The following is a 57,671-nucleotide window of genomic DNA, read 5'->3' as shown; positions in this document are numbered from 1 at the left end:
ATATCGGCAGAACCTTGTTTTTAACAAAGAATCGAAAAAAGCACAGCTTTCTGTTGTAAACAGGTGAAATTCGCTTTTCGTGAATGAAGCTTTAGGATTAAAATAACTTCCGAAAACAATAGACGATAACCTTCTTTTTTTGAGTTGAAGAATTAGACTGTGACCAATTCCCCACAAAACAAACCTAAACATGTCATGATGATGGCCGCTGGTACAGGTGGACATGTTTTTCCTGCACTTGCTGTTGCCAAACAACTGCAACAAGAGGGCTGCCAGGTCTCTTGGCTGGCAACTCCGACAGGAATGGAAAATCGGTTACTCAAAGATCAAAATATTCCGATTTATCAGATTGATATTCAAGGTGTACGCGGTAATGGCCTGTTACGTAAAATCAGTGCACCGTTTAAAATTTTAAAAGCGACTTTAAGCGCTATGCGCTATATGAAACAGCTCAAGATCGATGCTGTGGCTGGTTTCGGTGGTTATGTGGCAGGGCCGGGTGGTTTGGCTGCACGTTTACTCGGTATTCCTGTCGTGATTCATGAGCAAAATGCCATTGCAGGGTTTACCAATACCCAATTGGCGCGTATTGCCAAGACCGTATGTCAGGCATTTCCAAATACCTTTGCAAACAGTGATAAAGTCGTGACCACTGGCAATCCAGTACGTGCGGAAATCACTGCGATTTTAAATCCTTCTTGGCGCTATCAAACCCGTGAACAAGAACAACTGCCACTGAATATTCTGATTGTGGGGGGGTCACTGGGTGCACAGGCACTGAATGAGCGTTTGCCTGAGGCCTTGAAAAAGGCCACTGTGCCGCTGAAGGTGTTCCATCAATGTGGCCAAAACAAGCAAGATGCCACACGTGCCCTGTATCAAGATGCCCCTGCCAGTTTGAATATTCAGGTTGAACCTTTTATTCAGGATATGGCCAAGGCCTATAGTGAAGCTGATTTGATTATTTGCCGTGCCGGTGCTTTAACGGTAACGGAAGTGGCAACCGCAGGTTTGGCTGCGATCTTTGTTCCTTTACCGATTGCGGTAGATGACCACCAAACCGCAAATGCAAAATTCTTGGCCAATGCCGGTGCTGCCAAGATTTGCCAGCAAGCAGATATGACACCTGCTGTTTTGGATGAGTTGTTAGCAACCTTATTAAATCGCCAACTCCTGTCTGAAATGGCAGTTAAAGCACGTCAACAAGCACAACCGAATGCAACACAGCATGTGGTTGATCTGATTAAAAAATTGTAATTCGAGTTTATCTATGTCTCCTACAAATCCAAGCCAAGCCAAAAAGCTGATTAAAGTGCCAGAAATGCGCCGTATTAAAAATATCCACTTTGTTGGTATTGGCGGTGCGGGGATGTGCGGTATTGCCGAAGTATTGAGTAACCAAGGTTATAAAATTTCAGGCTCAGACATTAAAGCATCGAAAACCACGGCTCAACTCGAAGCCAATGGGATTAAAGTATTTATTGGTCACTCGGCTGACAATATTAAAAATGCCAATGTGTTGGTGGTGTCGACAGCAATTGATCCAGAAAATCCAGAGATTAAAGCAGCGATTGAACAGCGGACTCCGATTGTACGCCGTGCGGAAATGCTGGGTGAATTGATGCGTTACCGCCATGGGATTGCGGTTGCAGGCACACACGGCAAAACCACCACCACCAGTTTGTTGACCACCATGCTGGCAGAAGAAAACCTTGATCCGACCTATGTGATTGGTGGTTTGCTGAATAGTACGGGTGTAAATGCTGCACTCGGTGAAAGCCGTTTTATCGTCGCAGAAGCCGATGAGTCAGATGCCTCTTTCTTGTATTTGCAACCAATGGCTGCGATTGTAACCAATATCGATGCAGATCATATGGACACTTATGAAGGCAGCTTCGATAAGTTAAAAGATACCTTTATTCAATTCTTACATAACCTGCCATTCTATGGTTTGGCTGTGGTTTGTGGTGATGACGCCAATATTCGCGAGATTTTACCGCGTGTTGGTCGTCCAGTTTTGACCTATGGTTTTGATGAAGACAACGATATTCGTGCGGTTGATGTTGAACAAGAAGGCATGCAGTCGCACTTTACCGTATTGCGTAAAGACCGTGAGCCATTGCGTGTCACCATCAATCAACCGGGCTTGCATAATGTCTTGAATGCATTGGCTGCGATTGGTGTGGCAACTGATGAAGGTGTTTCTGATGGTGCGATTTGCCGTGCCTTAGAAGGTTTTAGTGGTGTGGGTCGTCGCTTCCAAGTTCAGGGTGAATTTGAAGTGGGCGAAGGCTTGGTGAAGTTGGTGGATGACTACGGTCACCATCCAAAAGAAGTTGAAGCTACTATTAAAGCGGCACGTGCCAGCCATCCAGATCGCCGTTTGGTGATGTTGTTCCAACCGCACCGTTTTAGCCGTACTCGTGACTGTTTTGATGACTTTGTCGATGTGTTATCGCAAGTGGATCAATTATTATTGCTTGAGGTTTATCCAGCGGGCGAAAAGCCGATAGTAGGCGCTGACAGTCGTGCATTAGCACGCAGTATTCGTCTACGTGGTGAGGTTGAGCCGATTCTGCTCGATCCAGTCGAAGGCAATTTACCGAACGTTTTACAAAAAGTGTTACAAGCAAATGACCTGTTATTAACACAAGGCGCGGGTAACGTCGGTGCAATTTCGGTAGAATTGGCTCAGCATCGCTTGTATGCCAAATAATTTTGTTTTGTGAATATTAAAAGTTTTAAGGATATAAACGTGTCAAATGCTGCAAAATTCGGCAAAGTTGCTGTGTTGTTTGGTGGGAAGTCGGCTGAGCGTGCTGTGTCGTTGGACAGTGGTCAAGCCGTTTTAGAGGCGTTATTGCGTTCGGGCGTACAGGCAGAAGCATTTGACCCACAAGATCGTAGTGTGACTGAACTGGTGGGCTATGATCGTGCTTTTATCGTATTGCATGGTCGTGGTGGTGAAGATGGCCAGATTCAAGGCGTATTGGAATGGTTAAACCTGCCATATACCGGTACGGGTGTACAAGGTTCTGCGATTGGCATGGACAAAGTCAAAACCAAGCAAATCTGGCAGGGCAGTGATCTGCCAACGGGACCTTACCGTATCATTACCAAAGACACGGATCTTGAACCTGTGATTGCAGAATTGGGCTTGCCAGTGATTATCAAGCCGGTGCATGAAGGTTCAAGCGTTGGCATGAGTAAAGTTGAAAAAGCTGAAGATTTTGCTGCTGCGATTGAAAAAGCCACTCAGCACGATGCGGTGGTGATGGCAGAAAAATGGATCACAGGTCGTGAATTCACCATTTCATTCCTGAATGGTCAGCCTTTACCCGTGATTCGTTTGCAACCACCCGCAGATGTTGCGTTCTATGACTATGAAGCCAAATATCAACGCAATGATGTGGAATATGGCATTCCTTGCGGTCTGAGCGAAGCAGAAGAAAAAAGCTTACAGGCACTTTGCTTACGCGCTTTCCAAGCGGTCGGTGCAGAAGGCTGGGGTCGTATTGATGCGATGCAGGATGAGCAAGGTAACTTCTGGTTATTAGAGGTAAATACAGTTCCAGGTATGACCAGTCACTCGTTGGTGCCAAAAGCGGCGCAAGCAGTGGGCTATAACTTTGATCAGCTCTGTGTTGCGATTTTAGAGCAAACCTTAGCAAAGTCGGCTTAACTATATTATGGCTCAACTACCTGCCTCGATGCGCCGTAAAACACGGCCAGCCATTAGCTCGATTCACGAGAAGCCGCCTTCGCCTCGACAAAAGATGGTGAATGCGGGGGGTTGGGTGCTACTGGTCATTGCTTTTGCAGTACTGGCACTGGGGCTGTTTGGCTTATATAAAGTTATGACTGATGCTCGCGCAGCTCAGTTGCAAGTGGTTGGGACCAATTCTGATGTCGAGAATCAGCAACTGGTTCAGTATCTAAATCCAATTATTAAAGATAACTACTTCACTTCAGATTTAGAACAAATTCGCGATCAAGCCTTAAAAGTGTCATGGGTTGATCGTGTGGTGGTGTCACGAGCATGGCCAAATGCAATTCGGGTGAGGGTGATGCCGCGCCATGCGATTGCACGTTGGGGAACAGGGCGTTTGCTCAGTGACAATGGTGATGTATTTAGTGAGGCGGTGCCAACAGCACATCCAAATTTGCCACTTTTACATGGGCCAGCCAGCCAATCCAAAATGATGATGCGTCGCTATAATGAAATTAATCAATTGTTTCATCCAGCGAATTTGAGATTAAAAGAATTGTATTTAACCGAGCGTATGACCTGGTTTATGCAGTTTGATTCAGGTCTGCGGATTATTGTGGATCAGGATCAAACCATGAACAAGCTGCAGCGCTTAAGCCATTTGGCACAAACGGATTTAAAACCTGTATGGTCAAAAATCACGGCAATTGATCTGCGTTATCGGAATGGTCTTGCCATTCAGTGGAAAAACGCGGCTCCGCCAAAGATTGTCAACGGTCAGTTAGTTGTAACGATTGATGACACAAGCCTTGCAGGGGCAATTCAGGCAAAGCCATAATACGTGGCTTAAAATAAAGGGCAGTGGTCCTAAACAACACTAAAGATATGGTATTGAAGTAATGAGTGAAACTGTTCCCTCAGTTGTTGCGATTGATATTGGGACTCATAAAGTCACAGTTTTGATTGGTAAGGTCCATGCACCGGATAAGATCCAAGTCATTGGCATGGCAACTGCTCGCAACCGAGGTATGGTTAAGGGCAAGATTGTTAGCTTAGACAAAGTGATTGCGGCCATTAAAAATGCGGTATCCGAAGCGGAGGATATGGCTGAATGCCGTATTCATAGCGCTTGGGTGTCGATTCCAAGTACTGAATTACAAAGTTTTTATGCTTCAGGCCGTACGCCAGTTGCCAACCACGATCATATTATTAGCACCAATGAAGTGGTCAGAGCTTTAGAATTGGCTAAAGCCAGCCATGTCTCGCCAGATTATTATTTGGCCAGTGCTGTACCGTTGGGATTTGAGTTAGGCGATTCGGCTGAATGGGTGCAAAACCCAGTCAATATGTCGGCGCATAGCATGACGGGGCATTATCAGCTAATGATGATGCCAATCAGCACCATGCAAAACCTTGATCGCGCCATGAAGGGGGCCAATATCGGGGTAGAGAAAATGGTGGTGTCTTGCTTGGCAACGGCAGAAGCCAGCCTGCTGAAAGACGAAAAAGAGTATGGGGTTTGCTTGGTCGATATTGGTGCAGGTATCACCAATATTGCCGTGTATCTGGATGGCCGTTTGGCTTTGGCTCGTACGCTTCCGCGTGGTGGTGAGAATGTTACTCGTGATATTGCCGCTGTTTTACAGACCACCACTGAAGAAGCTGAACGCATCAAGATTTTACATGGCTGCGTGGATATGAGTGTGGTCAAACCCGATCACATGATTCAGGTACAAGGGATTGATGGTACACAAACCATCAGTCGTATTGAGCTTGCAGAAATTATCATTGCGCGCTATGAAGAAATATTTGGTCTAATTCGTGAAGAGTTGGAACATAGCGGTGCAATTCATGGGCTTTATCATGGTGTGGTACTGACCGGTGATGCCTGTCAGATTGAAGGCATGGTGAATTTGGCACGTCGTATGTTGGGTGTGTCTGCACATTTGGGTAATCCACCGTTACAAGTCTATGCAGATGATCAACATTTACCAGCATTGCGTCGTTCGATGTATGCAACTGCAGCGGGTTTGTTGATGTTTAGTCAGAGTGATTTGCAAGATACGGTAGAAGAACCAGAAGAGGCAAGCGATCGTAGTTTTGTTGATCGTGTTGCCAATGGTTGGAATGCATTAAATAGCAAGTTAAAGGCCATCTTTTAAGTTGTAGTTATTTTTGGGAAAATTTGTTAGGAAGTTGTTCGAAATCTGCCACTGTACTTGACAAGCTAGCGATTATTGAACAGCATCCTAAACATCAGTTGTTTAAAAATCAGGGCAGTAACGGGCTGAAGTAACTGCCATTAATATTAGGAAATCTAAAGGTCATGGCCTCATTTGAATTTATAGAAGATGAACTAGACAATGGCAACGGTCAAGCCCGTTTCACAGTATTTGGTGTTGGTGGTGGCGGTGGTAATGCCGTGCAACACATGGCGCAATCAGATATTCAAGGTGTAAAGTTTGTTTGTGCAAATACAGATAAACAAGCACTGGATAGTATGAATGCCCCATTCAAAATTCAATTGGGTGAACAAAGTACGCGTGGTTTAGGTGCGGGTGCAAATCCAGAGGTGGGTCAAATCGCAGCGGAAGAAAGCCGTGAAGTGATTCGTCAGCACCTTGAAGGGACTGACATGGTCTTCGTAACCGCAGGTATGGGCGGCGGTACAGGTACCGGTGCAGCACCTGTGGTTGCTGAAGTTGCCAAAGAAATGGGCATCTTGACGGTGGGTGTAGTGACTACACCATTCAACTTTGAAGGTCGTCGTCGCCAGAAGTCTGCTGAAAAAGGCATTGATGCTTTAGAAGCACACGTTGATTCATTAATTATCATACCAAACCAGCGTTTACTCAGCGTTTATGGTGATATTTCAATGAAAGATGCCTATAAAAAGGCAGATGATGTATTGCTGAATGCTGTTCGCAGTATCTTTGACTTGGTGGTCAATCGTGGTCATATTAACCTTGACTTTGCTGACTTGAAAACCGCCATGAGTACCCGTGGTTATGCCATGATGGGTGCTGGTTTGGGCCGTGGTGAAGATCGTGCTCGCCAAGCTGCTGAGCAGGCAATCCGTAGCCCATTGCTTGATAATGTGAATATTATCAATGCAAAAGGCGTATTGATTAATATCACGGGTGGTGATGATATTACCCTGCGTGAAACAGAAATTATTACTGATGTCGTCAACCAGATCGTTGATTTGGATGAAGGCGAAATCTTCTACGGTACGGTATTTGATCCAGACGCGCGTGATGAGTTGCGTGTCACTGTGATTGCAACAGGTTTAACCCGTAATGCTAGTGAAGTTGATCAGAAAAGACGTGCTACGGTTTCCCATACACCTTCTGCTCAAGCAGCGCATCAGTCGGTTGATGAAGATGATGTTCCAGCGATCAGTAAACGTGCAAATGCAGATGCACCGGCAACTGCTGCGGCAAGTTCTACACCACGTTCATCGCCAATGAGCATTCAAGACTATCTGAAAAATCAACAGCGTAAATAATAAAATCATATATTTAGCGAAAGGGGGTAAGTAATTACCCCCTTTTTTATTTTTTTAAAATGGCAAAATATGCTAAGTTATATCGGTTTTTGCAAATGAAGTTGGTATGGCATGTTGAAACAACGTACTCTCAAGCGTGTGGTGAAAGCGAGCGGGATTGGTCTGCATAGTGGTCAAAAGGTGCTGATTAATTTTGTTCCACACCATATTGATGGAGGTATTGTCTTTCGCCGTATCGACTTAAATCCCCCTGTAGAGATTCCTGCGAATGCTTTACTCATTCAAGAAGCCTTTATGTGCTCGAATCTGGTTCGTGAAGATATCAAAGTCGGTACCATTGAACATGTGATGAGTGCCATTGCAGGCTTGGGGATTGATAATCTGATTGTAGAGGTCTCCGCTTCTGAAGTTCCGATTATGGATGGCAGTGCAGGCCCTTTTATTTATTTGCTGATGCAGGGTGAATTGGCGGAGCAAGATGCGCCAAAGAAGTTCATTCGTATTTTAAAGCCAGTTGAGGCTTTAATTGACGATAAAAAAGCCATTTTTTCTCCGCATTCGGGTTTTCAACTGAATTTCACCATTGACTTTGACCATCCTGCCTTTGCCAAAGAATATCAGTCCGCTACGATTGATTTCTCGACTGAAACTTTTGTCTATGAAGTGAGTGAGGCGAGAACTTTTGGTTTTATGAAAGATTTGGATTATCTAAAAGCCAATAATCTGGCGCTGGGTGCAAGCTTGGAAAACGCCATTGGTGTCGATGATACCGGGGTGGTGAATGAGGAAGGTTTGCGCTTTGCCGATGAGTTTGTTCGTCACAAAATTCTAGATGCAGTCGGTGACTTATATTTGCTTGGGCATCAAATTATTGCCAAGTTTGATGGCTATAAGTCGGGTCATGCATTAAACAATCAGTTACTGCGCAATGTTCAAAACGATCCAAGCAGCTATGAAATTGTAACATTTAATAACGAGAGTGATTGTCCAATTCCTTATGTAAGTGTGACATAAGTCATTGTCTTTTATTGTCTATGTTATATTATAACAATTGAATATGAGATTTTTGTCACATAAAAAGAGTGTGTATTCCAACACTTAATATATGCAGTTTACTTTTTATTGCTTGCCAAACGTAGCAAAGCTTGGCTAAGCTTAGGGTCGCTCACATATTCAGCGGCACTGCGCAATAGCTCTTGGGTCTCTGATGTAAGTGCTTTTGTTGGGGGAGAGGGTTCACGAGAGGCAGTTGTCTTGTTTCTTAAACGAACTTGGATTTTTCGTAATTCCTTGAGTCCTTCGAGCTGAGCTAACTGCGCAACATAGTGGCTTTGTAAATAGCTGAGTTGACTAATCATTGCTTGATTTTCACCAGTGATGATCAAAACACCATGTTGATAACAAACAACCTGCCATTGCTCTGGTTGGGGCAGTAAGGGTTGAATAATTTTCGTAAGTTGTTTCCATTGTGTGACTTGCGTCGTCAGAAACGTTAAGTTTCCAGTTTTTATGTGTTGTCCTTTCTGTTGGAAAACGTTGTTAGGTTCAGACATGGAACTTCCTCGGAGGTGATGTGTCCATCTTAAGCGTTTGGTTCAGCTGTTATCAAGGAAGAGATGATAAAGGAACGTTTGAAGGACGGTTTCAAGAGGTTTTTTATGCATCATACGCGTCGTATTTTACTCGCATTTTCATTGGCTGCTTCAGCTGCTTCGGTTGCTTTCGCGGATTATCAGAACATTGGTCAGGCTACAGGCGATGACCGTTTAGAGCAACTCTCTAAAACCTTAGCTCAAGGTTCTTATACTCATTCTGCTGATATGGATCTGCCAGCCGTATCGAATGTGTCAATTAAATTACGTGAAAAAACCATTGAATTGAATAACGCCTCGATCGAAAAGAAATATGGTCGTTCAGCGATTTCATCTCAGGATAATGCAGCTTCATTCTCTGCCAATACGGGTTACTCTTGGTTGGTCAGTCATCCATTGCAAGAAGGACGTGTGAGTTCTTCTTGGGGAAATCGCACCTTACTCGGTTCAACGCGTCATCATTCAGGTGTTGATCTCGCTGCGCCATCAGGCACGCCAATTTATGCCACTGGCCCTGGTGTGGTGACTAAATCAGGTTGGGGTACAGGTTATGGTCAATATGTTGAAATTGATCATGGCAATGGTTACATCACTCGTTATGCGCATGCATCTCGTTTGATTGTGAACGCGGGTGATCGCGTCAGCGCAGGTGAGCATATTGCCAATGTCGGTTGTACGGGTCGTTGTACCGGGCCGCATTTACATTTTGAAGTAGTGAAAGATGGTCAACGTAAAAATCCATCTACTTACTTAGCAATGTTGCCTTAATGTAATTTGTTAACAGTTGTATATCAATGTGAAGAAAGAATCGCCTTTATTGGCGATTTTTTATGTGTTTTGTTTCATTTCGGTCAATGACTATTTTGTCAGAAAATAATAAGGCGTTTTGCATTCAGCTAGGGCAATACCCCTTGCAAAGCAAAACATGATAAAAATAGGGTCGACAAATAACTTAAGGGAAAAGGTGAATTGTATGGCGTTTTATGGCGACTCTGACGCGCAAGAAACCCAAGAATGGCAAGAAGCATTTGATTCTGTATTACAACACATGGGCACGGAACGCGCTGCTTTCTTACTAGAAAAACTTTACCAACGGGCAATTGCGAAACATGTGCCAATCCAGCGCTTAAATACACCTTACCTCAATACCATTTCAGTTGCAGAACAACCGGCGATGCCTGGCGATCAGGATATGGAACGCCGTATCCGTGCCTTGATTCGCTGGAACGCTTTGGCGATGGTATTACGTGCGAACAAGACTGGGGATGATCTCGGTGGTCACCTTGCAAGTTTCGCATCGTCTGCGACCTTGTACGATGTGGGCTTTAACCATTTCTTCCGCGCTGCCTCAGATAATTTCGGCGGCGACATGATTTATTACCAAGGTCACTGTGCACCGGGTATCTATGCACGTTCTTTCCTTGAAGGGCGTTTAAATGAAGAACAGTTAAGTAATTTCCGCCGTGAAGTGGGCGGTAATGGTTTACCAAGCTATCCACATCCCTATTTAATGCCAGACTATTGGCAATTCCCAACCGTATCCATGGGTCTGGGTCCAATCATGTCGATCTATCAGGCACACATTCAAAAATATTTGATGAATCGTGGCTTGATCAAAGAAGAAGATCGTAAAGTCTGGGCTTATCTGGGCGATGGTGAGATGGATGAGCCAGAAAGTACAGGTGCAATTTCATTGGCTGGCCGTGAAAAGCTGGATAACCTGATTTGGGTGGTGAACTGTAACTTACAGCGCCTCGATGGTCCTGTACGTGGTAACGGTAAAATTATTCAAGAATTAGAATCGTTATTCCGTGGTGCGGGCTGGCGTGTGATTAAAGTGGTGTGGGGTCGTCATTGGGATCCACTGCTTGCGCAAGACAGTTCTGGTGCTTTAAAAGCAGTCATGGAAGAAACTGTAGATGGTGAGTATCAGCGCTATCAAGTAAAAGGTGGTGCATATACTCGTGAGAAATTCTTTGGCAAGTACCCTGAAGCTGCGGAACTGGTCAAAGATTTAAGCGATGAAGACATTGATAATCTTAACCGTGGTGGTCATGACCCGTACAAAGTTTTTGCTGCCTATGCAGAAGCAATGAAAGCCAAAGGTCAACCCACCGTTATTCTTGCAAAAACGGTTAAAGGTTATGGTTTGTCTGAAGAAATTGAAGCGGTGAACAAAACTCACCAAATCAAAAAAATGCAGATCGACTCTTTGAAATATGTACGTGACCGTTTTAACCTGCCATTTACAGATGATAAGTTAGAAGAGCTCCCGTTCTACCGCCCAAGTGAAAACTCTCCAGAAATGAAGTATATGAAGGCGCGTCGTGAAGCATTAGGGGGTTACCTACCTGCACGCCGTCGTGAGAGTGAAACTTTAGCGATTCCTGAATTATCAGTCTTTGATGCTGTTTTAAATGGTTCTGGTGGTAAAGAACAATCGACCACGATGCTGATGGTTCGTTTAATTGCTGCTTTACTGAAAGAAAAAGCCATTAAAGACCGTGTCGTACCGATCGTTCCAGATGAAGCACGTACCTTTGGTTTAGAAGGGATGTTCCGTCAACTCGGTATTTATGCCGCTCATGGTCAAAAATATACCCCAGAAGACCAAGAGCAGTTAATGCATTACCGTGAAGCAAGTGACGGCCACATGCTGCAAGAAGGAATTAACGAAGCGGGTGCAATGAGTGCATGGGCTGCGTTGGCAACCAGTTATTCAACCAATAACTTGCCGATGATTCCAATGTACATGTACTACTCAATGTTCGGTTTCCAACGTATTGGTGATATCGCATGGGCTGCGGGTGATGCACAGGCACAAGGTTTCTTGCTCGGTGCAACGGCTGGCCGTACCACATTGAACGGTGAAGGTTTACAGCACCAAGATGGTCATTCACATATCTTGGCGAACACCATTCCAAACTGTGTATCTTATGATCCATGTTTTGGTTATGAATTGGCAGTGATCGTACACGACGGTTTACAACGAATGTATGTGAACCAAGAGCGAGTGTTCTATTACTTAACCGTAATGAATGAAAACTACGAGCATCCTGCAATGCCAGAAGGCGCTGAGGAAGGCATTAAACGTGGTATGTACTTGTTCGAAAAAGACGAAAAAGCCTCTGTGCAATTATTGGGTTCAGGTGTCATTCTTCGTGAAGTGATTAAAGCTGCGAAAATCTTGCGTGATGAATACCAAATCCATTCAAACGTTTGGAGTGTCACCAGCTTCAATGAGTTGTCACGTGATGGTATGGCATGTGAAGAATACAACCGCTTACACCCACTGACTGAAGACGTAAAAGAATCTTGGGTATCTAAACAGTTGCGTGGTACAGCAGGTATTGTCGTTTCTGCGACTGACCATATGCGTGCATATAGTGAACAGATCCGTGCATATCTCCCAGATGGTCGTCCATTTGTTGCATTAGGTACAGATGGTTACGGTCGTTCAGATACACGTGCCAACTTACGTAGTTTCTTTGGTGTTGATGCTGCGCATATTGTGGTTGCGACGTTGAAAAAACTAGCGGACGAAGGTGAAGTTGATGCACGTTTAGTGAAAGATGCAATTTCTAACTTTGAGTTAGATACTGACCGTCCAGTGGCTTGGGCGCCACAAGCGCATCCAGAAGTTCAGGCCGTTGCTGAATACAATGAAACGCAAACAGGTGAGGGGAAATAATCATGCAAATCCAAGCACCTGATATTGGCGTAGATAAAGCACTGGTTGCAGAAATCTTGGTCAAAGTCGGCGACCGTGTTGCGGTTGATGATAGCCTTTTGGTCTTAGAATCAGATAAGGCAACGGTAGAAGTACCAAGCACTGCGGCCGGTATCGTGAAAAGTATTCTGGTTCAACAGGGCGATGAAGTCACTGAAGGCGTTGCATTGATTGAATTAGAGTCTGAGTCTGCTGCTGAATCACCTGCCAACGAAGCACCGAAAGCGGAAGCGCCAAAAGCTGAAGCAAAACCTGTGGCAGCCGAAACAAAAGCGCAACCAGCTGCTGCTCCAGCAGCGACTTCAAGCCAGATTGTGGATGTAAAAGTTCCAGATATTGGTGTAGAAAAAGCGTTAGTTGCTGAAGTGTTGGTCAAAGTCGGTGATCAGATTGAACCTGAACAAAGTATTGTTGTGGTTGAATCAGATAAAGCGACGGTAGAAGTCCCAAGCTCGGTTGCGGGGATTGTGGAAGCGATCCAAATAAAAGAAGGTGACAGCATTAAGGAAGGCGTGGTCTTGATACAGGTCAAGACTGTGAGTTCGGCTGCTGCACCAGAACCACAAGCAGCACCTGCTCAAACAGAAGCGCCAGTCGCAACAACAGAAGCACCAGCTGCAACGAATATCTCAACAGGTAATGTTGAAATTGAAGTACCTGACCTGGGTGTAGAAAAAGCACTTGTTTCAGAAATTCTGGTGAATGTTGGTGATCGCGTTGAAGCCCAACAAAGCTTATGCGTGGTTGAGTCAGATAAGGCTTCGGTTGAAGTGCCAAGCTCAGTAGCAGGAATTGTGAAAGCAATTCATGTCTCTGCCAATCAAGAAGTTCGTCAAGGCATGGCTTTGGCAACAATTGAGGTGAGTGGTGGTCAGGCTGCTGCACCAGCAGCAGTGCCAAAAGCTCAACCAGCCGCGACGCCTGCTGCACCAGCAAAACCACAGGTAGTACCGACAGCAGCACCGAGTGCCCCAGCGCAAGCTGAGAAGCTGACCAAAGAGCAAGAAGCAGACAATGCCAAAGTCTATGCTGGCCCAGCGGTACGTAAACTGGCACGCGAGTTAGGTGTAGTTCTTGGACAGGTCAAAGCCTCTGGTGAGCATGGTCGCGTGATGAAGGACGATGTTTTTGCCTATGTGAAAACGCGTTTGACTGCACCACAGCCTGCATCGACCTCTCAAGCTGCGCCAGTGGCTTCGGGCTTACCGAAGTTGCCAGACTTTAATGCATTTGGTGGCGGTGAAGTGAAAGCGATGACGCGTTTACAGCAAGTGTCTGTACCGCAATTGTTGTTGAACAATTTCATTCCACAAGTGACACAGTTTGATTTAGCAGATATTACCGAACTCGAAGCATGGCGTGGCGAACTGAAAGATGGCTTTAAAAAGCAGGGTCTTAGCTTAACGATTTTGGCCTTTATCGCTAAAGCAGTCGCTCACTTGTTGAAAGAAGAACCTTATTTCGCTGGCCATTTGGCTGATGATCAGAAGTCAGTATTGTTGCGTAACGAAATTCATATGGGGATTGCGGTTGCAACGCCAGATGGTTTAACGGTTCCAGTACTGCGTAATCCTGACCAGAAATCAATTAAGCAAATTGCAGCTGAATTGGCGGAACTCAGCCAGAAAGCGCGTGATCGTAAATTGTCACCGAAAGATTTACAGGGTGCCAACTTTACCATTACCAGCTTAGGCAGTATTGGTGGTACCGCATTTACGCCATTGGTGAATTGGCCGCAAGTCGCGATTTTAGGTATTTCACCTGCAACCATGCAACCGGTTTGGAATGGCAAAGACTTTGATCCACGCCTGATGTTGCCATTATCCTTGTCTTATGACCATCGTGTGATTAATGGTGCGGATGCTGCGCGTTTTACCAATAAGCTAACCAAGTTATTAAAAGATATTCGTAGCTTATTGCTCTAATCGTATTTGAATCTAGAAAACCTCGCATACGCGGGGTTTTCTATTTTTAGGCTGAAAATATACGACTTTATTTATGTTATGTTGGATGGAAAATAGATTTTCATTGATTGCAGGAGCACGGATGTTGGTGATTTATCGGGTGATGTTGCCGCTATTGCTCATTGTTTTTGTCTTGATGGGTGCATGGGTGAGCTTTCTGCATTTCCCTTGGGAGTGGGTCATGTATGTTGTTATGGGCTTAGAAGTCTTTGTGGCGACCATCGTGATGATGATGGAATATCAGGCGCAACATATTGGAGGTGCCAGTGGCTGGGGCAGTTTTGGTTTTTTAGGTTTAAGTGCCTATTTGGCTTTCTTTTTGGGGCTCGCCCGCGTGTTGCTCTGGAGTTACCAAAAATTTTGCTCATAAAGATTCAAAACGATTTTATTGTTTGATAGAATGAACTCACTTCATTGGGGAGTAGCCGCTCTTTACGCAAAGTAAAGAGGTGATGATCAACATAATTGTTCAACTGAACATGGTCATCATAGCAAAGAACCAAGAACAGCTTTTCAGCTGTGCTTTTGTTGGCAAGACCTTTGATTTACCACTCTGCATCAATCTATTTGATTTTGGCTAGCAGGAGGGGTAGGTCATCGGTATATTTTGCTAGCCAGAGCATTCAATCATGTATGAATTTCTCATCTCGACTTCAATTGTTGCCCTCGCTGAAATGGGCGATAAAACGCAACTACTTGCTCTCTTGCTTGCAGCACGTTTCCGTAAACCGATTCCGATTTTAATTGCTATCTTACTGGCCACCACGATCAACCATGGTATTTCTGCTGTTTTAGGGCAATGGATTACTACAGTACTCAGTCCTGAAGTTTTGTTATGGATTTTGGCGCTTGGTTTCATTGGGATGGCGATCTGGATGCTGATTCCAGATGAGTTGGGTGATGAAACGGAAAACATCAATAAATGGCAGAAATTTGGGGTGTTTGGTGCCACCTTTATTCTATTTTTCCTGGCTGAAATTGGTGATAAAACCCAGATTGCGACCGTCGCTTTAGCAGCACGTTTCGACAGTGTGTTTTGGGTGATGTTGGGCACTACGTTCGGTATGATGCTTGCCAATGCCCCTGCTGTGTTTATTGGTGATAAATTAGCTGATAAATTACCGATTTCATTGATTCATAAAATTGGGGCTGCAATTTTCTTGATCGTTGGTGTTTCAGCTTTGGTACAACACTATTTCCTTTAAGCAGATTGAATCTCAAATCCATCAAGACCCATCCAGAAGAGATGGGTTTTTTCTTATCAATTTAGGATAAAAGTCAAATATCTGATTGAAACATCAACTAAATCCCATTATTTTATTATGGAATTAAAAATATTTCATATTTAAAGAATTTTTCTGGGGTAGTTATGAGTTTTGAACGGACAACATCGCAAATATTATTTGATAATGGTATACATAAATGCATTAGTTTTACCAGTTTGGTGAAAGGGGAAGGTATTCAGGCCAATCAATTTTTAATTATTGATCATGAGCGTGCCGCTGTTCTGGATCCAGGTGGTGATCTCACCTATGTGCCTTTAACCATGGAACTCAATCGTTACACCAAACTAAAAAATCTGGATTATGTGATGGCCTCTCATCAAGATCCTGACATCATTACCTCAATGCCGCGCTGGTTGGTGTATACCGATGCCAAAGTGGTGGCATCCAAGTTGTGGGCGCGCTTTTTACCCCATTTGAATTCAGCTTTTATGAGTGACCGCATGAAGGGCAATTGGGAAGAGCGCTTGATTGAATTGTCAGATACAGGACAGATTATTGCTTTAGGTGAATCCAGTATTGTGGCTGTCCCTGCGCATTTCCTACATTCGGTAGGAAACTTTCAGTTTTATGATCCGACCGCAAAAATTCTGTTTTCGGGGGATATGGGGGCTTCGATCGTCGAAGATGCCAGTGTGCCGATTACTGATTTTGAAGCACATATTAAAAAGATGAAAGGCTTCCACCAGCGCTATATGTGTTCCAATAAGGTGATTCGTTTATGGGTCAATATGGTGCGACAAATGGATGTGGAGATGATTGTACCGCAGCATGGTACGGCTTTTGTCGGGAAGGACATGATCAATCAATTTTTAGATTGGATCGAAACATTGGAATGTGGTGTGGACTTGATGAATGAATATGTTTTTAGTTTGCCTACTGCGATGAGTTAAGTGGTGATGAGTGAAATGTAACGTTTTATTGGGGCATGAGGCAGCCAAGTCGCTGCTCCACTCGATGCTTTCGATATTTGGGCACTAGGCTATTGAAAATAAAAAATAATGATGCGCAAAAGGCAGGTTGTTTTTTAGGATTTGAAGCGAAAAGTGAGGGTGTAGAACCTAGATCAGCATGCAGTTAAAATTATTTTCATCATAGAAAATGAAAATCACATCGAAATTTGTTTATAATAGCTCACGGAAATTACCAGTGAGATTGTTATGCTGACCATCGTTCAAGAAGCGTTAACCTTCGATGATGTCTTATTACTTCCTGCCTACTCAACTGTTCTCCCAAAAGATGTCTCCCTAAAGACACGTTTAACTCGCGGAATTCAACTTAATATCCCTCTCGTTTCTGCTGCAATGGATACCGTGACTGAGTCACGCATGGCAATTGCGATGGCCCAAAATGGTGGTATTGGTATTTTGCACAAAAACATGGATATCGCAGCACAAGCCGCTGAAGTCCGTCGTGTGAAAAAATTCGAAGCGGGTATGGTGAAAGATCCAATTACGGTTACCCCTGAAACCACAGTTCGTGAGCTAATTGCGATTACCCAAGCGAATAATATTAGCGGTGTACCAGTTGTAAAAGATGGCAAAGTGGTTGGAATCGTGACAGGTCGTGATACACGCTTTGAAACGAATCTTGAGCAGCCTGTAAGTAATATCATGACAGGTCAGGATCGCCTCGTGACTGTACGTGAAGGCGAGTCGAAAGAAAATATCCAAGCATTATTGCAAAAACACCGTATTGAAAAAGTATTGGTGGTTGGTGAAAACCATGAGCTGAAAGGCTTAATTACGGTCACTGACTTCCGTAAAGCTGAAAGTTACCCAAACAGCTGCAAAGATGATTTGGGCCGTTTACGTGTTGGTGCTGCAGTGGGTACTGGTGCTGAAACACCAAGCCGCGTAGAAGCTTTGGTGGAAGCAGGTGTTGATGCGATTGTGGTCGATACTGCACATGGTCACTCTGCTGGTGTGATCGAACGTGTCCGCTGGGTGAAACAAAACTTCCCGCAAGTACAAGTGATTGGTGGAAACATTGCGACAGGTGATGCAGCTTTGGCATTGCTTGATGCAGGTGCAGATGCGGTTAAAGTGGGGATTGGCCCAGGTTCGATCTGTACCACGCGTATTGTGGCAGGTATCGGTATGCCGCAGATCTCTGCGATTGATAGCGTCGCCAATGCACTGAAAGATCAAATCCCATTGATTGCAGATGGCGGTATTCGTTTTTCTGGTGATATGGCGAAAGCGATTGGTGCAGGTGCGAGCACGATTATGGTCGGTTCACTGCTTGCAGGAACTGAAGAAGCGCCAGGTGAAGTTGAGTTCTTCCAAGGTCGTTACTATAAAGCTTATCGTGGTATGGGTTCATTGGGTGCAATGGCAGGCGTATCTGGTTCTGCTGACCGTTACTTCCAAGATGCTAAAGCGGGTGCGGAAAAGTTAGTCCCAGAAGGCATCGAAGGCCGAGTGCCATACAAAGGACCAATGGGCAATATCGTCCATCAAATGATGGGTGGCTTACGTTCATCAATGGGTTATACCGGTTCATCTGTGATTGAAGATCTTCGTCAAAATGCAAAATTTGTGAAAATTACCTCAGCAGGAATGTCGGAATCACATGTTCATGACGTTACGATTACCAAAGAAGCACCAAACTACCGTGTTGGTTAACTTTTAGTAATTTTGTTGACAGATAAACCGTCAGTTCGCTGACGGTTTTTTCGTTTTGGTGTAAAGTGAACAAGATGAGGAAAGATTATGGTTAGACACCATATAAAAGATAAGAAAGTGAGTAAAAGATGAGTTATTTTGGTACTGATGGAATTCGCGGTAAATTTGGACAAATGCCAATTACGCCAGAATTCGCATTAAAACTAGGTTTTGCTGCAGGAACAGTATTAAAAAGAAATAGCCCTAAAAATAAACCGATTGTGGTGCTAGGGAAAGACACGCGTTTATCTGGCTATATTTTGGAAGCAGCTTTACAGGCAGGCCTAAATGCAGCAGGCGTCTATGTACATTTGTTAGGCCCTTTGCCAACCCCAGCGATTGCACATTTAACCCGTGCGTTACATGCACATGCAGGGATTGTCATTTCAGCATCACATAACCCTTATTTTGATAATGGGATTAAATTTTTCTCTAGTGAAGGCAAAAAACTACCAGATACTTTACAAGACGAAATTAATCAAGAGCTTGAGAAAGAGATTGTGATTGATGATACGGCTCACCTAGGGAAGAGTGTTCGTGTTAAAGATGCCAATGGCCGTTATATTGAGTTTTGTAAATCGACCTTCCCCTACCATTTCGACTTATCTAATTTAAAAATCGTGGTGGATTGTGCCAATGGTGCAGCCTATAGCGTAGGACCATCGGTATTCCGTGAGTTAGGTGCCAAAGTTATTCCATTATTTAATGAACCAGATGGTTTAAATATTAATGAAAATTGTGGTTCAACCCATCCAGAACAGTTACGAAAGGTTGTGCTTGAGCATGATGCAGACCTCGGTATTGCCTTTGATGGTGATGCGGATCGTGTGGTGATGGTGGCTAAAAATGGTCAGTTGATTGATGGTGACCATATCCTGTATATCCTTGCAACGCAGGCACAAAATAAGCCAGAAGGTGTTGTGGGGACGGTGATGAGCAATATGGCATTGGAACTGGCTTTGCAAAAAGCAGGGGTAGGCTTCGTCCGTGCCAATGTGGGTGACCGTTATGTGTTACAAGCACTGGAAGAAAATGCTTGGGTAACGGGTGCTGAGCCTTCAGGGCATATCTTAACCCTAGATAAGAGCACTACTGGTGATGCAATTATTGCGGCTTTACAAGTGCTCACTGTGATGGTTGAACAGGGTAAAGCTTTACATGAATTGGTTGATGGTTTTGTACTCTTCCCTCAGATATTGGTCAATGTCCGCCTACAGCACATGATTGATCCCTATTCAATTCCAGCCTTGGTCGCTGAGTTCGAAAAGGCTGAACAGCAATTGAAAGGGCGTGGTCGATTATTGATTCGTAAATCGGGCACAGAGCCTATGATTCGTGTCATGGTGGAAGGTGATCAGCAACAAGAAGTTGAGGCTTTAGCGCATCATCTGGCCGATGCGGTACGTGCCCACGCTCAAGCTGCTTAATGGAGTGCATTTATGAATGATGTCATTAAAGACCTGAGTGAGTTGCGTTTGAGCTACGAGCAAGGTGAGTTACATGAAGGCCAAGTGAGTGGCCAACCTCATTTGCAGTTCCTCAATTGGTTTAATCATGCACTGGCTGCTCATTTACATGAACCCTATGCGATGTCCTTGGCAACGGCAAATCGACAAGGTCGTCCGCATGTGCGTACGGTCTTGCTACGTGGCGCGACAGAAGCAGGTTATGACTTCTATACCAATTATGACAGCCAGAAAGGTTTAGATTTAGCTGAAAATCCCTATGCTGAACTGCTGTTTTACTGGCCTAGTCTAGAGCGTCAGGTGCGTATCGGTGGTAAAGTCATCAAGATTTCTGCACAAGAGTCGACGGATTATTACCATAAGCGTCCGCGTGACAGTCAGATTGCGGCGCATATCAGTACCCCACAAAGTGGTGTGATTGAAAGCCGGGAGTTATTACAGCAACGCTTTCAAGCGTTGCAAACTCAAGCCCAAGCTGAGCTGGATAAACCTGAATTCTGGGGCGGTTATCGCCTCGAAGCGGATTATTATGAGTTCTGGCAGGGCCGACCAAATCGCCTACATGACCGTTTAAGTTATGAAAAACAGAACGGTGTTTGGACTATACAACGTTTGATGCCATAAATGACCCAGATTCAAATTCAACAAAGACCCTTACTGACACGCCCTGAACAGTTTCAGGGCGTGCCTGCATTTATCGCTGAAATTTTAGCAAGACGCGGCGTTCAGTCAGAACAAGAACTAGAGCTGAAACTGAAGTATCTCCTTTCGCCTGATTTAAAAGGCTTGGAGCAGGCGGTTGCCTTGATCGATCAAGCCATTGATCAGCAAAAGCAGATCGTGATTGTCGGGGATTATGATGCCGATGGTGCAACCAGTACCGCGTTGATGGTTCTCGTGTTGCAAGACATGGGTGCCAGAGTAGAGTATCTGGTGCCTGACCGTTTTAAATATGGTTATGGACTTACGCCAGCAATTGCAGAATTGGCTCAGCACAGTTATCAACCTGATCTTTTGATTACAGTCGATAATGGAATTTCCAGTCATGCGGGTGTGGAAACGGCACAGGCATTGGGAATGCAGGTGATTATCACCGACCACCACTTAACCACCAAGCCGACACCGAGTGCCGAAGCAGTGGTTAATCCGAATCAGCTGGGTTGTGACTTTTCCAGCAAAGCACTGGCTGGGGTAGGTGTTGCTTTTTATGTGTTAGCACGACTAGCCAGCACTCGTAGTCAGCAGGGTAAAAGCAGCAGCAAAGTCACCCAGTATCTTGATCTGGTGGCTTTGGGTACCTATGCCGATGTGGCGACACTGGATTACAACAATCGTATCTTGATTGATGCTGGACTAAAACGCATTCAGCAACATCAGTGTCGTGCAGGCATTTTAGCCTTATTGGATATTGCGGGTCGTGATGCCGCTAGTTTACGTGCGCAGGATTTAGGTTTTGTACTGGGGCCTCGTATTAATGCGGCGGGTCGGATGGAAAGTATGCGCATCGGGATTGAGTGTCTACTCGCTGCCGATATGCAAACAGCCTATCCGATTGCACAACAATTGAATCAGCTCAATATGGAACGCCGTCAAGTTGAATCGGAAATGAAGCAGCAAGCGTTGAAAGCACTGCAACATGTACAACTTGAGACAGCGCATTTACCTGCTGCCTTGGTAATGTTTGATCAACAATGGCACCAAGGGGTGATTGGGATTGTGGCGGGACGATTAAAAGAGCAGTTCCACCGGCCAAGTCTGGTGTTTGCTCCTGATGAAGATGGCATCCATATTAAAGGTTCAGCACGTTCGATTGATGGAATTCATATTCGTGACACCATTGAGCAGGTTGCGGAGCAATATCCACATCTGGTTAGTCATTTTGGTGGTCATGCGGCAGCGGCAGGTTTGACGCTGAAAAAAGAGCACTTTGATGAATTCAAAGCGGTGTTTATTCAGTCTATTGCGGCCATGGATGAGGAGTTGTTTCAAGCGACCTTATGGACCGATGGTGAATTAGGCGATTCAGCTTTGCATCTTGGAACTTTGGACTGGATTGAACAGCTTGGGCCTTGGGGACAAAAATTCCCCCTTCCTCAATTTGAGGGGCGCTTTAAAGTGATTGATTATCGCTGGCTCAAAGATCAGCATCTCAAACTAAAACTTGCGGTAGGCTCACATTCGATTGATGCGATTGCATTTAATGCCATGGATCGGTTTGAATTTAACCCGATGCTGGGGTATGTAGACTTGGTTTATACCTTGGAACGTAATGTCTTTAATGGTAACACCAGTCTGCAATTACAAGTTGCGTATTTAAAACAATAAAAAATCCGCTCCTACGAGCGGATTTTTTGCCATTTTTGATGAAGCCAGTATCAGAAACGAACCGTTCCATTGAGCGCAAAAGCATCCACGCCATCTGTGGTGGTATAACCCACACCTAGAGCAAATTGTGGTGTGAAGAATTTCTGAGCATGAATATTAAACACACTGTCTGAGTCTTTTGCGGTAGAGTCAGCAAATGAGACACCAACATTGAGCGTTGGATCAAGATAAAGATCTGCACCTAAACGGTAGGTTGTTTCATCACCAATATAGCTGAGCGCTTCAAAGTTGGTATAGTAGCCACCAATTTGTGCGACATATTTAGCACGTAAAGAAACAGCAGTATCGTCATTTTCCCCAGACACGATTGCTGCGTTTGAAAGTGTGCTGGTAAAACCGTATTGAGCAACCTGTACAGGGTTTAAGCTATCTGATAAATCTGCAACGCCAACAGCAAGGAGTAATCCAGAGATTGGCAAGAAACCTGCTTCTAAGTTATAGCCATCACTCTTTTTGGAGTCTGAGCCGATTCCATTGATTGTCACTTTAACATTGGTACGATGTAGGGCGCCAGAAAGATAGAACTGTGTATTTGGAACGTAGAACTCACCTTGTAGTCCTAGCATATTAAATTGTAAATCACCGAAATCTTGGTCATCCTTGAGCTTGCTATAAGCATAGCCACCGCCAATATTCGAAGCTTTATCTAAGAACGCTGCTTCTGCCCAAGGCACATTTCGGGTTTGTACCGGATTAAAATAATATTTAGCGCTGATCACGGCACTATTGCCTTTGCCATCATCCATATTGATATGTTCATATGCACCACTGGCTTCAGTTTGATAAGCATGGGCATTGATTGCAAAGCAAGCACTCATAAGTACTGCAAGAAGATTTAAATTTTTCATTTGTTATTTTCCCCGTTTAAAAATAATACATATTTTGTTACAGGCGCTAGTGTAGTCAAAAATATATAACCGTCAATTCTTTAACGCATAAAATATTAAAAGACAGCACAGGGAATAAGGGGGGAATGGATGAAAGGCTGGTTGAAAAAAAACGCCCTGAATGACTCAGGGCGTTTTTTATGTTTGCAATTTCGATTTCAAAAATTAGAAACGATATGCAGCACGAAGACCGAAAGAAGTGTAATCGTTGTCAATATATGACTTGTCGTTACCGAAACCTACACGGCCTTCTAAGCTCACTTGTTGATTGAAGAATTTCTTCGCAGAAATACCCCATTCATTCGAATTGATGATTGTGTCATCATATTTAAGTTTTTGGTAATCAACACCAACACTTAAAGTTTTGTCGATGAAGTAATCACCTTTTAATTTCACTTCTTTGTTGTCACCAAAAGCACTATAAGCTTCTAGGTTGACGTCATTCTGACCCACTTTGGTTACATACTTGGCGCGAAGTGTTGGGCTAGTTTCACGGTCACCGTCTTTAACGTCAACAGTTTTTGCACCCGCAGCAATTAATAAACCCGGTGCTGGTAAGTAACCCACTTCACCCGCATAGTGGTTAACTTTTACTTTGCCATCAAGGTAGTTGCTATTTGGTTTGATTTCTTCACGACCAATATTACCGCTTAAGTAGAAATCAGAGTTTGGAACGAAGTATTCAATCCCTGCGCCATACTGGTTGTTTTTAATGGCATCATCTTTTTCATAAGCGTACTGTGCACTTACATTGCTAGCACGGTCAAGGAACGCTGCTTCTGCAAGTGGTGCATTACGTGTTTGTACTGGATTGAAATAATACTTACCATCTACGCTGAAACGATCACTGTCACCAAAACGATCTTGGTCTTTATAGGTATAAGAACCACCGACCTCAGCTTGATAAGCATGAGCAGTGCCAGTTACTGCGATTGCAGATAAAAGTGCTGATGCAATTGCTAATTTTTTCATGGTTGTTTCCTCATTAAGATTTAAACCAAGTGTTAAACACAGATACATGTTTTGTTACAACTTGAGTCTAGAGTAATTTTCATGATCGTCAATCTTGATAAGGTAATCAAACTGTACAAATGTAATTGACTTGTAATTTTGACATTTTATATTATTGATATTTATTAATAAAAATGGATTGTTTTGATTTATTAAAACTTAGGAGATATTGTGTATTTTAGTGAATTTAGTCTACTTTTTATACATTGAGCCAGCCTAAATCGGGGTTAGAAAACATTTCAAACAAAAATAAATTTATTTATAAAGCTGATTTTAAGAAAGCAAATTATTCAAAAACACATGGCTGTGTCGGCTAAAACAGTTATGTTAAAATAGCGGATTAAGTGAAAAAATTGTGAGAAAACACGCGTGGAAATTAATCCGTATTTAATTCAATTGAAAGATTTAGCTGATCGTAGCCAAACACTACGGGGGTATCTTTGACTACGATCTAAAGGTTGAGCGTTTAGAAGAAGTTTTAAGAGAATTAGAAGACCCTGCGATTTGGAATGATCAAAACCGTGCTCAAACCATCGCCAAAGAAAAGGGCAGTTTAGAAAATACCATTGCTGTGTTTGATCGTCTTGCTGAACAGTTAGATGATGCTAAGGCTATGCTTGACCTTGCGGTTGAAGCAGATGATGAAAGTTTATTGTTGGATGTTCAGGCTGAGTTAGACAGTGCTGAAGAAGCTCTGGGCAATCTTGAATTCCGCCGTATGTTTAGCAATCCAATGGACCCAAATCCATGCTTCCTTGAGATCCAATCTGGTTCGGGTGGTACTGAGGCTCAAGACTGGGCGTCGATGTTATTACGTATGTATTTGCGCTGGATCGAACGTCATGGCTTTAAAGCTGAGCTGATGGAAGTCTCTGACGGTGATGTGGCAGGAATTAAATCAGCCACCATCCGTGTTGATGGTGAGTTTGCCTATGGTTGGTTGCGCACCGAAAGTGGCGTACATCGTTTAGTACGGAAGTCACCATTTGACAGCAACAACAACCGTCATACCTCATTCTCAGCAGTGTTTATTTCACCTGAGATTGATGACAATATCGAGATTGATATCAATCCATCCGATGTTCGTACCGATACTTACCGTGCTTCAGGTGCGGGTGGTCAGCACATTAACAAAACCGATTCTGCCGTTCGTTTAACGCACGCACCGACAGGGATCGTAGTGGCTTGTCAGAACCAGCGTTCACAGCATGCTAACCGTGACCACGCGTGGAAGCAATTACGTGCCAAACTCTACGAGCTCGAAATGAGCAAGCGTAATGAAGCTGCTCAAGCCTTGGAAGATTCGAAGTCAGATATCGGCTGGGGCAGTCAGATTCGTTCGTATGTGTTAGATGACTCACGTATTAAAGACTTGCGTACCGGAGTTGAAAATTCCAATACCAAAGCTGTGTTGGATGGTGACTTGGATAAGTTCATTGAAGCAAGTTTGAAGCAAGGTTTATAAGTTTTAATCCAATTAAAACGGCAATCTCGTTCAGCATCGGCTGGTTAATCGAAAAAATATGATATTAATATCGAAAAAAATGGATATTAATATTTAAAAAGTTCGATATACTGGATTCAGGTGCTGAACAAAGCGTTGCCGCTTGAGAAACGTGGTGAGTCTATGGATATTGATGTTATAAGCAAAGCCTTAGCCAATCCATTACGTCGACAGATCTTGCAATGGTTGAAAGAGCCTGAGCAATTTCTACCCGTTGAGCAATGTGGTGGTAGTTTTGAACGGGGTGTATGTGCAGGGCACATCGAACGTTTAGGAAAAGTTGCGCAATCGACCATGTCGAATCATTTGTCTGTACTACAACAGGCAGGATTGATCAAGGTCGAGAAATATGGACAGTGGTCCTATTTCACGCGTAATGAAGCTTTGATTCAGCAATATATCGAACATTTAAAACAAGCACTTTAAATCGAAGAAGTGTAAGTTGAGGCGATCATGGCTGAACTAAATTCTACTTTGCAAGTAGGTGATTTCACGATTAAAAACCGTCTGGTTTTAGCTCCATTAACCAGAGCGCGTAGCGGTGCACAGCGTATTCCAAATGATTTAATGGTGGAATATTACCAACAACGTGCCAATGCTGGCCTGATCATTACCGAAGCAACCGTGATTAGCCCAAAGGCAGCGGGCTATGCCAATACGCCGGGTTTATGGTCGCAAGAACAAGCACAGGCATGGCATAAAATTGTTGAAGCTGTGCACGCACAAGACGCAAAAATCGTGGTTCAGCTCTGGCATGTCGGTCGTATTTCACATCCAGACTTATTGGACGGTGATACACCTGTAGCGCCAAGTGCCATTCAACCTGCGGGTGAAGTGAGCTTGCTTCGCCCAAAACGTGCTTTTGTGACACCGCGTGCGTTGTCTCATGAAGAAATTCAAGAAATCGTAGCGCAATATAGAAATGCAGCTGAACAGGCCAAAGCCGCTGGGTTTGATGGTGTTGAATTGCATGCAGCCAATGGCTATCTGATTGATCAATTTCTACAAAGCAGCACCAACCAGCGTGATGATGAATATGGTGGTTCAATTGAAAACCGTGCGCGTTTATTGCTTCAAGTGGTGGATACCTTTATCGAGGTATGGGGTGCTGGTCGAGTCGGTGTACATCTTGCACCGCGTGGTGATTCACACGATATGGGTGATGAGAATCCGTTGGCAACGTTTGGCTATGTGGTCGAGCAATTAGATCAGCGTAAAGTGGGTTTTATTTTTACCCGTGAATATGAAGCTGCAGATAGCTTATTACCTAAATTACGTCCTAAATTTAAAGGGGTGTGGATTGCCAATGAAGGTTTAACGGCGGATTCTGCGAAACGTATTTTGGCGACAGGCCAAGCCGATGCAGTTTCATTCGGTAAACAATACATTGCGAATCCAGATTTATTTGAACGTTTACAACATGATTTAGCTCTAAATCCACTTCAACCACAAACTTTATATGGTGCGGGTGCTGAGGGTTATACCGATTATCCTGCTTATGAGCAGTTAGAAGCTTAATTTGCTTTAAAACTGTAAAATGGCTCATGCGATTTACCAAAATCGCATGAGTTTTTGTTTTAAATTCCGCATAATGAGCAGCAATCACATAGTCAATTATGGTCTCGGATGGCGCAGAACACAGCAGCACAGCAAACACCGTTTTGGTATAACGTTTTATTGGCTTGTCTCAAGCCCTTATACCGTTGGAAAATCAAACAACGGGCAGAAACTGATGCGCTGTTTCAACAAGAATGTATCGAGCGTTTTGGGCCGTTTCAGCCTGCTAAAAATTTAGGGGCAATTTGGTTTCATGCGGTATCAGTCGGTGAAACCAACGCGGCACAGCCTCTTATTGAACATTATTTAAAATTAGGCCATCCGGTTTTGGTGACCAATACCACCAAGACTGGGCAAGCTCGGGCAAAATCCCTGTTTTTAAAAGCGCCTTATCTGGATTTATTTCAGGCGGTGTATTTGCCTGTCGATCAAAAAGTATTACTAAAACAATTTTTTAATCTGTATCAACCCAAACTATTGGCATTGGTTGAAACAGAGATCTGGCCAAATTTAATTGCCACAGCACAACAGCAACAGATTCCCTGTATTTTACTCAATGCACGCCTGTCAGAGAAATCGGCCAAAGGTTATGGCAAGGTTCGCCGTTTAACCCAACCGATGCTGCAACAACTTACTTGGTTGCTGGCACAAGATCTGGCAACGCAACAGCGTTATGTCGATTTAGGCCTCAATCCAGCCAAAAGTCAGGTAGTTGGCAATATTAAATTTGATATCACTGCACCAGAACATTTTGTCGCGCAAGCCCAGCAACTCAAGCAGGATTGGCAACTGGCCGATCGTCAAATCATCACCTTGGCGAGCACCCATGCCCCTGAAGAAGAAAGTTTACTCAAACAATTACAGCCGCATTTAAATTCAAATCCGAATTTACTCTGTATTGTGGTGCCACGACATCCAGAACGCTTTGATGAAGTATTATTTAAGGCGTGCCAAAGTTTAAATTTAAAAACCCAACGCCGGAGTTTGCAACAATCCATCCAAGCGGATACTCAAGTTTTTCTTGCCGATAGTATGGGAGAAATGTGGCTCTGGTATGCCCTCAGCCAAGCCTGTTTTGTTGGTGGTTCATTGAATGAGCCGGGCGGTGGGCATAATATTTTAGAACCGATGGTGTTGAATGTACCTACAGTGATTGGTCCTCGTTATTTTAATTTTCAAACTATTGTGGATGAGTTTGTGGCGCAACAGGGTATTTTGATTGGAGCGGATGCGGAGCAGGTGGCACAGCAATTATTGGCTTGCCTAGAAGATACTGTTCAGGCCCAGCAATTGGTTCAACAGGCAGAGCAGGTTTTGCAGGCGAATAAAGGTTCTTTACAACAGCATATTCAGTGTCTTGATCATTACTTACAACGCACAGCTGCATCATGAATATTGTGTTACTTGAAGCCGAACAATGCAGCTCGATGGACGCATGGCAGATTAACTACTCCAGACAATTACAGCATTTACGTCAGCACTTACAGCTCAATGTTGGTGATACCCTGAAAGTTGGCATTCGAGCGGGGCAGCGCTACCTTACCGAGGTTGTCTGTATCACGGAACAAGCTATTACGGTTCGTCCAATTCAAACAGAAGCAGTTCCTGCAAAGCTACCCGTACATTTGATTCTTGCTTTACCCCGCCCCAAAGTATTGCGCCGTATCATCATGGATGCAGTGACTTTAGGGGTAGAACGAATCAGCCTGATTCATAGTTATCGAGTGGATAAGAGTTATTGGCAAACGCCGTTTTTACAGCAGTTGAATGATTATGTGACTCTGGGGCTAGAACAGGCTGGTGATACCATTGCACCAGACATTCAGATGTATAAACGCTTTAAACCTTTTGTTGAAGATGTTTTACCAACGTTGATTCGCGAAGACCAGCCTGCCTATGTGGCGCATCCCTATGCCGAGCAGAAAATGCCATATGCGATTCCACATGCGTGTAGTTTGATTATTGGCCCAGAAGGCGGATTTATTCCTTATGAAGTTGATTTGTTGCAAAAAAATGGTTGCCAAGCCATGTGCTTAGGCAACCGGATTTTGCGAACAGAAACTGCGGTATCGAATATTATTGGACGTTTATTTGTCTGAGTTGTCACTCGATTCAATTTGATCGCCACGATAGACTTTCACTTCCTGTACCGGATAAGGAATCGAAATTCCTTTTTCATCAAAAGCTGTAACGACAAATTCCTGAATTTCACTGATTGATGCCGAAGTCGTTGTTTCAGTGGTATTCACCCACCAGCGCACAGTCAAATTAATCGAAAAATCTGCCAGTGCAGTGACATTGACCGAGAAGCCTGGTTGACTGAGTACATTCAGGTTGCGATCCAGAATATCCAGAATAATTTTCTTGGCTTTTTGCATATCATCTTCATAGCCAATACCGACTACAAATTCACAGCGGCGACGCTGATAGGCATTATTCACAGTGACCGCGCTGGTATAGACGGTGGCATTTGGAATCACGATACGTCGGCCATCAGGTGAACGTAAGAAAGTGGCACGAATTTGAATATCTTCAACATTGCCTTCTAAACCATTCACCACAATATCATCGCCGATACGGAAGGGTTCACTGATCAGAATCAAAATCCCGGATAGTAAGTTCTGGAAAATATCCTTAAAAGCGAAACCAATTGCGACAGAACCAATTCCCAAAGCACCAATCAACTGACTAGGGGTGAAACCCGGAATGGCAATCACCAATGCGATCAGGAAACCAAAGAAGATGATAAACGTACTACCGACGCGATTAAGGACCAACACCAAATTCTGACGGGTATAGCTACGATTTTCTAAGGTCTTGCGAATAAAAAATTTGAATAATTTAGTGAGTAACCAAAAAATAATGAAAACCGTAATCGCGATACCGATATAGGGTACGCGTTCCCAGAAACTATCGATGATTTTATCAATCGTGGTATAGGCATCATGATACTTTTCAGTATGTGCGAGCACCGTTTCAGTCGTCTTGGCACTAGCTTGCTGGATCAGTTCACCAGTATCTTTTGCCACTTCAGTTAAGGTTGTTTGTTGGTTTGCCACAGCAAGATCTCTATTTCGCAAAGGAAGGAGTAAATGAGGGGAGCCATCATAAAGAATTTATGGCTGATACGCATGCAAAATTAAGTTTTGACTTCCACTCATCATCAGACAGAATAGCGCGGGTTAGAAATATCCGGTCGTATTTTGAAGGATTTGTGTTGGAGCATCCCACAGATCTGGGCTGGCAAAATAATAAGCAAAGGTGAAGATACCGAACATCATCAGCAAGCTGACCAGAATCATGATCCATGCCAGTAATTTTTCCCAAGCACGGGATGGACGTACATCGCCATAGTCGTTGCGATGAGGTGTTCCTGGTGCAAGTAAGACATATAAAGTAAACAAGAACTGGAGGACTGGAACCAATAACAGCAAGCTCAACCAACCTGTTTTATTTAGATCATGCAAACGGCGAATTAAGAATACAATTTGAAAATAAAGTGTGATGAGCCAAAGGGCAATAAAGGCAAAGAAGGTGATGCCGGAGAAGGCCGAAAATACAGCCTCATCGATGTTGCTGGTCGTAAAGATGCCCGCGAAGGCAAAGATACCGAGAAAAGCAGCCATACAAATTAGGCTGAGTAAACCATACCAACCAATATAACTGAGGCGGTTGAAACGCCCGTTTGGTGAAAGTGGCTGATCTGTAGAGATTAGGGTTGGGGCTGGTGATTCGGGATTAAACATGAGCGATTCCTGTTTTTCTGATTATTAAATCTTTTAAGATCTAGGCAATGATCAAAATAATCACTTATTTTAAAAACAAAAAGCATAGACAAGCAGTTCAAATTTAAATTATTTTGAGTAAATTTTTGAAAATAAGTCCGTCGGAACAGTATAAAACTTCTACGACCAAAGCCGCATTGTTTGCCTTTGTAAATGGTGCCCATACTGCAAGAGAGAACAAAACATATCCAAAAGAATAGGTGAGAACATCTAGGATATGAGATAAAAGACCAAGGAAGTAAGCTATGAAAGACATCTACCCAGTGCCTGATAAATTCAAAGAAACGGCAAGAATCTCGGAAGCAGACTATTTCAAACGTTATCAGGAATCCATTGAACAGCCTGAAGTTTTTTGGGCGGAACAAGCAAAAAAAATTGACTGGATCAAGCCTTTTACGCAGGTGAAGAATACCAGTTTTCAGCAAGATAACTTTAAAATCGAATGGTTTGCCGATGGTGAGTTGAATGTCTCTGCAAATTGTTTAGATCGTCATTTAAAAGATAATCCATTAAAACCTGCCATTATTTGGGAAGGTGACCATCCATCGCGCCATAAAATTATTTCTTTTGTTGAATTGCATGATGAAGTCTGTCGTTTTGCCAATGTGCTCAAAAAACAAGGCATTGGCAAGGGCGATCGTGTGGTGCTGTATATGCCAATGGTGCCTGAAGCAGCCATTGCCATGTTGGCCTGTGCACGGATTGGTGCAGTGCATTGTGTGGTTTTTGGTGGCTTCTCGCCAGATTCATTGGCGAGCCGTATTGAAGATAGTCAGGCGAAATTGGTCATTACCGCCGATGCGGGGATGCGTGGCGGTAAGTTGCTGCCACTCAAAGAAAATGTGGATGCGGCTTTAGCGATTGCTGGAACGGACAGTGTCCAAAATGTGATTGTGGTACATCGTACTGGTAATCCGATTCAGTTCAATGCGAACCGTGATATTTGGTATCACCTTGCGATTATGGAGGTGGATGAACACTGCCCACCCGAGCCGATGAAAGCCGAGGATCCGCTATTTATTCTATATACCTCAGGCTCGACCGGAAAACCGAAAGGGGTACTGCACACCACTGGCGGTTATCTGGTGTATGTGAATACGACCTTTAGAGAAGTCTTTGACCTAAAAGAAGATGATGTGTATTGGTGTACCGCAGATGTGGGCTGGATTACAGGGCATAGTTATTTGCTTTATGGTCCATTGAGCAATGCCACCACCACGGTGATGTTTGAAGGGATTCCACAGTATCCGACATGGGCACGTATCGGTCATGTGATTGATAAGCACAACATTACGATTCTGTACACGGCACCGACTGCGATTCGTGCCATGATGCGTGAGGGTGATGCCTATGTCCGTGAAAGTAATCGTAGTAGCCTACGTTTACTGGGTTCAGTTGGTGAGCCAATCAACCCAGAGGCATGGAACTGGTATCACGAAGTGGTCGGTGAAGGGCGTTGTCCAATTGTCGATACATGGTGGCAAACTGAAACAGGCGGGATTTTAATTTCACCACTGCCAGGTGCAACCGCACTCAAACCTGGTTCGGCAACCCGTCCATTTTTTGGTGTGCAACCCGCACTGGTGGATGGTGAGGGCAATGAGCTGCAAGGTGCAACCGAAGGCAATCTGGTGATTAAAGACTCTTGGCCTGGACAGATGCGAACCATTTGGGGCGACCCAGAACGCTTTATTGAAGCCTATTTCTCTACTTTTAAAGGCTGCTATTTCACTGGTGATGGCGCCCGTCGGGATGAGGATGGTTATTTCTGGATTACGGGACGTGTCGATGATGTCCTCAACGTTTCAGGGCATCGTTTGGGTACTGCCGAGATCGAGAGCGCTTTGGTGGCACATGAGGCGGTGGCTGAGGCTGCAGTGGTCGGGATGCCGCATGAAATTAAGGGTCAGGGGATTTGCACCTTTGTGACTTTACAGGCCGATGTGGCGGAATCTGAAGAGCTACGTAAGGAGTTGGTGAATTGGGTGCGTAAAGTGCTTGGTCCTGTGGCAACCCCAGATGCATTGCATTGGGCGCCGGCTTTACCTAAAACCCGCTCAGGCAAAATCATGCGCCGTATCTTGAGAAAGATTGCGGCCAATGAGCTGGATAGTTTGGGGGATACTTCAACGCTGGCTGAGCCTGCGGTCGTAGAGGCTTTAATTGCCACGGTCTATCCAAACCGATAAATCAATTCAAATGAAGAAGAGCGCTTGATGAAGCGCTCTTTCTATTTTATGTGGATCATTTATGTGTGGCTAAAAAATCTTCGGTATTTTGTACTGTCGCAAAGAAGCCTAATGCCGATAGAAAAGCAGTTTGCACATCAGCGGCTTTGACAGTTTTGCCATCATACTCAAGGTCACGGGTTGCGGTGGCATCGGCGATCACAATCGGCTGATAACCCAGTTCTTTGGCGGCACGTGTCCCCGAATCAATACAGACATGGGTCATCATGCCGGTAATCACTAGTTGTTCTACCTGATGTTGTTCCAGTACTTTTTGAAGATCGGTGTCTAAGAAACTATTTGGAAAATGCTTTTCGATAATAATTGAACTGTCAGTAGCTTTAAGCTGAGGATGCAATTCAACACCGATGGTATTTTCCTGAAAGAAACTGGCTGAGGCAGGATTAATATGCTGGATATAAATAATCGGTAAATTGTTTTGGATAAAATGATCTTCTAACTGGTTGGTATATTGCAAGGCAAGCTCTGGATTGACCAGTTCCATTTTGCCATTTTTAAAATAATCGTTTTGCACATCAATAATCAGTAAGGCCTGTTTCATTATGTTTACTTCCAAGATTAAGATAAAACAAGCATAGGGTGAAACAGAGAAATCGGCTATATTCGGGTGAAAGCATTGTTACTGGTTTTATTTCGTACTGAAAAATGAATATTGAACTTGATCTGATCGACTTAAAAATTATTGAACTTTTAAAACAGGATTCTCGCCTGAGCCATAAAGAAATTGGATTGCGCGTACATCGTACAGGGCAGGCTGTTGGTGCGCGAATTGCTCAATTGATGGATGTGGGTGTGATTAAAAACTACACCATCGCGATAAAATACGAGCATAAACAATTCATTCAACTGTTTATGAATGATCAGCAAGCTTTTATCGAGGTTGAACGACTGGTTAAACAATACCAACAGGTGGACGAGTGTTTTAAAATTCTTGGCAATGCCTGCTATATGATTGTCAGCCATTTTAATCCATCGCAATTAAATGAATTTATTGAACAGTTATCGAAATGGTGTCGTTATTCAGTTGAAACAGTCATGCGAGAAATTGAGACGACTTAAAATAAAAAAGCCCCAAGCCGAGCCTTGGGGAGGATGTGTATTTCTTTTGTTTTTCTTCTTGTTTAACGCTGAAAACTAAGCTGATTTCGCTGCGAGATGATGCTCCTGTTGTTGTTCGAGTTGACGGACCAGCGGTAGAACTTTTTCTCCAAAATATTCAACTTCCTCAATGAAATGCAGAAAGCCAGAAAGAACAAGATCCACCCCCACATTTTTTAAGGCCACAATCCGCTCTGCAATCTGTTGCGGTGTGCCAATCAGGTTGGTTTTAAAGCCATCGTTATATTGCACCAGATCATCAAAGGTTGATTTTGCCCAGTTGCCTTCACGTTCGGGTGCTGCTGCGCCAGCTTCACGGGTGGCATCACCAAAAGCATTCACCGCCTCAACATTGGCTTGTGCAATGATTTCATTCAGAACCGCTCTGGCTTCCTCTTCCGTATCACGGGCGATGATAAAAGCATTGACCCCAATCTTGACCTGCCGATTGGCCTGTTTGGCTTTGCTGCGCACATCATCGACCTGCTTTTTGATTTCTTCGACACTATTGCCATTGGTAAAATACCAATCGGATACCCGTGCAGCCATATCTCGTGCAGCACGGGAACTACCGCCCTGAAACACTTCGATCGAAGGTTGTTGCAGTGGTTTCGGCTTGAGGGTGTAATTCTGAAACTGGTAATACTTACCATCAAAGCTGTAATTGTCAGTACTCCAGACCCCTTTCAAGGTGCGGATAAATTCCTCTGAACGCACATAACGTTCATCATGTTCAGGCCAAGGTTCACCAATGGCATCAAATTCGCCACGAAACCAGCCACTGACCACGTTAATGGCAATACGCCCTTGGCTAAGATAGTCAATGGTCGCCAGCTGTTTGGCAGCCAATGCGGGCTTCCAGGGGCCAGGCAGGATGGCAGCAATCACCCGAAGTTTTTCAGTTTTCGCCAGTAGCGCATGGCTAAAACTCACTGATTCATGTTGGTTTTCTGCGCCATATCCTGCGGTAAAGCGGATCTGGGTCAGCGCATATTCAAAACCGCTTCGTTCTGCCGCCTGTGCGAGACGAACATTATAGTCATAGCTCCAGTCGGTACGTTGTTCAATGTTGCTTACAACGAGACCACCACTCACATTGGGAACCCAGTAGGCAAATTTAATTGCGGATGCTGTTGTCGTCATCGTTGTATCCTCCATTTAATCAGGTTTATGCGACGTGGGTTAAATTCTTGGCTGACTTGGGATGTAAGCGAGATTCAGCTGCATCCAGATCAGGGACGGCCGCAGAGGGGAGTACTTCTGCCTGCTCAATCTGTTTATTAATCCCGAGATTCTGATTGGCCTGTTCAGTTTTGGTTTTAATGGCTGCAGCACGCTGTCCTTTAGCTGGCGCCCATTCTAGAATCGGTAAGGCACGCGCCACCGCCAAGGTGACTCGATCAGATAATTGCTCACTTTTCACGGTATATTCAGGGGTGAAATCACGATCTGTTGCATAGACCCCAATTGGCAATGTCTGTGCCTGAAAGAAGCTAAAGAGTGGGCGTAATTGATGCTCTAACACCAGTGCATGACGGTCACTACCACCCGAGGCGGCCAGTAATACAGGGACATCGACCAACGCCGTCTGTTCAACAAAATCAAAGAAGTGCTTAAATAAACCTGTAAAAGATGCACGATAAACAGGGGTGCCGACAATCAGGGCATCTGCTGCTTCCACCGCAGCAAGATCATCTTGTACCCGTTGCGGTAGCTGATTGCGATAAATTGCGCCACCGAGTAAAGGTCCAATTTCGCTGAGTTTGACAAAATGTACTTTGATATTAATTGCTTCTGAAAGTTCATCCAGAATCGCCTGAACCAGACTTTCTGTTTTTGATGGACTGTTTAAACCGCCAGATACAGCAACGATATTGAGTGGGGTTAAGGGAGTATTGTGATTGGACATAATAACGGCCTAAAAGATCATTTCGAATTGCTATTTATTTATCTATAGCTCGACCTCGGCTGTAAAATAAGGAAATGCTGCAAGCTTATCTTTTTTATAGATATATCCATAATTTGCTTTAGATTGATAACAATCAATATTTAATTCACTGTTTCTACTGAGTATTTATCGTTGTTTTTTTATTTATGATGATATTGGTGTGGTTTATATGAATATTTGATTTATTTTGCGCGAAAAGGAAATAAATCAATGCTTATGCTTGACCTCAGCTGTAATTGAAAATAGGCTTAGACGGATTGAATTTAAATAAACATCGTACAGTGACGTACTTGCAGACAGCTTAAGCGCTTATGAATATTTTAATTGTAGACGACCATCCACTCTTTAGACATGCTTTGATTCAAGCGGTTCGTTATAGTTTGCCACAAGCGCAGATCCAGGAAACGGCCGATGTTGATGAGTTCTATGCGCGTTTAGAACATGGTGCAGAGCCTGATCTGGTCTTACTGGATTTGAACCTTCCGGGCGCATCAGGTTTTTCTGCTTTGGTTTATGTGCGCGCGCAATATCCTGCGATTCCAATTATTATTGTTTCAGCCCACGAAGAAGTTTCGATTATTCAACGTGCCATTGCACACGGTGCCATGGGTTATATTCCAAAGTCTTCACATCCAAGTCATATTGGTGAAGCGATTAAACATGTATTAGAGGGAGAGATTTGGTTACCGCCGAATTTACCAAGTCATGCCAGCTTTGATCCTCGTGCAGCAGATGAAACCGCTTTGGCGGAACGTTTACAATCGCTGACTCCACAGCAGTTCCGTGTATTGATGATGGTGGCAGAAGGCCTACTGAATAAGCAAATTGCTTATGAACTAGAGGTATCTGAGGCAACCATTAAAGCGCATGTAACTGCAATCTTCCGTAAATTGGGCGTACAGAACCGTACTCAGGCGGTTTTGGCGATCAGTGCATTGAATATTGAAGATAAGAAGATGTAATACTTTCAAATGAGTATCTGAATCTCACAGTTTATTGAGATTCAGAGAATAAAAAACCAGTTCATCAGAACTGGTTTTTTATTATGAATTAAGTCTTCTCAAATGAGAATCTTAACTCAATATTAGAAACGGAACTTCGCGTTTAAGCCAACAGTTTGCGTATCTACGTTTGCATGTACTGCATTCGCATTTACGTAGCTAGCACCTACAGCTACAGCTGGAGTAATGAAGTAGTTTACGTTCGCACCCCAAGCAGATTTGATTGGAGAGAAGTTGTCGTTAGCTGGGTTTTTGCTGAAGTTTGCTTCAGCATAAGAAGCACCAACGCTTAACTGAGGTGTTACATAAAGATCAGTTTTTAAACCGTAAGCTTGGTTTTCGCCGTATACAAGGCCAGTTTCAAAACCTACAGCCATATTTGTACCGTCGATGTTACCTACGTATTTAGTACGTGCAGTTACAACGTCTTGTTTGTCACCAATTGTTGCTGCATCAGCTACAGCGCTGAATACGCCATTTTCAAGAACTTTGTTTGCATCTAAAGCAATTTGGTCAGCAACACGAGCATAACCTACAGCAACCAAGAAGTTAGGTACAACCATAGCACCAAGTTCTACAGAGTAGCGGTCGCCATTGTCTTTAAAGTTTTCAACTTTAGTTTGAGAGTGGTTATATGCAGCACTTACATAAGCAGGTACATATGGAGTTGGAAGGTAAGCTTCACCTTTCACACCAAATGAGTTGTTCTTAATAGTTTGTACTTCATCACCGCTTAATTTTGCATAGCTATAAGCAGCAGAAACATTAGAAGCTTGGTTTAAGAATGCAGCTTCAGCTAAAGGACCTTTAGAAGCATCTACATTTTTGAAGTAGTAAGTACCTTTAGCAGCACCAGTATAGTCTTGATCATTTAAAGCTTTTGCTTCAATGAATTCAGACTGACCTTGAACTTCGTATTGGTATGCATGAGCGCCGGTCATGGCTAAAACTAGAGCAGTGGCTAAACCGAGTTTTTTCATAATGATTTCCAGCTTTAAAACAATTAAAGAGTAAAGTTGGAGCCATTGTATTGTAACAAAGTATGAAGTCAATGTAATAAATTGGGCCGTGGGATCAGTGCGTAAATCTCGACCGAGTTGTGGTTGAAAATTAATCACTTGAAAGTAATCTTGTCAACCAATTATAAAATACATATCTAACAAATAGATAAGTTTATTTTTGCACAAGATAATGAATGAAATAATAATGTCACATCGCTCTTTTTTTAATTGGTTTAAACGATAATATTGATCGTTTTTTTCATTCAATTAATTCTTCTTAATGTCATAATCCACCGGTAGAAAATGTGAGATCAAATTCTATTCTCGCTTTTTTTGCGACAAACTTTACAATTTTATGATACTTATTCTCAATTAATATAAACTAAAAATCACGAGAAAATCGGACTTTTAATGATCAATTAACAAAATCGATTGTAACAATAAATCCGATCTATTTAATCAACTTTACTTTTTGAGAGCTGATTCACATAATACAAAGCAAGGGATATCTAATTTGCATTTAAATATCTCATAACATTTTCTTTTAAGTATTTTGATGTTTTTACATCACTGTTTTACTAGCTCGGCTTTCCCCAAGGCTGAGCTTTTTTTTATCTGTTTTTTAAAATTGTAGATGAGATAACGCTACAGAATAAGTCTGTTAAAAGCCTTATAGTGGCGAATTTATTCCACTTTTCCTGTTTGATGATCATGTCGAAAAAATTAAAATGCCTAGCGCTTCTTACGCCATTAATTTTGATCCTTCCATTGACTGCTTGTCAGAGTTCTAGCCAAAAAAAACAGCAAGTCGTGTCATTAAATGAGCAACAGCGGGTGGCGAATTTATTCCAGCAGGCGCAAACAATAGGGGTTTTGGTCATCTATGATGGCAAACAAATTCAAACATACGGCAATGCAACACGCCGTGCAGATCAACGTTTTATCCCAGCCTCAACCTTTAAAATACTGAATGCACTGATTGGTATACAGCATCATAAAACCACGCCAAATGAAGTCTTTAAATGGGATGGTCAAAAACGTGCCTTTAGCAGTTGGGAAAAAGATTTAAGTTTAGCTGAAGCTATGCAGGCATCGGCTGTACCTGTCTATCAGGAGCTAGCGCGACGCATTGGTCTAGAACTCATGACCCGTGAGGTGAAGCGTGTTGGCTATGGCAATAAAAATATTGGAACCCAAGTCGATAATTTTTGGTTGGTCGGGCCTTTGAAAATTACACCTGTAGAAGAAGTTCGATTTGTCTATGCATTGGCCAAGCAAAAACTACCGTTTGACCAGTCAACTCAACAGCAAGTGAAAGGCATGTTATTGGTGGATGAGCATCAGGGAACCAAGATCTATGCCAAGAGCGGTTGGGGCATGGACGTTACCCCGCAGGTTGGATGGTGGACAGGTTGGATTGAACAGCCAAATGGCAAAATCATTGCATTTTCACTGAATATGCAAATGAGCCAACCTGAGCATGCAGATGCACGTAAAGTGATTGTTTATCAAGCATTGCAAGAGCTGGGATTGTTAGCCAATTAAATATTCAAAAAAAGACCCAACTTTTGGGGAAAGCTGGGTTGAGAAAGGATGTTTAGCTTGGGGAGAGAAACATCCTAGAGGGTTTCGCTTTTAAATTCTCAAATCTTTCTATGCTTAAATTATCTGTCTTGAAGGGTGATTTGTAAAATTGATAATTTTTATTTTTTAAATAGGATTTTTCGATTCAAATGCAACTGGTCTAAAAGTTCTAAATTTCTTGCAGATGTGCTTGCAGATGAGTGAATGATGGGCTATATGTTGCCACTAAGGGCTTGAATGCGTTTTCACAATTCATTATTAATAAATTGAATAAGATGAGCGGCATTATGAGTATTAATTCTAAGATCATTTTAGATCAAGTTATTCAGAAAAAAGTGCTCTGATTTTTATCTTGAATTAAATCCTTATCCAATTTTTAAAATATTTATTATAGAAATATAAATAGTTTAGATGATTTAAATTAAATAAAAATCATTCTCAAATTTAATCCTGAGTAATAATTTAGCGCTTGAAACAGCGATTAAATAAAATCAGTCTTGATGACTGTAACCAAAAACCTCGGTTTAAGCGTGGTAGTGTGATTTATAATTCAGGTAAAATTGAGTTCTGTTTAAAAATCCATTGAGATCGTTTTTGAAAAGTGCAAGGTGTGTGAATGGGGCGTAAATTAAAAAGCTCAAAATTACGTTCTGAGCAGATTAGCCGTCGTCTTTTCTTTTGTATGATTGCCATTATCTTTTCAATTTTTTATCTCTCTCTTCCTTTAATTATCAATAGCTATCAAGAATATATAAAATCTGAGCAAACCCTGACGGAAATTACCAGTCTTCGAGCGCTGGTCAAAACAGCGAATAAGATTTCCAGAGAGCGGGCACCTTCAAATAAAGTGATGTCAAGCCAAGCAGATGTCTTATTGAAGAATCAAAAAGAATTAGAAGGATACCGTAACGGGGTTGATGCGCAAATTGATGACACGATTGAGGTGTTAAAACAAAATGGGTTTAAGTTGATTGCGCATGAGTTGGAAACGGACTTAAAAGTTAAGTTAGCTACAGCACGTCATATTGTCGATGTATATGCCAATACCCCACAGAATGAGCGCACGTCAAAACAATATGATCATGCTATTTTATCGATGTTCAGTGTTTGGGATGAAAGTCGTGAGTTTTTAACTTGGTTGTTGGTGCGTTCAAATAGCAAGAACAGCAGCATGTCGAATTACTTTACCTCAATCCTGATACTGACCGATATGCGCGACCAAGCAGGACGAATTGCCTCGAATATTATGGCGCCGGTGACTTTTGATGAAAAAATTCCAGATGAAAACCGAGCAAGAGCATTACAAACCCAACATCAAGCGGTTTATCTTTGGGAGTTAATTGATACCATTCAGCCTGAACAATCGAAAACGCCAGAATATGTAAGTTTATATCGACGTGTGAAAACGGAGTTTTTAGATCGGGGATTACCGATTATTGCGCGTTTGCTCGATGAAAGTAAAAACAATAAAGCATACTTTCTCTCGGGGACTGAACTGACTGAACGGATGGTGGGGAAATTTACCCCAGTCATGGATCTACAAAATTATATTCTTGATTACAGTATTGCTGTAGCCGTTGAGCAGAATAAGTTAGCGAAGCGACAGTTTATTTTTACCCTGTGTATTTCAAGCCTATCTTTGCTGATTGCAATTTTCACTATGATTTATGCCAAGAGAAGAGTATTCAGTCCTTTGATTCATGCCCGTAATATGATCTTGCGTCTCTCGGGGACTTCGGATGTGCTTCCTGTAAATAAAAATAATAAGGAAGAGTTTTTCTCGCTATTTGAAGCGATTGATAAATTAAAAGGCATGCTAAAGCAGCGTGATACGATGGAGTTGCAACTGAAGAAAATTGCAAATACGGATGTGTTAACAGGCGTTGCTAACCGTTTGGCTCTGGATGAATATATTCAAATGCTTGAATCCAAGCCTGAGTCATTGTCACAGACCTGTGTGATTGCCATTGATATTGATAATTTTAAGTTCGTGAATGACCAGTATGGACATATTGTGGGGGATCAGGTGATTAGCATGATTGCCGATCAGCTGAAACATAATGTGCGGGCGTCGGATTTAATCGTGCGTTATGGTGGTGATGAGTTTTTGGTGGTCATTGAAAATATCCAAATGGGTGCGGCAAGCGTCGTGGCTGAGAGTATTCGCTCGGCAATTTTAAAAGAGCGGATTATGGTTTTGAATGGGGCTGAGTCGATTCAGGTTTCGGTCAGTATTGGCGTTGCGATAGGGGCGCAGAGTTGGCTAGAACTGTTAGAAAAAGCGGATCAATCGTTATTAAAAGCGAAGTCGAAAGGGAAGAATGCCGTACAGTTTTGATCTTCGCCCTTCGCTTATTTGCGCTAACTTCAAGTTATTCTTTTTTATTATGCTTGTGAAAAGCCAAAGTCCGACTCTCGATAACACAGGTAAGTCATGAGCAAGATGGGCACAATGATACAGATAAAAGAAAACAGGATATATGCGAGGGCGCCTAGCAATGCACCGAAGGCAAAGGAAAGCACACTCGGTAAAATCTTTGAAATATTCTGCCGAGCTGAATCCTTGGTTTCGCTGGATGAGGTGGTTGAACCATACGCGATGACGGTATCAATGGTCAGTTGAGCAATGTTGCCAGTCATCAGTGTAGAGGTTGCCATAGATGATAATAAAGTACGAATGACAGCATTGCGGATTCCCATGGCAGAAATGCCCAGCATTGCCGTAATAATTGCACCCGTGTCCACTAAGCTCTCAAATGGACTGAAAAAAATACCAGCCAGCATGAACAGGGTGAGCAAGAGCGTCTCAGTAATCAAAAAAGCCAGAAGAATATTCGGATATCTCTGTTTCCAGCGTTGTTCACACCAAGCCGTGATGCCGATGGTTAGGATAAAACTGCCCAAAAATAAGGCCCATACTCCGAGTCCACCCAGAATGGTTTCTTTACCTGCGGTAACGATATAACCGGTAACATGATTGGTGTAAATACCGAATAAGGCAATAAATCCCACAGTATTCACCCATCCTCCAACAAAAGCCAGAATGGATGCTTCATGGTAATGCTGCCAACGTTCTTTAACTGGAATATAGCGTTTAGGCATAAAACAATAAGCTCTGGATGAACAAAGGACTTTATTGAATAAGTTATTCTTTATTTCTGCTTAACTTATCCGCTTTGCAGTTCCATCGCTGATTGATATTCCTTTAAGCTGTGAACAGGGTAGATCTAAGAAAGAGAGCGTATTTTTCTATGCTGAATAAAACGCTCTATAGCCATTATATTTAATACAATTATCTTGGTTTGAAAATTGAGCTGTACACTATTTAAACGAAAATATTTAGAATAACTAACATATAGGTAAGGGTTAATGATGCTTGGGTCTTTTTATCGTTTTAAGTCTTGTGGATTGTAAAATAGCGGAACAGTACATGGTACTTTAACTGGGCTTGGTGCTAAGCAAGCCTGGATTGATATTGCTGCGGTTAAATAGACTTGATCCGTGAATGAGTGCCTGCCTTAAAAGGATGGGGTAAATTCAAGCTAGAGAGATGGAACCAGCTTAAATTTACCCTCATATTTGCACAGTAATTAAACTGATTTCAACATCGGTTTCAAGAATCGACCTGTATGTGAAATTGCAACCTCAGCAATTTGCTCTGGTGTGCCCTCAGCAATAATCTGGCCACCACCCGAACCGCCTTCAGGACCTAAGTCAACGACCCAATCGGCAGTCTTGATCACATCCAGATTATGCTCAATCACCACAATGGTATTGCCCTTATTGCGTAGCTCATACAGGATATCGAGCAACTTGGCGATATCATGGAAATGCAGACCTGTAGTCGGTTCATCCAGAATATACAAGGTTCGACCGGTATCGCGCTTGGCCAATTCACGTGCCAGTTTCACCCGTTGCGCTTCACCACCAGAAAGGGTGGTTGCTGCTTGACCCAAACGGATATAACCCAGACCCACTTGGGTCAAGGTATCTAAACGACGATGAATCACAGGAATCGCACTAAAGAACTCCGCTGCATCTTCCACGGTCATTTCCAATACATCTGAAATGTTCTTGCCTTTATAACCGACTTCTAAGGTTTCACGGTTATAACGCTTGCCATGACAGGCATCACAAGGCACATACATATCTGGCAGGAAGTGCATCGCCACTTTGATCATACCGTCACCCTCACAGGCTTCACAGCGACCGCCTTTCACGTTAAACGAGAAACGGCCTGCACTATAACCACGTGCTTTGGCTTCAGGTGTCTGTGCGAATAACTCACGAATCGGCGTGAATAAACCGGTATAGGTGGCTGGATTGGAACGAGGGGTACGCCCAATTGGACTCTGGTCAATATCAACCACTTTATCCAGATGCTGTAAGCCATCAATTGAATCAAACTTTTCCGCAGTCAATGTGGTTGCGCCATTCAGTTGAGTTGCAGCTAAAGGTAATAAGGTACGGTTAATCAGCGTTGATTTACCTGAACCTGAAACCCCCGTCACACAGGTCATGATGCCAAGAGGAATGGTCAAGTCGACATTTTGTAAGTTATGTCCGCTTGCACCAGACAATTTGATCACTTCATCTGGACGAGGGGACAAGGTGCGTTGTTTCGGTACTTCAATCTTCAACTTACCTGAAAGATATTGACCTGTCAGTGAGTCGGCATGATTGGCCAACTCATCGTAGGTGCCTTCAGCAATCACGGCACCGCCATGAATCCCTGCACCTGGCCCGATATCAATAATATGGTCAGCGGCACGAATTGCATCTTCATCATGTTCAACCACCAGCACGGTATTGCCCAAATCACGTAAACGAATCAGGGTTTGTAATAAGCGATCATTATCCCGTTGATGTAGACCAATCGATGGTTCATCCAGCACATACATCACGCCCATAAGACCTGCACCGATCTGTGACGCCAGACGAATACGTTGTGCTTCACCGCCAGAAAGAGTTTCGGCTGAACGTGCCAAGCTGAGATAATTTAGGCCAACGCTGACCAGAAAATGTAAGCGCTCACGGATCTCTTTAAAGATTTTATCGGCAATTTCACCTTTGGCTCCTTCAAGGTTCAGGTCTTGATAATAGTGTTCAGCATCGCCAATCGACATCTTGGTAATTTGGGCAATGGTCTTGTCTTTCACCCGAACATGGCGCGAAATTTCATTCAGACGTGAACCACCACAGGCATCACAGGCTGCATTCGACAGATACTGTGCCAAATCATCACGTACATAATTCGATTCGGTTTCACGATAGCGACGTTCCAGATGCGGCAAAATTCCTTCAAAGGCCTGCACCCGACTGTGTTTACGACCTCGTTCATCGATATAGCTCAGATCGATTTTCTCTTTGCCTGTGCCTTGCAGGAATTTCTTTTGCGTGTCTTTATCCAGCTGATTCCATGGTTGATCGAGGTCAATATTGAAATGATCTGCGACTTTTTGCAGCATGGTGTAGTAATACGGACGCTGTCTGTCCCAACCCCGAATTGCCCCTTGGCTGATCGAAACCTCTGGATTTGGAATCAGTTTGTCCGCACTGAAATGGCTACGGGTTCCCAAACCATCACACACTGGGCAGGCACCAAATGGATTGTTGAAGGAGAATAGGCGTGGCTCAAGTTCAGCCACAGCGCGGTCACATTCTGGGCAAGAGTGTTTAGCTGAGAATACGCGTTCAGGGTGTTCGCCATTCATCCAGGATAGAACCGCGATATCACCGCCTAAACGCAAGGCAGTTTCAAAGGATTCTGCGATACGGTTCCCCAGATCATCACGCACTTTAAAGCGATCCACCACCACTTCAATGGTGTGCTTTTTCTTTTTATCCAGTTCTGGTGGGGTATCGATATCAATGATTTCACCATCGACACGGGCACGCACAAAGCCCTGACCTTGGAGCTGTTCAAACAGTTGGGTGTATTCACCTTTACGCTCACGTACCACAGGGGCGAGCAACATCAGTGCAGTACCTTCTTCAAGACTTTTTACTGCATCGACCATTTCCGAAATGGTTTGTGCCACCATAGGGAGGTCATGTTCTGGGCAGTACGGCGTACCCACGCGTGCATAGAGCAAACGCAAATAGTCATAAATTTCGGTAATGGTACCCACGGTCGAGCGAGGGTTGTGGCTGGTTGACTTTTGTTCAATCGCAATTGCAGGAGATAAACCTTCAATCGAATCGACTTCTGGTTTTTCCATTTGTGACAGGAATTGACGTGCATAAGCCGAAAGCGATTCAACATAACGGCGTTGACCTTCGGCATATAAGGTATCAAAGGCCAAGGAGGATTTACCTGAGCCAGAAAGTCCCGTAATCACCACAAACTTGTCACGTGGAATATCGAGTGACACATTTTTTAAATTATGGGTACGTGCGCCTCGAATACGGATATGACTTTGACTCATAAATACATCTCAATAAGCTGAATATGAAAAATTAAGGTCTGTTGATGCTTCTATCCAGCGTGTTGCTGAGAAGTTTCTCCAGACCTTCTATATAATAACGATTTAAAATTGTTCAAGCTGTAACAAAACGATTTTAAACGTCAGATTGTGTCGGATTAATGATTTCAACACTGTTTTTAACATAAATTTTCATGTGAAATCACAGTTTATCTGTGAACGGTTTCAAGCATTGATTAAAAAATAAAGTGCTAAAATTGAGGGCTGCATGTCAAAAAAATTGAAAATCTCCATAGTTGCGCTGCTTTTGCTGGTTGTGGCTTATGTTTATGCATTGCCTTATTTGACGATTTATCAAATCCGTCAAGCTTTGAAAAATGAGGACACGACCGCTTTAGCCCATTATGTGGACTTTCCAAGTGTACGCCAGAATCTTAAAGATCAATTCAATACAGCCTTATTAAAAAAATTCCCGGCAGATGAACGAGGTCGCGAAGGAGGCTTTGCTGCACTCGGTGCGATGTTAGCCTCATCCATGGTGGATAAAATGGTCGATATGATGGTGAGCCCACAAGGGGTTTCGATGTTGTTGCAAGGCAAAAAGTTAAAAGAAGGTTTGCCTTACTCGGCACACTCTGAACCGCAACCTGTGCAGGCTGAGACCCAGAAACAGTCACCACAAGAACAGGTTAACTATCGGAGTCACTATCAGTCCTTGAATCAGTTTGTGGTGGAAATTCAACAGGCTGAACAGCGGTCGAAGATGAATGTGATCATGCAAAGACAGGGTTTGAGCTGGAAAGTCACACAAATCCAATTGCCTATGGAGCAATTGCAATAGATTGGTGATAGATTGAAATATCGCACAAGCGTACAGATAAGGACAAATAAAAATGTTAGGGAAGATACTGATTGGATTGCTTGGGGTATTACACGTTTATATTTTGGTGCTGGAAATGTTTTTGTGGGATAAGCCCTATGGTTTAAAAGCGTTTGGCAATAGTCTGGAAAAAGCACAACTCACCAAGGTTCTGGCACAAAATCAGGGGTTGTATAATGGCTTTCTGGCTGCTGGATTATTCTGGGCATTACTGGCACCCGCAGACTATGCCACGGCAATTGCCAATTTCTTTTTAGGCTGTGTGCTGATCGCGGGTATATACGGCGGACTGACCGCAAGCAAAAAGATTATTTATATTCAGGCAATCCCTGCATTGCTGGCTTTAATTGTGGTGAATGTTTTTTAACCCAGCAATAAAAGTAGGCATTTGATCTGATTTATGCTTTAATGCGCCTAGTTTGAGATGAGCCTCATACAGTATATCGGACGATACGATATACGACTAAGCCCCTTAAGTGGGGCTTTTTTATGTCTAAAGAAAATGCACAAGGGTATGGTTTAGGCTGGATCAAGCCCCAACCATTGGCGTTGCTGATAAGCGCCGTCCCAGAACAACCATTCCAGTTTTGCCCCCATGGTATAGGCCGCATGCATTTTGGCTAAGGTATCTTCATCACAACGGGCAGCGACTTTATCTACAGTTGCAATTACATTACGCACCGCCGTATTAAATTCTTTACCTGCGTAGGTATCGATCCATGCCTGATAAGGGTTGTTGGCAACCGACTGGCTGACGATATCTTTCCCTACTTCTGCATAAATCCAGAAGCATGGCAATAAGGCTGCTAAAATCACCGGATAGCTTTCTGACCATGCGGTTGCCGTCAGAAAAGAGGTGTAATGATGACACGCCAGCGTCAGTGGTGTGTTTTCAAACTCGGTTTTGCTGACATCAAATTCCTGCATAAAATCATTGTGTAAACTGCGTTCTACAATAATGGCAATTTTAGCCGCTTCAGAAAATTGAATCACGTCATCAGCTGCATAGGCTTTTGCGGCGGCAACCGCAAGTGCTCGACCATAAGCCAATAAGTAGTGTGCATCCTGAATTACATAATGACAGAAAACGTCGCGCTCCAATGTGCCTGCCGCCAGTTCCTGATTAAACGGCAGGGCCAATATTTTTTGATATAAGTCTTGATTGCGTTGCCAAACATCTTGAGAAAACGTCATGGATTTGAACCTGTTAAAACGCGAAAAAATTAATCTTGCTGAACTATAACAGAGTCTGATTCGGATATTTTTTTCTTCAAAACAAGTGCAACAATCTTTTCTAACTTTTACTGAAAACTCGCCTACAATAGACACATTTTTATAACTCGACGATTTGAATAAAAGGCTGCTCATGAAGCATTTTCGTTTTTCAATTTTCTTTACGGTAGTGTGCTTGGCACTATCTGCTTACTGGGGCTATACGCACGGCCCTGAAGCGGGTGTTGCGACCATGTTAAAGGCATTGACCATTACTGCAATTTTGGCAGTTATGGAAGTTTCTTTATCTTTTGATAATGCCGTGGTCAATGCATCTGTACTTCGTGGTTGGGATCATTTCTGGAAAATGATTTTCTTAACCGTTGGGATTCTGGTTGCTGTATTTGGTATGCGCTTAATCTTCCCTGTGGTGATTGTTGCCGTGACCGCTGATATGGGCATGATTGAAGTGGCCAAATTGGCTCTCAATGATCCGAAGACCTATTCTGAACGCTTAATGGCACACCATGCTGAAATTGCAGCATTTGGTGGAACTTTCCTGTTGCTGGTTTTCCTGAATTTCTTTTTTGATGATGGTAAGGAAACGCACTGGTTCAAGTGGCTAGAAGCGAAACTGGCGCATTTGGCCAGTGTGCCAGCGATGTCGGTTTTCCTTGCCTTGATTGCGATGATTATCATGGCGGCCAATGTAGATGAATCTGCCCGTTTGGCGGTGACCATGGCGGGGATTTGGGGCATTGTGGTGTATATCGGGGTGCAGGTCTTGAGCCATTTATTGGGTGGAGAACCTGAGATTGATGAAGACGGCAATGCGGTGACGCATGACTCAAGCGGTGCAGCTTCGGGTGTGGTGAAAGCAGGTTTTGGTGGCTTCCTTTATCTTGAAGTACTGGATGCATCGTTCAGTTTTGATGGCGTGATTGGTGCCTTTGCGATTACCAGTGATGTCGTGATCATCATGCTCGGTTTGGCAATTGGTGCGATCTTTGTCCGTTCGATGACCATTTATTTGGTGGAGAAAGGTACATTGGATGCCTATATCTACCTAGAGCATGGCGCACACTATGCGATTGGTGCCTTGGCATTTATCATGATCGCCAGCGGTACCGGCTTACATGTCCCTGAAATTGTGACAGGTCTGATTGGTGTGGCCTTTATTGTCTGGGCGGTGATTGCCTCGATTCAATATAGCAAGCGGGAACAGCAAGCCTCTTAAGCTTGTTTTCAGCTTGGTCAGCTATTTTAAATAAAGGAGCGATAGTCGCTCCTTTATTTTTTCTCTGCAGAAAGATTGTGTTTTTCATAATCTCTTACAACCTTTGTAGGCGAATGGCTTATAATTCGCTGAGCCAGTTATAGTGTCTTATCAACAATGAATGCTTTAGAACGTCGTTCAACCTTTGCCTTAAGTAGCATTTTTGCCTTACGCATGTTGGGCCTGTTCATGATTATTCCTGTGTTTTCAGTCGCAGGACAATCTTACCAATATGCTACGCCCGCCTTGATTGGTCTCGCTGTTGGGGTTTATGGCTTAACTCAGGCGATTTTACAGATCCCCTTTAGTTTGTTGGCTGATCGTTTTAGCCGTAAGCCGTTGGTGGTGCTTGGCTTATTGTTATTCGCCATTGGCGGTGCAATCGCAGGCTTATCCGACACCATTTATGGCGTGATTATTGGTCGTGCCATTGCTGGTGCCGGCGCGGTCTCTGCCGTGGTGATGGCATTACTGGCCGATGTCACTCGTGAAGAACAGCGTACCAAAGCCATGGCGGCGATGGGTATGAGTATTGGTTTATCCTTTGTTGTCGCTTTTAGTTTAGGGCCATGGCTCACCAGTCTGGTCGGTATTTCTGGCTTATTCTTTGTCACCACCATTATGGGTTTGGCTGCGATTTTGATGTTGCTTCTGGTGCCCAAAGTCACGCGACATCACCGCAATTATCAACAAGGCTATTTGACCCAACTCAAACAAGTGATTCAAATGGGTGAGTTGAACCGACTGCATGTGTCGGTATTTGCCTTGCATTTACTCCTCACGGCGATGTTTATCTATGTGCCCTCGCAGTTGATTGAGTATGCGCAAATTCCATTGGCAAAGCATGGTTTAGTCTATTTACCGCTGTTGGTGATCAGTCTGTTTTTTGCCTTTCCAAGTATTATCATTGCGGAAAAATATCGCAAAATGCGCGGCATTTTTCTCACTGCAATCGCGGGGATTATTGGCGGGTTGCTGATTCTGATTTTTGGCTATGAGTCTAAATATGTATTGCTGGCAGGACTGGGTTTATTCTTTATTGCTTTTAATGTGATGGAGGCGTTATTGCCTTCGTGGCTGTCTAAAGCCGCACCGATTCAATCTAAAGCCACGGCAATGGGCGTCAATGCCAGTAGCCAGTTTTTAGGGGCTTTCTTTGGTGGTACTTTGGGTGGACAGCTTTTGATGTTACAGAATACTGCGCTCGGGTGGAGTGTGCTGACGGGGATTGCTATAATATGGCTGCTGATTAGTTTTGGTCTGGCTCAGCCAAGATATTTATCTTCCATTGTATTGCCTTTACCTCAGGCAATACAAACAGATGAATGGACTTCAAAACTGTTGGCAATTCGTGGTATTGAAGAAGTCGTGGTGATGCCTGAACAGCAAGTTGCGTATATTAAAGTCGATAAACAGAGCATTGATGATACTGGGCGACAAGATTTAACGCACTTGATTGGCAAAGAGGTAGCCATTTAATCATAACTCTTATAAAGTAAAACATAGAAATATATAGGATGAAGACAGCTAATGCGTGGTGTGAATAAAGTTATTTTAGTCGGTACTTTAGGTAAAGATCCAGAAACGAAAACCTTTCCAAATGGTGGATCATTGACTCAATTCTCGATTGCAACCAGTGAATCGTGGATGGATAAAAGTACGGGTGAGCGTAAAGAGCAAACAGAATGGCACCGTATCGTGTTGCACAACCGTTTAGGTGAAATTGCGCAACAATATCTGCGTAAAGGTTCAAAAGTGTATATCGAAGGTTCATTGCGTACCCGTCAATGGACAGACCAAAATGGTCAAGAGCGTTACAGCACTGAAATCCGTGGTGATCAAATGCAAATGCTCGATAGCCGTCAACAAGGTGAGCAGAGCGGTGGTGACTTTAATCAGCCCCGTTTTAACAACAATAATAACCAAGGTGGTGGTTACCAAAATACGGGCTATAACAATAACAACAACCAAGGTGGTTATGGTCAAGCTGGTGGCAATCAAGGCAATTATGCAGGTAGCCCTCAAGCAGGTAATGGTTTTAATTCACCAAAAGCAGCACCGCAACCGGCTGCAGCAGCACCTGCGGATTTAGACGACGATTTACCGTTCTAGTACACCCTAGAGACTATGTTTTGTAAAGTTTATTAAATTATTCTTTATTAGCAGTTAGTTACAAATAAAATTTACAGATACCAGAAATGGTTCTGTAAATTTTTTTATTTATATCTTATGATATTTAATACTTAGATATTTTGTTAAATTTAATTATGATGTCTGTTAAAAGATTTGTAATGAGTAGTGGAGAGAGATTTGCTGTTCTTTTGAATAGTGATGGTGTTCCTATGACTTATCCAAATTTATATACGATCATTCATTTAAGAAATCGTGGTCAATCAATCAATACAATTTCTGCTTTTTTGGAAGATATTAAGTTGCTCTTTCAGTTGTTGGATAAGTTAGGAATTGACTTGGAACAAAGGATAAAAAGTAAAGATTTATTAAAACTAAACGAAATAGAAGCTATAGTAAATTTAACCAGTTTCAATCGCAGTCGATTAGGTGGGGCAGATTCAAAAAAAAAGATCATAAGTTTTCCAAAAAGTAATAATAAAGAGCGATCTAGAGCAAAATTGGTTGTTACTCAGGACTATGTATCTAAACAATTAATATATAGGCGGTTAACTAATTTTGCTGAATATATTGGATGGTTTGAGACGCATCTTCATTCATCAGCAATAACAAGTACAAAACGTTTGTTAAAATCTCGTAGACCTCGTAAGTCCATGGATATTCAGTCTGAATACAAATCTTTTGATAGTGATCAATTAAATAAAATTTTCAAGGCGGTTGATCCTGATAATCAGAATCGTATCTGGACATCAGATTATCTAACTTATAGAAATGAGCTAATTATCTATTTATTTTTATATCTTGGATGTCGTAAAGGTGAATTATTAAATTTAAAGATTACAGATATAACCCTTTCTCAAGGTGTTACATCATATCTTACTATTAGGCGTAATCCTCATGATGGTAGTGATTCTAGGCTATATCAACCTTTGGTTAAAACTAGAAGTCGATCAATTGCAGTCAATAAAAATCTGAAGAAAAAATTAGAAACTTATATTTTAAATTATAGGTCAACAGTACCTAATGCAGAGCTAACAGACTTTTTGATTTTATCAAATAAAGGCCAGCCTTTATCAATCAATGCCTTAGATAAAATATTTTATGAAATTTCTAAAGTTGTTCTATTCAATGTACATGCTCATGCATTTAGACATACTTGGAATGATAAATTTTCTGAGAAGTCACAAATCCTAGTGGAAAAAGGCAAAACCACAGAATCACAAGTTGAAAATGATCGTGCATATCTGATGGGGTGGATACCTAACTCACAAAGCGCAAGAAGATATTCAAGGCGTTCAGAGAATAAGCGTGCCGTAGAGTTTGGTTTAATTATCCAAGAAAAATTTGAGGATGAAAATGAATAAATCAATCCAAATTGATAGTTTCGATGAATTACAAAATACCTTTACCTCATTTAAAGGTTATAAAGTTGATATTTATGATGATATATGGGTGTTAGATATTAATCAGCAAGTAAATATGTCGAATCTCTCGAAATTTTCGGAGGAAGTTAGGTCTGATGTTTTAAATACCTTTGTACACTTTGCTAAATATAGCTCAAGCACACATGCTACAGAAATGATCCGCTATGCACTTAAGTATCCCGATCTGACAGGAGAGTCAGAAATTACTTTAAAAGGAATTTTAGAATATAAAAACTATTATAATGATAAAAAATACGAGTATAAGTTAGCAAAATTTAGAGTCTTTTTAAAAAAACTCTATGATTTGGGTTATTCCTCAGTAGATGGTGAAATTTACGATTTAATAGATTCATGGAGATTAAGTGGCAATGACAAAGGAGTAGCAGTCCTTTCCCTTGATCCAGATGAAGGCCCATTTAGCTCATTTGAATTTCAAGCAATTATCACTAGAACCAACGAATATTTAGCAGAAAATAAGATTTCTTATTACGAGGCTGCTCTAATTCGTGTTTTTTGTGCGACTGGTAGACGACCAATTCAAATTTCAGGATTAAAGGTGAAAGACCTATATGTGTCGGATAAATATAATTTTAATGATAAAAATGCAGTTCATATCCTTAACATTCCGAGAGCTAAAGTTAGAGGTGCTAGTGGATTCCGATTTGCTTTTAATGAAGTGGGAATTCGGGAAAGTATTGCGAAAATCTTATTTGAACATATTCAAATTTTAAAACAGAAATTAGCAAAGCAAATAAAGCGAGAAGTATCTGAACAGGAGCTTTCAGAGTTGCCAATTTTCTATGATATTAAGGTGTTAGCCAATCTAGATTGGAGCAATGAAAAAGAAATTTCTCAAATTTTGCCAACAGAAATTATTCATTTACCTACTATCAAATTAACTCAAATATTGAGAGATGCTGTTCAAAAACTTGGTGTCCGTTCAAGAGAAACCGGTAAACCAATACATATCACTGCATATCGGTTTCGCTATACGCTTGGAACAAATGCGGCTAGGCAAAAAGCAGGTGTGAATGTCATTGCAAAGCTGTTAGATCATCATGATACGCAAAATGCACACTGTTATGTACAGAGTGTTCCTGAAATTGCACAACAAATCTCATCCATCATGGATGAAAGCTTACGCAAATATGCAGATGCTTTTCAGGGGAAAGTTGTAAAGGATGAGATTGAGGCTCAATCACAAGTTAAAGAGGCGAATAGAATTTCTTGTGTAGAACAGGATTGTGATGTCGGCTCATGTGGTACACATCAATACTGTAACGATCACGCACCAATCGCATGTTATCTGTGTAGCAAGTTTATGCCTTGGGCAAATGCACCGCATCATCTGGTTCTAGAGCAATTAATTAAAGAACGGGATGATCTAATTACGATGGGGTGTAGCCTTGAGGTCGCTGCTGTGAATGACCGAACAATTATTGCCGTTCAGCAAGTAATTGATGCTTGTAAGGAGTTTAATCATGGATAATTTAATATATTTTCCATCTGACAAAATCCAATCTCCTTACTCTGAAATAAAGCGGTTTATTGATTTTGTTAAACAGTTATCAGAATTAAATGAAGATATTAGATTTGATGAGAATTATTGGAAAGGTGAAGTCAACTTTGTCAAAACGGGTATTTCATCCAAAGATAGATTATCTGAAAATCTTTTGCATCATTCAATTCTAGAATTTGCCAAAGCGTATATTAAGTATCAGAAAATTAAGAGTAAGTTAAAAACCCAAGATACAATTCTTTCAATTCGGGCAATAGAACAAATATGCTTAGACCGATATGGTGAAGTTGATTTAACTAAATTGGCTATTGCCGATTTTGACTTGGCTGCTGAAAATGCAAAAGTAAATTATAAAGCGAGTTCTGCTTACCATGTAGGTAGACAATTAAAGATTCTATTGGATTTTCTTCGCCAATTAAAAATAGTTGTTTTACCAGAATGGAAAAATCCAATTAAAAAGCCTTCTGAAAAATCAATTGTGTTAGATGCAGAGTCAGAGGAACATCGAGCTTCTAAACTTCCTGATGAGGATGCTATTTTTGCATTAGCTGATATTTTCTCACGGAAAGATTCAGAATTGTCTGATAGAGATATTTTTGTCACCAGTGCTGTGAGTTTGCTTCTAGCTGCGCCAGAACGAGCATCAGAGCTATTTTTCTTAAAGCATAATTGTATCCATGAGGAAGAAGTCCAAACGCTTTCTAAGAGCAGTTTAGGGCTTACAGCAGATGGTTCTAATATTGAGACAGTATTGGGTATTAGGTGGTATGCACAGAAAAATTATGGGCATGACATTAAATACATTCCCAGTGTCATGATCCCAACGGTAAAACGGGCTATTGAACGTTTGATTAGGATGTCAGAAAAGCCTAGACATTTAGCATATTTGCTTGAAACAAGCGATAAATTTCCAAGACATGAGCTTTGTCCTGATGTGCGGGATCATCAATTATTAAAACGTAGTGAAGTATTGATGGCAATGGGCTTTGATGCGTCACTATTGGATGCTCGTCAAGCAAATAACAGTGGAAGACAATTTTTAATAACTCGTGATATTCCTATTAGTGATTACGAAGTCAGTCTGAATGATTTAAATATTATTCTGCGAAGGAGGCTACCCCAAGGCTTTCCTTATGTACCTTTTAAAACTGGTAATGGAGTTAAGGTTAAGTGGTCAGAAGCTTTATTTTGTAGTTTCGCAAACCAATTTCATAGTGATAAATTAACCATTTTTTCAGAATTATGGATGCCACATATTGATACTTTAAATGAGGATTTATCTCCCACGAAAAAAAAGAAGAAAGGACGTGATGAGTTAGTAAATGTTCAATCCATTTTCCAACGGTGGGGATATGGTGACTACAGTGTGTCTACCCATCAATTTAGGCATCTTCTCAATACGATAGCAAATACCAATGGAATGGATAGCATGTTACTCGCTAAATGGTCAGGGCGGGCTGATATGAAGCAAAATCGAGTATATGACCATACTTCGGTTGAAGATCGTAATTATGGCTTAATTGAGATGCAGAAAAATGAGGTTGGTACAGTAAATACTGATAGTACATTTACATTCCAAATAGCTACACCTCGAACTATGCAAGAGCTAAATACCAAAACAACATTGTCCATGCACACTACCGAGTTTGGACTTTGTACACATTCTTATATTGATGAACCCTGCCTAAAGTATAGAAACTGTCTTAATTGTACAGAGCATGTCTGTATTAAGGGGGATGATGAAAAGAAAAAACGGCTTCAAGATCGACTTAGAAAAGAAAAAATCTTATGGGCAAAGGATAAGGAGGCTGTTAGTAAAAATGTTACTGGTTCAACGGTCTGGTTGCACATTAGAGAGCTTACAATTAAACGTTGTGAACAGATGATTGCTCTACTGGATGATCCAAACATTCCCGATGGAACACCTTTGAGTTTGCCCCCTTCTGAAGATGTTACACATCTCGATTTAGCGTATCAAAAAGCAGGTCTTAAACGTATCCCCGTTATTGAGAATACTCAACGGAAAAAGATAGAGGACGAACCACATTTGCTCAGTCCTGCATTGCAAATGGATTTATGGATTTGATATGGCACAGCATTTAACCGATAAAGACATCGAGAATATTGTTGAGCTTCTTGATTATTGGCCTTTAGATCAGAAATTGACTTGGGAGCGGCTATGTCAGGCCATTGAGCTACAGCTCGAACTTGTGCCTGCACCAACTCGTCAAACTTTACAGAAATATGTGCGGGTAAAGAATGCCTATGATCAATGCAAAAAACCCAAAGCTACGCAGGTTAAAAATAATTCAACACAGAAATTGCCTGCTAGTTTAAAAATTGCTCAAACTAAAATTGAGGCTTTGGAAGCTAAGAATGCCAGATTGGAAAAAGAGAACGCTATGCTATTGGAACAGTTTGTAGTGTGGCAATACAACGCCCACAAGTATGGACTAAGTATTACTAAGTTAAATGAACCGCTGAGCAAGAAAAGTTCAGATTCATGATAATTAATTTCTACTCTGAAAATAGAGTTGATAGCTTATTATGAGAAAAATAAAGTAATAAGTTATTATACAGATGGAATATATTCAATAGTTTCATTTTCTTCAAAGATGAAAATTGACTTAAAGAAATCTATCGCATTTTTGAGATATAAATCCTTATTAATATAGTCACCACTGTATCTTCCTGATTTGGCATTAATAGTCCATTTATTGTCATTCTGATAGTGGATTTCTCCAGCTATACGAGCAGATTGAAAACCTGTCAGACAAGGATGACCTTGATTATTAATTTCTTCTCCAATTAATAATGCCCCATCTTCTGATATGGCCCATAGCATATGTTTTAATGAACCATTTTTAAGTTTTATAC

Annotated in this window: 49 protein-coding genes and 1 riboswitch; of the genes, 36 read left to right on the top strand and 13 right to left on the bottom strand. The window is 42.5% G+C overall.

All coding sequences use genetic code 11. The features are described 5' to 3' along the window. Nucleotides 1–159 precede the first annotated feature (159 nt). The 7 genes from murG to lpxC all read left to right on the top strand — a co-directional run bounded on the left by murG (nucleotide 160) and on the right by lpxC (nucleotide 8,231). Nucleotides 160–1,257 (top strand): undecaprenyldiphospho-muramoylpentapeptide beta-N-acetylglucosaminyltransferase, encoded by a 1,098-nt coding sequence (gene murG / locus Aba26S_RS03495; RefSeq protein WP_081402430.1) that lies wholly within the window; start codon nucleotides 160–162, stop codon nucleotides 1,255–1,257. Between the two features lie 13 nt (nucleotides 1,258–1,270). Next, on the top strand, nucleotides 1,271–2,716 hold the full coding sequence (murC, locus tag Aba26S_RS03490; RefSeq protein WP_016651329.1) for a UDP-N-acetylmuramate--L-alanine ligase: 1,446 nt from the start codon (nucleotides 1,271–1,273) through the stop codon (nucleotides 2,714–2,716). Between the two features lie 39 nt (nucleotides 2,717–2,755). Then, the gene (locus tag Aba26S_RS03485; protein ID WP_016651330.1) at nucleotides 2,756–3,682 is read left to right on the top strand and encodes a D-alanine--D-alanine ligase; all 927 of its coding nucleotides are present in this window, start codon (nucleotides 2,756–2,758) and stop codon (nucleotides 3,680–3,682) included. A gap of 7 nt (nucleotides 3,683–3,689) precedes the next feature. Beyond that, nucleotides 3,690–4,547 (top strand): cell division protein FtsQ/DivIB, encoded by an 858-nt coding sequence (locus Aba26S_RS03480; protein ID WP_005238130.1) that lies wholly within the window; start codon nucleotides 3,690–3,692, stop codon nucleotides 4,545–4,547. Between the two features lie 61 nt (nucleotides 4,548–4,608). After that, nucleotides 4,609–5,871, top strand: coding sequence for a cell division protein FtsA (gene ftsA / locus Aba26S_RS03475; RefSeq protein WP_005275541.1), 1,263 nt, complete (start codon nucleotides 4,609–4,611; stop codon nucleotides 5,869–5,871). Nucleotides 5,872–6,035: 164 nt separating this feature from the next. Continuing rightward, complete coding sequence (ftsZ, locus tag Aba26S_RS03470) at nucleotides 6,036–7,217, top strand: cell division protein FtsZ (RefSeq protein WP_016651331.1); 1,182 nt, start codon at nucleotides 6,036–6,038, stop codon at nucleotides 7,215–7,217. Nucleotides 7,218–7,328: 111 nt separating this feature from the next. Then, nucleotides 7,329–8,231, top strand: coding sequence for a UDP-3-O-acyl-N-acetylglucosamine deacetylase (gene lpxC / locus Aba26S_RS03465; protein WP_005275543.1), 903 nt, complete (start codon nucleotides 7,329–7,331; stop codon nucleotides 8,229–8,231). 98 nt (nucleotides 8,232–8,329) lie between these two features. Here lpxC and Aba26S_RS03460 read toward each other — a convergent pair whose 3' ends face one another. Then, nucleotides 8,330–8,770 (bottom strand): hypothetical protein, encoded by a 441-nt coding sequence (locus Aba26S_RS03460; RefSeq protein ID WP_005275544.1) that lies wholly within the window; start codon nucleotides 8,768–8,770, stop codon nucleotides 8,330–8,332. A gap of 105 nt (nucleotides 8,771–8,875) precedes the next feature. Between Aba26S_RS03460 and Aba26S_RS03455 the strand changes: the two genes are divergently transcribed. The 10 genes from Aba26S_RS03455 (at nucleotide 8,876) to recJ (ending at nucleotide 22,243) form a co-directional block, all read left to right on the top strand. Beyond that, a complete protein-coding gene (locus tag Aba26S_RS03455; RefSeq protein ID WP_016651332.1) occupies nucleotides 8,876–9,577 on the top strand; it encodes a M23 family metallopeptidase in 702 nt (233 codons plus the stop codon). A gap of 205 nt (nucleotides 9,578–9,782) precedes the next feature. Continuing rightward, complete coding sequence (aceE, locus tag Aba26S_RS03450) at nucleotides 9,783–12,500, top strand: pyruvate dehydrogenase (acetyl-transferring), homodimeric type (protein WP_016651333.1); 2,718 nt, start codon at nucleotides 9,783–9,785, stop codon at nucleotides 12,498–12,500. A 2-nt stretch (nucleotides 12,501–12,502) separates the two neighbouring features. Further along, nucleotides 12,503–14,464, top strand: a complete 1,962-nt coding sequence (locus Aba26S_RS03445; RefSeq protein WP_016651334.1) for a 2-oxo acid dehydrogenase subunit E2 — start codon at nucleotides 12,503–12,505, stop codon at nucleotides 14,462–14,464. Nucleotides 14,465–14,585: 121 nt separating this feature from the next. Next, the gene (locus Aba26S_RS03440; RefSeq protein WP_005238154.1) at nucleotides 14,586–14,873 is read left to right on the top strand and encodes a hypothetical protein; all 288 of its coding nucleotides are present in this window, start codon (nucleotides 14,586–14,588) and stop codon (nucleotides 14,871–14,873) included. A 34-nt stretch (nucleotides 14,874–14,907) separates the two neighbouring features. Beyond that, nucleotides 14,908–15,048: riboswitch (yybP-ykoY riboswitch) on the top strand. Nucleotides 15,049–15,132: 84 nt separating this feature from the next. After that, nucleotides 15,133–15,708 carry a TMEM165/GDT1 family protein gene (locus tag Aba26S_RS03435; protein WP_005238156.1) on the top strand — a complete coding sequence of 192 codons (576 nt, stop codon included), beginning with the start codon at nucleotides 15,133–15,135 and terminating at the stop codon, nucleotides 15,706–15,708. 164 nt (nucleotides 15,709–15,872) lie between these two features. Beyond that, nucleotides 15,873–16,679, top strand: a complete 807-nt coding sequence (locus tag Aba26S_RS03430) for an MBL fold metallo-hydrolase (protein ID WP_016651335.1) — start codon at nucleotides 15,873–15,875, stop codon at nucleotides 16,677–16,679. A 267-nt stretch (nucleotides 16,680–16,946) separates the two neighbouring features. Beyond that, nucleotides 16,947–18,413, top strand: coding sequence for an IMP dehydrogenase (gene guaB, locus Aba26S_RS03425; RefSeq protein ID WP_016651336.1), 1,467 nt, complete (start codon nucleotides 16,947–16,949; stop codon nucleotides 18,411–18,413). A gap of 128 nt (nucleotides 18,414–18,541) precedes the next feature. Continuing rightward, nucleotides 18,542–19,879, top strand: coding sequence for a phosphoglucosamine mutase (gene glmM, locus Aba26S_RS03420; protein WP_016651337.1), 1,338 nt, complete (start codon nucleotides 18,542–18,544; stop codon nucleotides 19,877–19,879). A gap of 12 nt (nucleotides 19,880–19,891) precedes the next feature. Next, the gene (gene pdxH / locus Aba26S_RS03415) at nucleotides 19,892–20,542 is read left to right on the top strand and encodes a pyridoxamine 5'-phosphate oxidase (RefSeq protein WP_016651338.1); all 651 of its coding nucleotides are present in this window, start codon (nucleotides 19,892–19,894) and stop codon (nucleotides 20,540–20,542) included. After that, nucleotides 20,543–22,243 (top strand): single-stranded-DNA-specific exonuclease RecJ, encoded by a 1,701-nt coding sequence (recJ, locus tag Aba26S_RS03410; RefSeq protein WP_016651339.1) that lies wholly within the window; start codon nucleotides 20,543–20,545, stop codon nucleotides 22,241–22,243. A gap of 50 nt (nucleotides 22,244–22,293) precedes the next feature. On the opposite strand, the gene Aba26S_RS03405 is transcribed toward recJ, so the two are convergent. Both Aba26S_RS03405 and Aba26S_RS03400 read right to left on the bottom strand, forming a co-directional pair. Next, a complete protein-coding gene (locus Aba26S_RS03405) occupies nucleotides 22,294–23,151 on the bottom strand; it encodes a putative porin (protein ID WP_016651340.1) in 858 nt (285 codons plus the stop codon). Nucleotides 23,152–23,355: 204 nt separating this feature from the next. Beyond that, the gene (locus tag Aba26S_RS03400; RefSeq protein WP_016651341.1) at nucleotides 23,356–24,162 is read right to left on the bottom strand and encodes a putative porin; all 807 of its coding nucleotides are present in this window, start codon (nucleotides 24,160–24,162) and stop codon (nucleotides 23,356–23,358) included. 408 nt (nucleotides 24,163–24,570) lie between these two features. On the opposite strand from Aba26S_RS03400, the gene prfB reads away from it, so the two are divergent. From prfB to Aba26S_RS03375, 5 genes are all read left to right on the top strand, one after another. Then, nucleotides 24,571–25,666 (top strand): peptide chain release factor 2 gene (gene prfB, locus Aba26S_RS03395; RefSeq protein ID WP_096911324.1). Its coding sequence is split into 2 segments (ribosomal slippage): nucleotides 24,571–24,642 and nucleotides 24,644–25,666, totalling 1,095 coding nucleotides; the frame shifts between segments, so codons are not numbered across the junction. A 162-nt stretch (nucleotides 25,667–25,828) separates the two neighbouring features. Next, on the top strand, nucleotides 25,829–26,131 hold the full coding sequence (locus Aba26S_RS03390) for a helix-turn-helix transcriptional regulator (protein WP_010590065.1): 303 nt from the start codon (nucleotides 25,829–25,831) through the stop codon (nucleotides 26,129–26,131). Between the two features lie 27 nt (nucleotides 26,132–26,158). After that, nucleotides 26,159–27,223, top strand: coding sequence for an alkene reductase (locus Aba26S_RS03385; protein WP_016651342.1), 1,065 nt, complete (start codon nucleotides 26,159–26,161; stop codon nucleotides 27,221–27,223). Between the two features lie 108 nt (nucleotides 27,224–27,331). After that, nucleotides 27,332–28,654, top strand: coding sequence for a 3-deoxy-D-manno-octulosonic acid transferase (locus tag Aba26S_RS03380; protein WP_016651343.1), 1,323 nt, complete (start codon nucleotides 27,332–27,334; stop codon nucleotides 28,652–28,654). After that, nucleotides 28,651–29,361, top strand: coding sequence for a 16S rRNA (uracil(1498)-N(3))-methyltransferase (locus Aba26S_RS03375; protein WP_016651344.1), 711 nt, complete (start codon nucleotides 28,651–28,653; stop codon nucleotides 29,359–29,361). Before Aba26S_RS03380 ends, Aba26S_RS03375 begins: the two co-directional genes overlap by 4 nt. Here Aba26S_RS03375 and Aba26S_RS03370 read toward each other — a convergent pair. Continuing rightward, nucleotides 29,350–30,321, bottom strand: coding sequence for a mechanosensitive ion channel family protein (locus tag Aba26S_RS03370; RefSeq protein WP_005275580.1), 972 nt, complete (start codon nucleotides 30,319–30,321; stop codon nucleotides 29,350–29,352). The two genes, Aba26S_RS03375 and Aba26S_RS03370, sit on opposite strands and share 12 nt — an antisense overlap. Before the next feature lie 123 nt (nucleotides 30,322–30,444). Further along, entirely contained in the window at nucleotides 30,445–31,008 is a 564-nt protein-coding gene (locus Aba26S_RS03365) for a DUF805 domain-containing protein (RefSeq protein WP_016651345.1), read from the bottom strand. Between the two features lie 284 nt (nucleotides 31,009–31,292). On the opposite strand from Aba26S_RS03365, the gene acs reads away from it, so the two are divergent. Continuing rightward, the gene (gene acs, locus Aba26S_RS03360; RefSeq protein WP_005275583.1) at nucleotides 31,293–33,236 is read left to right on the top strand and encodes an acetate--CoA ligase; all 1,944 of its coding nucleotides are present in this window, start codon (nucleotides 31,293–31,295) and stop codon (nucleotides 33,234–33,236) included. A 55-nt stretch (nucleotides 33,237–33,291) separates the two neighbouring features. On the opposite strand, the gene Aba26S_RS03355 is transcribed toward acs, so the two are convergent. Then, entirely contained in the window at nucleotides 33,292–33,837 is a 546-nt protein-coding gene (locus Aba26S_RS03355) for a cysteine hydrolase family protein (RefSeq protein WP_005275585.1), read from the bottom strand. 104 nt (nucleotides 33,838–33,941) lie between these two features. Here Aba26S_RS03355 and Aba26S_RS03350 point away from each other — a divergent pair, with 104 nt between their 5' ends. Beyond that, entirely contained in the window at nucleotides 33,942–34,355 is a 414-nt protein-coding gene (locus Aba26S_RS03350) for an AsnC family transcriptional regulator (RefSeq protein WP_016651346.1), read from the top strand. Between the two features lie 75 nt (nucleotides 34,356–34,430). On the opposite strand, the gene sfnG is transcribed toward Aba26S_RS03350, so the two are convergent. Together sfnG and msuE are read right to left on the bottom strand one after the other, a co-directional pair. Further along, on the bottom strand, nucleotides 34,431–35,537 hold the full coding sequence (gene sfnG, locus Aba26S_RS03345; protein WP_005275589.1) for a dimethylsulfone monooxygenase SfnG: 1,107 nt from the start codon (nucleotides 35,535–35,537) through the stop codon (nucleotides 34,431–34,433). A gap of 25 nt (nucleotides 35,538–35,562) precedes the next feature. Beyond that, a complete protein-coding gene (gene msuE, locus Aba26S_RS03340; protein WP_005275590.1) occupies nucleotides 35,563–36,303 on the bottom strand; it encodes an FMN reductase in 741 nt (246 codons plus the stop codon). A gap of 350 nt (nucleotides 36,304–36,653) precedes the next feature. On the opposite strand from msuE, the gene Aba26S_RS03335 reads away from it, so the two are divergent. Continuing rightward, a complete protein-coding gene (locus Aba26S_RS03335; RefSeq protein ID WP_005275592.1) occupies nucleotides 36,654–37,304 on the top strand; it encodes a response regulator transcription factor in 651 nt (216 codons plus the stop codon). A gap of 122 nt (nucleotides 37,305–37,426) precedes the next feature. On the opposite strand, the gene omp33-36 is transcribed toward Aba26S_RS03335, so the two are convergent. Then, entirely contained in the window at nucleotides 37,427–38,323 is an 897-nt protein-coding gene (omp33-36, locus tag Aba26S_RS03330) for a porin Omp33-36 (RefSeq protein WP_016651347.1), read from the bottom strand. A gap of 732 nt (nucleotides 38,324–39,055) precedes the next feature. Between omp33-36 and Aba26S_RS03325 the strand changes: the two genes are divergently transcribed. Both Aba26S_RS03325 and Aba26S_RS03320 read left to right on the top strand, forming a co-directional pair. Further along, nucleotides 39,056–39,889, top strand: coding sequence for an OXA-286 family carbapenem-hydrolyzing class D beta-lactamase OXA-670 (locus Aba26S_RS03325; protein WP_016651348.1), 834 nt, complete (start codon nucleotides 39,056–39,058; stop codon nucleotides 39,887–39,889). Between the two features lie 655 nt (nucleotides 39,890–40,544). Beyond that, nucleotides 40,545–42,266, top strand: coding sequence for a GGDEF domain-containing protein (locus tag Aba26S_RS03320; protein ID WP_016651349.1), 1,722 nt, complete (start codon nucleotides 40,545–40,547; stop codon nucleotides 42,264–42,266). 47 nt (nucleotides 42,267–42,313) lie between these two features. Here the strand turns inward: Aba26S_RS03320 and Aba26S_RS03315 are convergent, their stop codons facing one another. Together Aba26S_RS03315 and uvrA are read right to left on the bottom strand one after the other, a co-directional pair. Continuing rightward, the gene (locus Aba26S_RS03315; RefSeq protein WP_016651350.1) at nucleotides 42,314–43,030 is read right to left on the bottom strand and encodes a YoaK family protein; all 717 of its coding nucleotides are present in this window, start codon (nucleotides 43,028–43,030) and stop codon (nucleotides 42,314–42,316) included. 488 nt (nucleotides 43,031–43,518) lie between these two features. Then, nucleotides 43,519–46,356 carry an excinuclease ABC subunit UvrA gene (gene uvrA, locus Aba26S_RS03310; protein ID WP_016651351.1) on the bottom strand — a complete coding sequence of 946 codons (2,838 nt, stop codon included), beginning with the start codon at nucleotides 46,354–46,356 and terminating at the stop codon, nucleotides 43,519–43,521. A gap of 265 nt (nucleotides 46,357–46,621) precedes the next feature. Between uvrA and Aba26S_RS03305 the strand changes: the two genes are divergently transcribed. Both Aba26S_RS03305 and Aba26S_RS03300 read left to right on the top strand, forming a co-directional pair. Then, nucleotides 46,622–47,194 carry a DUF2939 domain-containing protein gene (locus Aba26S_RS03305; protein ID WP_016651352.1) on the top strand — a complete coding sequence of 191 codons (573 nt, stop codon included), beginning with the start codon at nucleotides 46,622–46,624 and terminating at the stop codon, nucleotides 47,192–47,194. Between the two features lie 52 nt (nucleotides 47,195–47,246). After that, entirely contained in the window at nucleotides 47,247–47,600 is a 354-nt protein-coding gene (locus tag Aba26S_RS03300) for a DUF1304 domain-containing protein (RefSeq protein WP_016651353.1), read from the top strand. A gap of 152 nt (nucleotides 47,601–47,752) precedes the next feature. Here Aba26S_RS03300 and tenA read toward each other — a convergent pair whose 3' ends face one another. Further along, a complete protein-coding gene (tenA, locus tag Aba26S_RS03295; protein WP_016651354.1) occupies nucleotides 47,753–48,427 on the bottom strand; it encodes a thiaminase II in 675 nt (224 codons plus the stop codon). A 172-nt stretch (nucleotides 48,428–48,599) separates the two neighbouring features. Here tenA and Aba26S_RS03290 point away from each other — a divergent pair, with 172 nt between their 5' ends. The 7 genes from Aba26S_RS03290 to Aba26S_RS03260 all read left to right on the top strand — a co-directional run bounded on the left by Aba26S_RS03290 (nucleotide 48,600) and on the right by Aba26S_RS03260 (nucleotide 57,301). Further along, complete coding sequence (locus tag Aba26S_RS03290) at nucleotides 48,600–49,682, top strand: DUF475 domain-containing protein (RefSeq protein WP_005275612.1); 1,083 nt, start codon at nucleotides 48,600–48,602, stop codon at nucleotides 49,680–49,682. 156 nt (nucleotides 49,683–49,838) lie between these two features. Further along, complete coding sequence (locus Aba26S_RS03285) at nucleotides 49,839–51,200, top strand: MFS transporter (protein ID WP_005238204.1); 1,362 nt, start codon at nucleotides 49,839–49,841, stop codon at nucleotides 51,198–51,200. 51 nt (nucleotides 51,201–51,251) lie between these two features. Further along, nucleotides 51,252–51,833: a single-stranded DNA-binding protein gene (gene ssb, locus Aba26S_RS03280; RefSeq protein WP_016651355.1), complete on the top strand. Its 582-nt coding sequence runs from the start codon at nucleotides 51,252–51,254 to the stop codon at nucleotides 51,831–51,833. A 155-nt stretch (nucleotides 51,834–51,988) separates the two neighbouring features. Then, nucleotides 51,989–53,215: a site-specific integrase gene (locus Aba26S_RS03275; RefSeq protein ID WP_043970034.1), complete on the top strand. Its 1,227-nt coding sequence runs from the start codon at nucleotides 51,989–51,991 to the stop codon at nucleotides 53,213–53,215. Further along, nucleotides 53,208–54,764 carry a site-specific integrase gene (locus tag Aba26S_RS03270; protein WP_023271143.1) on the top strand — a complete coding sequence of 519 codons (1,557 nt, stop codon included), beginning with the start codon at nucleotides 53,208–53,210 and terminating at the stop codon, nucleotides 54,762–54,764. The genes Aba26S_RS03275 and Aba26S_RS03270 overlap by 8 nt, the downstream gene beginning before the upstream one ends. After that, nucleotides 54,757–56,880, top strand: coding sequence for a hypothetical protein (locus tag Aba26S_RS03265; RefSeq protein ID WP_002122037.1), 2,124 nt, complete (start codon nucleotides 54,757–54,759; stop codon nucleotides 56,878–56,880). Before Aba26S_RS03270 ends, Aba26S_RS03265 begins: the two co-directional genes overlap by 8 nt. A gap of 1 nt (nucleotide 56,881) precedes the next feature. Next, entirely contained in the window at nucleotides 56,882–57,301 is a 420-nt protein-coding gene (locus Aba26S_RS03260; protein WP_002122059.1) for a hypothetical protein, read from the top strand. Between the two features lie 65 nt (nucleotides 57,302–57,366). On the opposite strand, the gene Aba26S_RS21085 is transcribed toward Aba26S_RS03260, so the two are convergent. Next, a partial coding sequence (locus tag Aba26S_RS21085) for a hypothetical protein (RefSeq protein WP_043970029.1) occupies nucleotides 57,367–57,671 on the bottom strand: 305 nt, incomplete at its 5' end.

The organism is Acinetobacter sp. NBRC 110496, assembly GCF_000876115.1.
Classification (GTDB): Bacteria; Pseudomonadota; Gammaproteobacteria; order Pseudomonadales; family Moraxellaceae; genus Acinetobacter.
The sequence above is the reverse complement of the archived record's forward strand: the minus strand, read 5'-3'. Positions and strand labels throughout refer to the sequence as shown.

Bases quoted from the DNA above. Each gene is read 5' to 3' on its own strand.
- Aba26S_RS03305 (WP_016651352.1), top strand. From the start codon at position 46,622: ATGTCAAAAAAATTGAAAATCTCCATAGTTGCGCTGCTTTTGCTGGTT.
- Aba26S_RS03400 (WP_016651341.1), bottom strand. From the start codon at position 24,162: ATGAAAAAATTAGCAATTGCATCAGCACTTTTATCTGCAATCGCAGTA.
- Aba26S_RS03385 (WP_016651342.1), top strand. From the start codon at position 26,159: ATGGCTGAACTAAATTCTACTTTGCAAGTAGGTGATTTCACGATTAAA.
- sfnG (WP_005275589.1), bottom strand. From the start codon at position 35,537: ATGACGACAACAGCATCCGCAATTAAATTTGCCTACTGGGTTCCCAAT.
- Aba26S_RS03285 (WP_005238204.1), top strand. From the start codon at position 49,839: ATGAATGCTTTAGAACGTCGTTCAACCTTTGCCTTAAGTAGCATTTTT.
- Aba26S_RS03290 (WP_005275612.1), top strand. From the start codon at position 48,600: ATGAAGCATTTTCGTTTTTCAATTTTCTTTACGGTAGTGTGCTTGGCA.
- Aba26S_RS03320 (WP_016651349.1), top strand. From the start codon at position 40,545: ATGGGGCGTAAATTAAAAAGCTCAAAATTACGTTCTGAGCAGATTAGC.
- Aba26S_RS03270 (WP_023271143.1), top strand. From the start codon at position 53,208: ATGAATAAATCAATCCAAATTGATAGTTTCGATGAATTACAAAATACC.
- Aba26S_RS03430 (WP_016651335.1), top strand. From the start codon at position 15,873: ATGAGTTTTGAACGGACAACATCGCAAATATTATTTGATAATGGTATA.
- uvrA (WP_016651351.1), bottom strand. From the start codon at position 46,356: ATGAGTCAAAGTCATATCCGTATTCGAGGCGCACGTACCCATAATTTA.
- Aba26S_RS03440 (WP_005238154.1), top strand. From the start codon at position 14,586: ATGTTGGTGATTTATCGGGTGATGTTGCCGCTATTGCTCATTGTTTTT.
- ssb (WP_016651355.1), top strand. From the start codon at position 51,252: ATGCGTGGTGTGAATAAAGTTATTTTAGTCGGTACTTTAGGTAAAGAT.
- recJ (WP_016651339.1), top strand. From the start codon at position 20,543: ATGACCCAGATTCAAATTCAACAAAGACCCTTACTGACACGCCCTGAA.
- ftsZ (WP_016651331.1), top strand. From the start codon at position 6,036: ATGGCCTCATTTGAATTTATAGAAGATGAACTAGACAATGGCAACGGT.
- Aba26S_RS03265 (WP_002122037.1), top strand. From the start codon at position 54,757: ATGGATAATTTAATATATTTTCCATCTGACAAAATCCAATCTCCTTAC.
- Aba26S_RS03405 (WP_016651340.1), bottom strand. From the start codon at position 23,151: ATGAAAAATTTAAATCTTCTTGCAGTACTTATGAGTGCTTGCTTTGCA.
- Aba26S_RS03455 (WP_016651332.1), top strand. From the start codon at position 8,876: ATGCATCATACGCGTCGTATTTTACTCGCATTTTCATTGGCTGCTTCA.
- Aba26S_RS03375 (WP_016651344.1), top strand. From the start codon at position 28,651: ATGAATATTGTGTTACTTGAAGCCGAACAATGCAGCTCGATGGACGCA.
- acs (WP_005275583.1), top strand. From the start codon at position 31,293: ATGAAAGACATCTACCCAGTGCCTGATAAATTCAAAGAAACGGCAAGA.
- Aba26S_RS03275 (WP_043970034.1), top strand. From the start codon at position 51,989: ATGATGTCTGTTAAAAGATTTGTAATGAGTAGTGGAGAGAGATTTGCT.
- omp33-36 (WP_016651347.1), bottom strand. From the start codon at position 38,323: ATGAAAAAACTCGGTTTAGCCACTGCTCTAGTTTTAGCCATGACCGGC.
- Aba26S_RS03315 (WP_016651350.1), bottom strand. From the start codon at position 43,030: ATGCCTAAACGCTATATTCCAGTTAAAGAACGTTGGCAGCATTACCAT.
- Aba26S_RS03435 (WP_005238156.1), top strand. From the start codon at position 15,133: ATGTATGAATTTCTCATCTCGACTTCAATTGTTGCCCTCGCTGAAATG.
- msuE (WP_005275590.1), bottom strand. From the start codon at position 36,303: ATGTCCAATCACAATACTCCCTTAACCCCACTCAATATCGTTGCTGTA.
- guaB (WP_016651336.1), top strand. From the start codon at position 16,947: ATGCTGACCATCGTTCAAGAAGCGTTAACCTTCGATGATGTCTTATTA.
- Aba26S_RS03365 (WP_016651345.1), bottom strand. From the start codon at position 31,008: ATGTTTAATCCCGAATCACCAGCCCCAACCCTAATCTCTACAGATCAG.
- pdxH (WP_016651338.1), top strand. From the start codon at position 19,892: ATGAATGATGTCATTAAAGACCTGAGTGAGTTGCGTTTGAGCTACGAG.
- Aba26S_RS03460 (WP_005275544.1), bottom strand. From the start codon at position 8,770: ATGTCTGAACCTAACAACGTTTTCCAACAGAAAGGACAACACATAAAA.
- tenA (WP_016651354.1), bottom strand. From the start codon at position 48,427: ATGACGTTTTCTCAAGATGTTTGGCAACGCAATCAAGACTTATATCAA.
- Aba26S_RS03390 (WP_010590065.1), top strand. From the start codon at position 25,829: ATGGATATTGATGTTATAAGCAAAGCCTTAGCCAATCCATTACGTCGA.
- Aba26S_RS03260 (WP_002122059.1), top strand. From the start codon at position 56,882: ATGGCACAGCATTTAACCGATAAAGACATCGAGAATATTGTTGAGCTT.
- Aba26S_RS03325 (WP_016651348.1), top strand. From the start codon at position 39,056: ATGTCGAAAAAATTAAAATGCCTAGCGCTTCTTACGCCATTAATTTTG.
- Aba26S_RS03380 (WP_016651343.1), top strand. From the start codon at position 27,332: ATGGCGCAGAACACAGCAGCACAGCAAACACCGTTTTGGTATAACGTT.
- aceE (WP_016651333.1), top strand. From the start codon at position 9,783: ATGGCGTTTTATGGCGACTCTGACGCGCAAGAAACCCAAGAATGGCAA.
- Aba26S_RS03480 (WP_005238130.1), top strand. From the start codon at position 3,690: ATGGCTCAACTACCTGCCTCGATGCGCCGTAAAACACGGCCAGCCATT.
- Aba26S_RS03355 (WP_005275585.1), bottom strand. From the start codon at position 33,837: ATGAAACAGGCCTTACTGATTATTGATGTGCAAAACGATTATTTTAAA.
- Aba26S_RS03335 (WP_005275592.1), top strand. From the start codon at position 36,654: ATGAATATTTTAATTGTAGACGACCATCCACTCTTTAGACATGCTTTG.
- Aba26S_RS03445 (WP_016651334.1), top strand. From the start codon at position 12,503: ATGCAAATCCAAGCACCTGATATTGGCGTAGATAAAGCACTGGTTGCA.
- Aba26S_RS03350 (WP_016651346.1), top strand. From the start codon at position 33,942: ATGAATATTGAACTTGATCTGATCGACTTAAAAATTATTGAACTTTTA.
- glmM (WP_016651337.1), top strand. From the start codon at position 18,542: ATGAGTTATTTTGGTACTGATGGAATTCGCGGTAAATTTGGACAAATG.
- Aba26S_RS03300 (WP_016651353.1), top strand. From the start codon at position 47,247: ATGTTAGGGAAGATACTGATTGGATTGCTTGGGGTATTACACGTTTAT.
- lpxC (WP_005275543.1), top strand. From the start codon at position 7,329: ATGTTGAAACAACGTACTCTCAAGCGTGTGGTGAAAGCGAGCGGGATT.
- ftsA (WP_005275541.1), top strand. From the start codon at position 4,609: ATGAGTGAAACTGTTCCCTCAGTTGTTGCGATTGATATTGGGACTCAT.
- murC (WP_016651329.1), top strand. From the start codon at position 1,271: ATGTCTCCTACAAATCCAAGCCAAGCCAAAAAGCTGATTAAAGTGCCA.